Here is a 44,050-nt window from a genome sequence, read left to right as displayed (position 1 = left end):
AAAAATCATACCACTCGAACATGGTGCCCAGAGATGAGGCAAAGACCACCCTGCGTTCGTCTTTTGTCATCCCTGTTTTGGCTGCTGAATTTTTAGCCACGTCGTCCCCCGCCGTTTTTCTTCAGAAATATATATTTCACTGCAGGCGGATCATATCCGCGCAGTAGTCAGTGCCACCACCCGGGTAGCTGCATTACCTCTTTATAATCATGTGTAACTTTTACCTATGGCTGACGAACCGGAAACATATTGCCGTTCGCGCCATCCGGATTGCCGAAAGGAGCAAATACATCTTGTCCTTTAACGCCATTAAATTGCGTGAGCGCCCAGTGGACACTCGGAAAGGCAAGCTCCGTCCACGGGATTTCGTCCCAGCTGAAAAGAGCAACCTCAAGGCTTTCAGACCCCGCCGAAAATTCCGGAGTCAGCATTTCGGCGCAAAACATGATCTGGACTTGAGACAAACGCGGGATGGAATAGACCGCCAGCAAATTGCGTAGCGTGATTTCCACGTTGGCTTCCTCCCGCGCCTCGCGCTTGGCGCCTTCCTCAACGCTTTCGCCATGCTCCATAAATCCGGCGGGCAATGTCCAGAAACCTTTGCGCGGCTCGATCGCGCGGCGACAGAGCAAAAATTTCTCCGCATAGGTAACAACCGAGCCCACGACTATTTTCGGATTGTCATAGTTGATGAGGCCGCAATGATCGCAAATATCACGCTCAATATTGTCACCCGTCGGCTTGCGGCGCGAGAAAGACAAATCTTGCGCCGCCTCCGGGTCGCGATGTTTCATCGGTCCGGGCTCTATCGTCGCCACATCGGTTACCTTTCCGGTTTGCAATCGCTTGCTTTGCGATTTATTCAATTCGAATGAATTTATCATTTTACCATTGTGTTAGTCAGTCCACGGAACGCAAATACTTGTAAATACAGATCAGAATGGGCGGATACATTATGTGCAGTGTTGGCGTCCCGCGATATGATCCGCAACCGGAATGCCGACTGCGACATTTTCCACAACGATGCGCACTTGCGTCCCCCCGATCAAGGGTGCATATGAAAGAAGAATGACGTCGACATCTTATTGTGATCGCATTTTGGATCCAGAATGGAAGACGCAAAGAATTCGGTGGAACACGGTCTAGCGAGTCACAACTTCGAGAATGTCGACCTAGACAACATCAGATTAGAAAACGTCAAACCTGCAATTTCATCACCCCCTGAGTTGACCGTCTTTTAGAAGTCAGGTCACCCAATTCATCAGCCGGAGGAATTCAACATGGCAAGCAAGAAGTCGGCGGGAAGTTACGATCTCGAAACATCCCTGAGCCACTTGCTGCGACGCGCCCAGCAATTTGCGTACGATCAATTTGTGCAGCAGATGGGCGACAGCTCGATCACACCGCGTCAGTTCATTGTTCTATTCGCCGTGAACGAAGAAGAAGGTCTGAGCCAGACGGATCTTGTCAACCGCACAGGCATCGACCGTTCGACGCTGGCCGACATGATCAGCCGCATGATCAAAAACGGTCTGCTCGCCCGCAAGCGCACCGCCGAAGACGCGCGCGCCAACGCCGTGCGCCTCACAGCCGCCGGTCGCCGTGCCCTCAACAGCAGCCTGCCGCGCGCCATCGTAGCGGAAAAAGCTTTGCTTGATCTGCTGCCGAAATCCGTTCAGGCCGATCTGATCAAAGGCCTGACGCAGCTGGCATCTGCAATCGGCGATGCCAAAGTCGAAGAAAAATCCGAACCGGCCCGCAAGGCTGTCACGCGCAAGCGTCCGGCCGCCAAGCGCGCACCTGCCAAACGCAAGTAAACCTAAGCTAGAGGTTTATTCCGCCTTTCCGCTGCGGCATCTGTGATCTGAATTTTCAGCGAGCGGATGCCGCACGAAGGGCCGGCAGAATTTCATCATCCACAATCTGCGCGGTCAACGGGCCTACATGCTTATAAGCAATGTGGCCTTTGCCATCGATTATATAGGTTTCAGGAACGCCGTAGACGCCCCAGTCCAGAGCGACACGACCTTTCACATCGGCACCGATGCGCGCAAACGGGTTGCCGAGTTCTGTGAGAAACCGTTTCGCGCTCTCCGCACTGTCTTTGTAGTTGAGCCCGTAAATCGGCGCATCAGTGAGTTTTTTGAGTTCGCTCAAAACCGCATGCTCATCACGACACGGCACGCACCAGGACGCCCAGACATTGACGATCACCGGCGTGCCATGCGCGAAGTCAGCAGTCTCAAAGCCCAGCCGGTCTATTCCCTCAATCGCAGGGAGTGAAAACACCGGCACCGCCCTGCCGATAAGCGGCGAAGGCACGCGCGAGGGATCACCGCGAAATATCGCAATCAGAAAGAATCCGGCGACCACCAGAAATAGTGCAGCGGGAATGAGCGCACCCCATCTGAAACGACCAGTGTTCATTTCGCAGCACCAGAAGCGCGCGCCGGCGCGCGCTTGCGGGCACCGGATGTCTCCGCACCTTCCAGCGCCGCCAGCAAAGCCCGTTGCCGTCTGATGTCCCGCCATGTCGCGCCGATGAGCGCTGCCACGGCAACAACAACAATGGCGTAAGCCGACCAGACAAATCCTGCGTAACCGCCCATAGCGAAATAATCGCTCATCGCCTCACACCTCCGCTGCTGCAAGCAGCAAAGCACGCACGCGCCGCTTGAGGATTTCGCCGCGCATCCGCACCATCAGCAGGGTGACAAAAAGAAACGTAAAACCAACTGCCATCAGCATGAGCGGCGTCAGCATCGCGCTCGCGATCTGCGGCCCGTCCACGCGGAAAACGCTCGCCGGTTGATGCAACGTGTTCCACCAGACAACCGAATAATGAATGATCGGCACATTGATCGAGCCGATGAGCGCCAGCACGGCCGCGGCCCGTCCCGCCCGCACAGGCTCCTCGATGGTCGCCCAGAGCGCGATATAGCCCAGATAAAGAAACAGCAGGATCAACATTGACGTCAGGCGCGCATCCCACACCCACCATGTGCCCCACATGGGCTTGCCCCAAATGGCACCCGTGACGAGCGCCAAAAAACAAAAGACAGCACCGATGGGGGCCGCAGATTTTGCGGCGACATCAGCAAGCGGATGACGGAAGACAAGCGCCACAAGCGACGCCCCGGCCATGACCATGTAGCCAAACATGCCGAGCCAGGCCATAGGCACATGCACATACATGATGCGCACGCTTTCGCCCTGCTGATAGTCAGCAGGTGAGGCAATGAGTGCAAACCAGAGCCCCGCAGCGATCAACACAAAGCTCGCGACGCCGAAAGGCCATAACACCTGTCCGCTGAACGCCATGAAGCGTGCAGGATTAGCGAAAGCATGGAACCGCTGGGTGAAAGTGAGGTCTGACATGGGCATCATTTAGGGGCGTTGAGGGGCCAAGAGCAAGGTTAAGGACAAAACAGAACGGCGGGCAATTTGCCGCGTCATGGCGTAATCAGCCCCGCATATTGGCGCGCAAGGCCGCCGCTGCCGCCCAGGGCCCGACGACAAGACTTGCGAGCGTCACCGCACCCAACAGCAACAGCGCCTGATGCGCCGCACCTGATAAGACCTCTCCGTCGCCCGCCGCCGCCACGCCAAAAATCAGCACCGGAATATAAAAGGGTATTACGAGAAGTGAAGCGAGCAGCCCGCCGCGCCGCAAACTCACCGTAAGCGCTGCACCAATCGAGCCCATCAAGCTCAGCGCCGGCGTACCGATCGCCATAGCGAGGATCAACGGCTCGAACTGCTCGGCCCCAAGATTAAGCAACAAGCCGAGCAATGGCGTCGCGACAACCAGCGGCAGACCTGTGGTGAGCCAATGAGCCATAATTTTGGCAACGACTGTCAGTTCAAGCGGCAGATGCCCCAAAGTCAGCACCTCAAGCGTCCCATCCTCGAAATCGGCCTGAAACAACCGGTCGAGCGTCAGCAGCGACGAGAGCAGCAGCGCCACCCACAAGAGGCCGGGCGCAATCTGACCGAGCAAATTGAGATTGGGACCGATCCCCATTGGCAGAAGCGTGATGACGACCAAAAAGAAAAAGACCGCCATGCCACCGCCACCTCCGACTTGTGTCGCCAGCCGGACATCGCGCCGCAAGAGTGCCCAAAACGCCCGCCTCATGCGCCAAACCTCGCATTGGCAAGAATTCCCGTATGACCGAGATCAAGCGTCACTGACGATGCAATGCCCAGCGGCTGATGGGTCGCCGCCACCACAAGGCCACCGGCGCTCAAATGTGCGTCGATGGCAGAAGCGAGCCGCGCGAGGCTCGCAGCATCAAGCGCCACACCGGGCTCATCAAGAAGCCACAAGGGCCGCGGCGCAATCAGCAGCCGCGCAAGGCTCAGCCGCCGCTTCTGACCTGCCGACAGATAAGCGACCGGCAGATCAACAAGCTTTGTGAGGTCGTAAACGGCGCAGGCATTGGCCACATCCGCACCCGTTCCACCCAGAAAATCCGCCCAGAAAGAGAGCGTCTCACGCACACTCATCGCAGCCTTCAGCGCATCAAGGTGGCCGATGTAATGGGTCTGCTCGGCAAGGCTCGCGTCCGCCGCACCACCTTCAAAGCTCAAACCGCCTTCCGTCACGTCGAGCAGTCCCGCAATGAGCCGCAACAGGCTCGACTTGCCCGCCCCGTTCGGCCCCGTCACGATGAGCGCCACACCGGCTTCAGCGACAAAAGACAGATGACTGAAGACGGTGCGTCCGCCGCGATGGCAGGCGAGGTCATGCGCCGCAAGGCGATAGGGTGTACTCACCTCAGACATAGCCGCCGCCCTGATGCGAAAATTCAAATCTCGTCAAAACGTCCGCCGCGCCCCTTTCCCGAGGCAAAGCGTTGTGCCCCGCGCACTGTCTCGCCGGTGGAGAGCACAGCGCGGCCATGCTCGAATTCATTGGCGATAGCGCGATCATAAGGCAAATCCCATTGCTCATAAGCCGACATCCGGTCGCCCTTGAGGCAATTTTGCGGAAAGCGTGAAATATCAGCAGCGAGCTTTTCAGCTTCCACCCGCGCCTGTCCCTTGAGCACCACCCGATTGGCAAGGCCCATAGCGAGTGCCTCGACGGCCCCGACGGCGCGACCGGTGAGAATAAGGTCCATCGCGCGCGAATGGCCGATGAGGCGCGGCAAACGAACGGTGCCCCCGTCGATCAGCGGCACGCCCCAGCGCCTGCAAAAGACGCCCATCACAGCATCTTCCTCAACCACACGCATATCGCACCAAAGCGCGAGTTCGAGTCCGCCTGCAACCGCAAATCCTGAAATCGCACCAATCACCGGCTTCGACAGCACCATGCGCGACGGCCCCATCGGCCCGTCAAGCGCCAGCCTGTCAAATTCGAGACCCGTTCCGGGGTTCACAATCCGGTTACCACGCTGTGCATCCGCACTGTCACTGCCACCGGCTGCTGCCGCCTTTAGATCCGCGCCAGCACAAAAAGTTCCGTGATCGCCTACAAAGACCGCGACCGTCGATGTCTCGTCTTTTTCAAACGCGTAGAAGGCATCGGCAAGCGCTGTCGCCGTCGGACGATCAACCGCATTGCGCACATCGGCGCGCGCAAGGATCACTGTCGTGACTGATCCGTTTTTCTCAACGCGTACCGCACTCATGGGCACACTCCCTTGTTCCCTGTTGTCACGCTTCTTGTGAGCGATTATCACCCGATCTGAACGGGTGTAACCATAGCCTTCGCATGGGAAAGACCTTATAGTCTCGCCCGTCAAGCATATAGGCCCAAAGGCACGGAAAACGGCGGCGATTTGCGACAACCGGCCTCGCGCATTCTGAGCGCAGGGATGCGGAGTCGATCCGGTCCCACCCGCTTCCATCACCCCCCGCCACGGGCAAGCATCATCGAGGAATATTTCATGGCGAAGAAGGCCCCGGCTAAGGCCAAATCCAAAGCGAAAAAGGCGAGCGCGAAAATTGCCGCAAAGCCTGTCGCGAAAAAAGTAAAGGCAGCGGCAAAGTCCGCCGTCAAAAAGGCAAAACCTGCGGCGAAGAAAGCTAAGCCCGCCACCAAAAAGGCAAAGCCTGTTGCCAAGAAGGCAAAGCCGGTCGCTAAGAAGGCAAAGCCTGCCGCCAAGAAGGTCAAACCGGTCGCTAAGAAGGCCAAACCGGTCGCTAAGAAATCGCCCGTGAAAAAGGCCGCCGCCAAGAAGGCCACCAAAAAGACAGCGCCGAAGAAATCAGTCGCCAAAAAGACAGCGCCAAAAAAAGCTGCACCGAAAAAAACTGTAGCCAAAAAAGCAGCACCAAAGAAAGCGGCACCAAAAAAATCAGCCGTGAAAAAATCTGCGGCGAAAAAATCCGTCGCAAAGCCCGTCGCAAAGAAAGTGACGAAGAAAGCTGTCGCCAAACCGGTAGCCAAAACGCCTGCAAGAAAAACACCGGCGAAAAAAGCAGCGACCAAAATCGCCCCCGCAAAGAAAGCATCTGCTTCTGGCAGCAGCTTCAATGCCAAGCAGACGCTGAAAGTCGGCAAGCGCAGCTACACTTATTACAGCCTCAAAGCTGCCGAAAAGAACGGCCTGTCAGGCATTGCGCGCCTGCCCTTCTCGCTCAAAGTGCTGCTTGAAAATCTGCTGCGCTTTGAAGACAACCGCACCGTGACCGCCGACGACATCAAGGCTGTGAAGTCTTGGTTGAAGTCGCGCACCTCGGCCCGCGAAATCGCCTATCGTCCGGCCCGCGTGCTGATGCAAGATTTCACCGGGGTTCCCGCTGTCGTCGATCTTGCTGCCATGCGCGACGCTGTGAAGACGCTGGGTGGTGATCCGACCCGCATCAACCCGCTCGTGCCTGTCGATCTCGTCATTGACCATTCCGTCATGGTCGACAAATTCGGCACGCAAGCTGCCTTCCACGAAAACACCGAAATCGAATATGGTCGCAACCGTGAACGCTATGAATTCCTGCGCTGGGGTTCCAAGGCCTTCGATAATTTCCGCGTTGTGCCGCCAGGAACCGGCATCTGCCATCAGGTGAACCTCGAATATCTGGCCCAGACCGTCTGGACCAACGATGTGGACGGCGCGATGCTGGCCTATCCCGACACCGTCGTCGGCACCGACTCCCACACCACCATGATCAACGGCCTGTCGGTTCTCGGCTGGGGCGTCGGCGGCATCGAGGCGGAAGCCGCCATGCTCGGCCAGCCGATCCCGATGCTGATCCCCGAGGTCATCGGCTTCAAGCTGACCGGCGCCATGCCGGAGGGCGCGACCGCCACCGACCTGGTGCTGACCGTCACCCAGATGCTCCGCAAGAAGGGCGTCGTCGGCAAGTTCGTCGAATTCTTCGGCCCCGGCCTGGCCAAGATGACCCTGGAAGACCAGGCCACCATCGCCAACATGGCTCCGGAATACGGCGCCACCTGCGGCTTCTTCCCGATCACCCGGGCGACCATCGACTATCTGGCCGCCACCGGCCGCGACGCCGACCGCGTCGCCCTGGTGGAAGCCTACGCCAAGGTGCAAGGCATGTGGCGCGAGGGCGACGAGCCCGATCCGGTCTTCACCGACACCCTCGAGCTCGACCTCTCCAGCGTCGTGCCGTCGCTCGCCGGCCCCAAGCGGCCCCAGGACCGGGTGCTGCTGACCAGCGCGGCCTCGGACTTCAAGGAAGCCCTGGCCAAGGACTTCGGCAAGGCCGACTCCATCGATTCCCGCGTGCCGGTGGCCGGCGAGAAGTATGATGTGGGCCATGGGGACGTGGTCATCGCCGCCATCACCTCCTGCACCAACACCTCCAATCCCAGCGTGCTGATCGCCGCCGGCCTGGTGGCCAAGAAGGCCATCGAGAAGGGCCTGAAGGTCAAGCCGTGGGTGAAGACCTCGCTGGCGCCGGGCTCGCAGGTGGTCACCGACTATCTGAAGAGCGCGGGCCTGACCAAGTCGCTGGACGCGCTCGGCTTCAACCTGGTCGGCTATGGCTGCACCACCTGCATCGGCAATTCCGGCCCGCTGCCGGAGGCCATTTCCGAGGCCGTCCAGCAGGGCGACCTGGTGGCCTGCTCGGTGCTGTCGGGCAACCGCAATTTCGAGGGCCGGGTGAACCCCGACGTTAGGGCCAACTATCTCGCCAGCCCCCCGCTGGTCGTCGCCTATGCGCTGGCCGGCTCGATGCAGATCGACCTGACCACCGAGCCGCTGGGCGAAGGCAAGGACGGCCAGCCGGTCTATCTGAAGGACATCTGGCCGACCAACGAAGAGATCGCCACGCTGCAGCGCAAGCACGTGACGGACAAGATGTTCGCCACCCGCTACGCCGACGTCTTCAAGGGCGACAAGGCCTGGCAGGGCATCAAGGTGGCCGGCGGCCAGACCTACGCCTGGGACGTCAGCTCCACCTATGTTCAGAACCCGCCCTATTTCGAGGGCATGAGCATGGAGCCTGAGGCGATCACCGACATCATCGAGGCCCGTGTCCTCGGCGTGTTCGGCGACTCGATCACCACCGACCACATCAGCCCGGCCGGCTCTATCAAGCTGACCTCGCCGGCCGGCGACTACCTGCGCGAACGCCAGGTGCCGCAGACCGACTTCAACTCCTACGGCGCCCGCCGCGGGAACCATGAGGTCATGATGCGCGGCACCTTCGCCAACATCCGGATCCGCAACAAGCTGACCCCGGAGATCGAAGGCGGCGTGACCAAGCACTTCCCCACCGGCGAAGTGATGTCGATCTATGACGCGGCCATGCGCTACCAGGCCGAGGGCCGCCCGCTGGTGGTCTTCGCCGGCAAGGACTACGGCACCGGCTCGTCCCGCGACTGGGCGGCCAAGGGCACCAAGCTCCTGGGCGTGCGCGCGGTGATCGCCGAAAGCTTCGAGCGGATTCACCGGTCCAACCTGGTGGGCATGGGCGTCCTGCCCCTGCAGTTCACCCAGGAAGGCTGGCAGAAGCTCGGCCTGACCGGCGAGGAGATTGTCTCGATCCGCGGCCTGCAGGACCTGTCGCCCCGCAAGCAGCTGACCGTCGAGCTCTACCGCGCCGGCGACGGCCGTGTGGCCCGCTTCCCGGTCCGCTGCCGGATCGATACGCCCACCGAGCTTGAGTACTTCAAGAACGGCGGCGTGCTGAACTACGTGCTGCGCAACCTGGCCTCGCAAGACGCCTGACCGTCGCGACACGGGTGATAAGAGGAGGGGTCGCGGTCGCCGCGGCCCCTCTTCCGTTTATGAGGGACTGCTTTTTTGAGACGTCGAACCCTATGTCGGCTTCTGCTCACACCTTGTTGAAACGCGCCGAGGCGACAAGTCGGCTTAATTGCCGGACCATGATCAGAGCCCTGCTCGCGACCCTGTGTCTCCTGGCGGCCCCGGCCGCCGCCGCTGCGGCCAAGCCGCCGGTGGTGGTGGAGTTCTATACCGCCCAGGGGTGCGCGGCCTGCGCCGGGGCCAACAGCTTCGTCAACGGCCTGGCCGATCGCCCCGGTGTCGTGACCCTGACCTTCGCGGTGGACTACTGGGACTATCTGGGCTGGGAGGACACCTTCGCCCTCCCCGAGTTCGCCGAGCGCCAGCGCTCCTATCTGACGCCGCTCTCCCTGCGGGAGCCCTATACGCCGCAGCTGGTGATCAACGGGGCCCTGGAGGCCTCGGCCGTCGAGGCCGACAAGGTCGAGGCGTTGCTGGAGCAGGCGGCCGTGGCGCGCCTGCCGGCCCCGGACATCCAGTTCATCGGCCCACGCCGGGTCGATGTGGGCTCAGGCCCTGCGCCCCGGGGGGGCGCCGAGGTGTGGCTGGTGCGCTATGATCCCAGGCCCCGCGAGGTGGTCGTGCGCCGCGGCGAAAACCGCGGCCAGACCCTGACCCAGCGCAATGTGGTCCGCGAGATCGCCCGGCTGGGCCAATGGCGCGGCCGGCCGACGGCCTATGCGGTGCCGGAGGCCAAGGAGGACGGCCTGGAGACCCTGCTGATCGTCCAGGCGCCCAAGGGCGGCAAGATCCTCGCCGCCATGCCCCGCCAGACCCTGCTCGCCCGCCCCTGAGCCCCAGGTCCTGCGGCCCGCAGCCGCAAACGAAAAAGACCCGCGCAGAGGAGTGGGGCTTACTCCGCGCGGGTCTTCTCAGGGGAAGAGGATATGACGCCGGCTGACCGAGGCCCGAGATCCCAGGGGGGCTGGGGGGGCTGTTCAGGATCCGGAACCGCGAAGTCCCGATCAACCGACGCTCTCCTTATCGAGGCCCAAACAGGCGGGCGCAGGACCGAAATAAGGTCTTTTCACGGCGTGGGCGGTTTGGCGCTAGGGCCACGAGACCCCTCGATTTCGGCGGCGGTTTGCGTCAGGCTGGCCGCCGATGGCCATCGATCCGTCCGCCAACGACCCCACACAGACCGCCCGCAAGGGCGCGCCGATCTTTTTCCAGCGCCAGGAGTTCCAGCGCCTGCTCGGCCTCTATGGGCGGATGGTCGCGGCGGGCGAGTGGCGGGACTATTCCATCGAGCCGGGGACCGAGGCCTGCGCCTTCTCGGTGTTTCGCCGGGCGTCGGAGGCGCCGCTCTATCGCATCGAAAAGCGCCCGGCCCTGGCCAGGCGACAGGGGGCCTGGGCGGTGATCGGCCAGGGCGGCATGATCCTGCGCCGGGGCCATGAACTCGATCAGGTCCTGCGGTTTTTCGACAAGGGGCGGTTCAAGGTCATCGACTGAAGCCTGTTGGGCGCCTCAGGCGATGATGTCGGGGGTCAGCTGGTCTTCCAGGGCGGCGATCTCGTCCTTCAGGGCGAGCTTGCGTCGTTTGAAGCGGCCCAGAACCCCCAGGCTCGGCGTCGGCATGGCGCTGATCGCCTGGACGGCGATGTCCAGGTCGGCGTGTTCCTGCCGGGCCGCGGCCAATCGGTCACGCAGCTGAGTCTCGGGATCGGGTCCCAGATCGTTCATGCGCTCCCGCTCCCCTTGCGCCCACGTCGCCTTCGCCAGCCTCGCGGCATCATCAGATTTTGCGCCCTGCGGGTAAAGGCGGCCTTAGCCCCGTCGCCTCTTCCAGGGTCTAGGCCAGGGCCCGAGCCAGGGTCGCCAGCTGGTTCGGGTCGAGGCCGGGGTCCCAGGCGTGGCCGGCCGCCGCCAGGGCCTCATCCAGGGGGACCAGGGGCGCCAGGCCAGGATCGATGGTCCCCAGGGCCTCCAGCAGGCAGCGCTCGGCCGCCAGTTCGGCCGCCTTCACCTGCGCCCGCAGGGCCTCCCGGGTCGCATCCCGTGTCGGGGGCCGCGGCGCCTTCAGGGTGCGGCGAACCCTGCGCAGGGGGAGGATGGCGGTCGTCTCCCAGGTCCGCGCCAGGGCCGCGGCGGTCTCCAGGGCCTGTGGGTCGGCGGTGCGGGCAAACGCCGCCCAAAGCAGCAGGGGCACGTTCTGGCCGTGCTCGTCCTGCAGCGCCAAGGCCGCCTGGGCCACACCGGCGCGCCCATAGGTGTCCACCGCCCAGTTCCAGAGGACCATGCCCCTCAGTCCTGGACCGGCGGCATGGCCATGTCCTGGCCCCAACGCTTCACCCTGGCCCAGGACAGGCCAAACAGGTCCAGCGCCCGGCCCACCGACTGGTCGACCATTTCGTCCAGGCTTATGGGCTTGGCATAGAAGGCCGGCAGGGGCGGGGCGATCACCGCCCCCATCTCGGCCAGCTTCACCATGGTGCGCAGATGGCCCAGGTGCAGGGGCGTCTCGCGGACCATCAGCACCAGGGGACGGCGCTCCTTCAGGGTCACGTCGGCCGCCCGGGTCATCAGGGACGAGGTCACGCCGGTGGCGATCTCGCTCATGGTGCGCACCGAGCAGGGGGCGATCAGCATGCCCAGCGTCGGGAAGGAGCCCGAGGCGAGGGCTGCGCCCACATCACCGTGGCGGTAGGCCACATCGGCCATGGCCTGGACCTCGGCCACCGAAAGCTCGGTCTCCTGGGCGAGCGTCAGGGCGGCGGCCCGGCTCATCACCAGATGGCTCTCCACATTGAGGTCGCGGCAGGCGGCGAGCGCCCGCAGGCCATAGGCGACGCCGCTGGCGCCAGCCACGCCGATCACCAGCCGGGGACGCCGATCGGCGCGCTCAGGGCCAGAAGGCTCGATTTGCGACATACCGTCTCACCCACACGCCGAAAAAACCGGCCCTAATCCGAACTAAACCCTGCGCAATCATATTTGATCTGACACCCCCGCGAAGGGGTGTTCAGGTGTCGTGTCGAAAAACCCTTGAAGGAGGCGTAACCTATGGCCGTTGAAGCCCGCATCCGTGAACTTGGATCTCGCCATCAGAATCTGGACAAGGCGATCCAGGACGAAGTGCGAAGCCCCGCGGGAGACGACCTCCGCCTACAGGAACTCAAGCGACGAAAGCTTAAGCTTAAAGAAGAGATGGAAACCTTGCAGCGCAAGGCTCACTGATCTTCCGGAACGAAAAGAGGCCCGCGCATCGCGCGGGCCTCTCGCGTTTCGACAGCCTTAGCCAGCTCGAAATCAGTCCTGCTCGGCCGGGGCGTCGGCCTCATCGGCGACCGCGCCGGTTTCCGAGGCCGGGCGCAGGGACGGGCCGTCAGGGTCGGTGATCCCGGCCTTGGCGTCGTCCTTGGCCTTCTTGTCGGCCGCCTTCCGCACCACGCCGTCCAGCTCCATCTGGGTGGAGAGGCCCAGCGTCACCGGGTCCACAGGCTTGATATTGGCCGAGTTCCAGTGGGTGCGGTTGCGGATCTGGTCGATGGTCGCCTTGGTGGTGCCCAGCAGGCGGGAGATTTGCGCGTCGGGCACTTCGGGATGGTTGCGCAGGAACCAGGCGATGGCGTCGGGCCGGTCCTGGCGGCGGGAGACCGGCGTATAGCGCGGGGCCTTCTTGGTGGGCTTGAGCAGTTCGGCATGGCGGCTCTTCTGAGCCTTCATGCGATAGGCGGCGCTCTTCTGGGCGGCGTCCAGCTCTTCGCGGGACAGCTGGCCATTGGCGATCGGGTCGGCGCCGCGGATGTCGCGCGCCACTTCGCCGTCGGCGATGCCGCGCACCTCAAGGGGGTGCAGGCCGCAGAAGTCGGCGATCTGGTCGAAGGTCAGCGAGGTGTTGTCGACCAGCCAGACGGCGGTCGCCTTGGGCATCAAGATGTCGGTCATGGCCGTACTCCAGAAACGACGGCGCCCGGCCTTTCGGCCGGGCGGTTGTCAATATTCCGTATAGGCCCGTTCCACGGGAAAGGAAATGCCGGCTGGCGCCTTTCCCGAGAGCGTGAACGCCGCGAGGCCTGGGAGACGCCGCCTCAGGCGCTGGCGGCCGAGGCCAGAGCGCGTTCCGATAAGTGGGAACCGGTTATCGGAACGCGCTCAAGACTTAGAGTTTAGAGCCTGATTGCATCAGGCTCTAGCGGGGCGGGCGCCGGCGCGCCGGCCGGCCGGCCGATCCAGATCTGGCCGCTCCTGGCCACCACTTCGCCGGCGGCGTCATAGAGGGCGACGCCGGCGAAGAACTTGCGGCCTTCCGATTCCCGCGCCCAGGCGACGACCACATAGGTCTCGCCGGCCTTGGGCGCCTTGAGCACCTCGCCGGCCATGGTGCCCAGCAGGCCCACGGGCGAGCCGGTCTTGATCCACCAGGCCATGGAGCCTGAGCAGTCCAGGGCGCCCCAGGTGATCTCGTCGGGCATGGTCCCGTCAGGGCCGGCGAAGTTGGCGTGGGGGACCCACAGGCCAGCGCAGACCCCGGGCTCGGCGTCCGGCAACTGGCCCACATGGACCCCCAGGCCCTCGCCCTGCTCGCGCTCGATGCAGCAGGAGAAGCAGCCGCGGTGCAGGGACCGGGTGGCGAAGGGCGAGGCGGCCGCCGCCCGGCGGGCGGCCTCGATCCCGGGTGAAGGCGGCGGCGGCGGGATCTGGTCGTCGGTGGCGACCTTGGCCAGCCCCAGCACCTGACCCTCGGCGTTCAGGGCCGAGACCGATCCGTCGTCTCCGGCCACCAGCTGAACCGGCGTGTCCAGCGGCACGCCGGCCCGCAGCATGGCGCTGCCCTTGCCGCCTACGGCCTTGGCCAGGACGCCGCAGATATAGCCGCCATTGGCGGTGACGGGGGGACCGCGGAACTGCCGCGGGACAAGGATCTCGGTCATGGGATGGGGTCTCGAAAATCGGTCGGTCTGAAATGGGCGGCCGGCAGGTCCGGCGATGAGAAGCAGGCGTCTTCGCCGGCGTGAAATCCCGCGCCGGCGCAATGTCCCCTCAGCTTGGCGGAAAAGGGGGGCGCTTGGCAATTCTGGAGCTTGGGTCGGCTTTCCGACGGAGCATCCTATCCCACCGCTCGGCGTTAGGCCTGCAAGCGCCAGACAGCGGGAGAGACCCATGGCCACCACTGAAAAGATCGATGCGATCAAGCTTCTGAAACAGGACCACCGCGAGGTGGAGGACCTGTTCGAGCAGTTCGAAAAAGCCACCTCGAAGGACCGCAAGGCCAAGCTGGTGGAGAAGATCTGCACCGAGCTGACCATCCATACCCTGATCGAGGAAGAGATCTTCTATCCGACCTTCCGCGGCAAGATCGAGGGCGACATGCTCGACGAGGGCTATGTGGAGCACGACGGCGCCAAGGTGCTCATCGCCGAGCTGATGGCCGGTTCGCCGGATGACGCCTTCTATGACGCCAAGGTCTCGGTGCTCTCCGAAGAGATCGAGCACCACGTGAAGGAGGAGGAGCGGCCCTCGGAGGGCATGTTCGCGCAATGCCGCCGCACCGATGTGGACCTCGACGCCCTGGGCGCGAAGATGGCCGCCCGTAAGGAAGAGCTGCAGGCCCAGATCAAGGCCAGCGGCCTGCCTACCCCCGAGACCCGCTCCATGAAGGGCGCCGAACTGGTCTACGGCAAACCCGTGGACGCGCCGGCGAGCTGAGCCCGCCTGGCGCGGCCGCCGCTAAGGCGGCCGGCCTCCGGCGCCGCCCCGGTGTGAGAAGGGTGGGCGACTAGAACTCTTCCCAGCCCTCGGCCTCGGGCTCGGCCTCGGGGCGCCGTAGCGCGCCGCCTCCGCCCTGGCGGGCGACGGTCTTCAGCGCGGGTTGTGACCGGGGCGCCGGGCGCGGGCCTGCTGACGGGGCCTTGGCGGAAGACCCGGTCTCAAATCTGGCCATCAGACCCTGAAGTTCCTGGGCCTCGCGGGCCAGGCTGTGGCTGGCGGCGGTGGATTGCTCCACCATGGCGGCGTTCTGCTGGGTGACCTGGTCCATCTGGTTCACCGCGGCGTTCACCTGGTGAAGGCCTGTGGCCTGCTCCTGGGCCGACGCAGCAATCTCCGCCACCACACCATTGATCTCCGACACCTGGGTGACGATGCGGCTCAGCGCTTCGCCCGTCTGGCCCACAAGGGTCACCCCCTGCGCCACCTGGGCGCCGGAGGTCGAGATCAAGGTCTTGATCTGCTTGGCGGCCTCAGCCGAGCGCTGGGCCAGGGCCCTGACTTCCGAGGCGACCACCGCAAAGCCGCGCCCCGCATCGCCCGCACGGGCGGCCTCGACCCCGGCGTTGAGCGCCAGCAGGTTGGTCTGGAAGGCGATCTCATCGATGACGCCGATGATGTTGCCGATCTCCGAGGAAGATTTCTCGATCTCGGCCATGGCGGCGATGGCGTTGCGCACCACCCCGCCGGAATGCTCAGCGTCCTGCTTGGCTGTGGCGACCACGTGGCGGGCGGTCTCGGCCCCTTCCGCGGTGCGCCGCACGGTGGCGGTGATTTCGTCCAGAGCCGCAGCGGTTTCTTCCAGGCTCGCGGCCTGCTGTTCGGTTCGGCCAGATAGGTCGTCGGAGGCCTGGGTGATTTCATTGGCGCCGGAGCGGATGCCCAGGGTCGCGCCGCCGATGACGGTCATGGTCTGCTGCAGGGTCTCCATGGCTGCGTTGAAGTCCAACCGCAGCTTTTCGTATTCGGCGGCGAAGTTCTGCTCCAGGCGGAAGGTGAGCTGGCCCTTGGACAGCTTCTCCAGGCCGTCGGCCAGGGATTCGACCACCAGAGCCTGCTCCCTGGCCAGTTCGGCCTTGGCGACCTCGGCCCGGCGGCGCTCTTCCTCCGCGGCCCTGGACTGCTCGGCGCTCATGCCCTCCAGGCGCAACTTCTCAATGGCCGCCTCCTTGAAGATCTGGACGGCGCCGGCCATGCGCCCGATCTCGTCAGTCCGGTCGGTGGCGGGGACATCGACAGTGTTGTCTCCGTCCGCCAACCGCCTCATGACCAGGGTCAGGCTCGACACCGGGGCGCCGATGGTGCGCGACAGCAGCAGCAGCATGCCCACCGAGGCGAGGGCCGCCAGCAGGCCGCCGACGATCAAGGCGAGCCGAGCATTGGCCGATTCGCGATCGCGCCGGACTGAGCGCTCGGCCAACAGGGCCGCTTCAGCCCCATCGATCTCTGCGATCAGGGCGCGCACGCCGTCCATGGCCTCCTTGCCCGCAGCGGAGGCCTCCAGGAAGCGGGCCGCCTCAATAGTGGCCGGATCCTTCATCATGCCGATCTCAACCTCGGCGACGTCCGTGCGCCAACGGTCGGCCAGCTCTTTCAGAGCCGCGATTCTCGCCTGTTGCTCAGCATTGTCGGCGGTAAGCGTCTGTAGCTCCCCCACCGCGAGGTCGTAGCGTTTTAGGCCCTGGTGATAGGGATCAAGGAAGTCTGGATTGGCCGAGAGCAGATAGCCGCGCACCCCTGTCTCTTGGTCCACCATCGCGGCGCTGACATCTTCCGCGGCGGACAACACCTTATAGGTGTGGGTGTTCCAGCCCGTCGCCTTCTCTACAGCCTGGGAGCTCAAATAGGAGACCACCGACGCCCCCAAGGAGATGGCGAGCACAACACTGAACGCAACTAGAAGTTTCTTTGAGACCGGCAGTTGATTGAAGAGGCGCAACGCAGTTGTCCTTGGGAGCTAAGATTTTCCCCTTGTAGCGCTTCGATTATTAAGAATTCCGCACCCATTTTGGGACAGTTATTGCAGCGCGGCAGACCAGCGCGGCGAGCCCAGCCCTAAGGCCGCTCAGGCGCCGGCCTCGACGCCAAAGGCGGACTTCAGCTCCGCCTTCAGGATCTTGCCATTGGCGTTGCGGGGCAGGGTTTCGGGCCAGAAGGTCACCTTCACCGGGACCTTGAAGCTCGCCAGCCGTTCGCGGACGAAGGCGCGGAGTTCATCCTCGGTCGCCGTCCCGCCGGGCCTCAGGTGGACGACGGCGGCCGGCTCCTCCCCCAGGGTGCGGTGGGGCAGGCCGATCAGGGCGGCGTCCATCACGTCGGGATGGTCGTAGAGGATGTTCTCGACCTCCACGCAGTAGATGTTCTCGCCGCCGCGGATCAGCATGTCCTTGGCCCGGTCGACGATGAAGCAGAAGCCTTCCTCGTCCAGGCGGGCAAGGTCGCCGGTGCGCACCCAGCCGTCCACGAAGGTCTCGGCCGTGGCCTCGGGCCGGTTCCAGTAGCCTTTGACGATGTTGGGCCCCTTGGCCCACAGCTCACCCACCCGGCCGACGGGCAGTTCGGTGAGCCCGTCGGCGGGATCGACGATCTTCAGCTCGCACGGCGGCGGGGCGACGCCACAGGAGTCGGGGCGGTGCTCGTAGTCGCGGCCGATATTGGTGGTGCAGGTGGCCGAGGTCTCGGTCATGCCCCAGCCATTGGATGGCGCCGAGCCCGGGAAGGTCTCGACGATCTTGCGCACCAGGTCGGGCGCAGACGGCGCGCCGCCATAGGCCACGGTGGTCAGGGACGACAGATCGAAATCCTGGCGGGCGGGATGCTCGATCAGCTGCCAGGCGATGGTGGGCACGCCGCCGGTATTGGTGACCCGCTCCCGCTCGATCAGGCCCATGGCCTCCACCGGCTCCCACTTGCGCATCAGGACCAGCTTGGACCCCGAATTGATGGCCGGCGACAGGGTGGCGTTGCAGCCGGTGACGTGGAACAGGGGCACCACCAGCAGATAGACCCGTTGCGGCAGCTTGTGCGGGTCCTGTTCAGGGATGGCCTCGCCCCGGCGCAGAACGCCGCGGGCGCCGGCGCAGGCGCTGGCCAGGATATTGGCGGTCAGGTTGCGGTGGGTGCCCATGGCCCCCTTGGGCTTCCCCGTGGTGCCGGAGGTGTAGAAGATTGTCGCCACATCGTCGGGCGCCAGGGCCACATCCGGCAGGGGCTGGTCGGGCAGGTCCTTCCAGCCGTTCACCGGCCCGATCACACCCTCCAGCCGGGCCAGGCGGGGATCGGCCGGCAGGACTTCGGCCCGGGTCACATAGATGCGGGCGAGTTCCGGGCAGGCGTCCAGATGCTCCAGGATGCGGTCCAGCCGCTCATCGTCCACCATCGCGACCCTGGCTCCGGAATCGGCCAGGCCGAACTCCAGCTCAGCCCCCGTCCACCAGGCGTTCAGCGGGGTCACGATCGCGCCGATGATGGCGCCGGCGAAGAAGGCCACCGGCCATTCGGGCAGGTTTCGCATGACCAGCGCCACCCGGTCGCCGGGCTTGACGCCGTCGGCCTGCAGCCTGTGGGCCAGGGTGACGACGGCGCGGGTGAAGGCCTCGAAGCTGGCCCGGTCGTCCTCATAAACCAGGAATTCCCGGTCGCCGAAGGCCCGACCGTTGAGCAGCACGTCGCGCAGGGTGGGCGGGGCGTTCTTCCAGACCTTGGTGGGGACCCCGTCGATCAAAGCCTGATCGAGCTCGAAGCGCTGACCCGGCGCGGTGAGCTGCGCATGGGCCTCTTCGATGGTCATGACGGGCCAGGGCTTGGCGGCGGTGTCGGTCATGGGGGTCCTGGTGTCCTGGGAGGTGTTGGCCGTCTTGTCGCGACGTGTGCGCTCAGAAAGCCGAGCCTTAAGGCCTGAGGCAAGCGGGCGCCGGCGCGCAGCGCCAAAAAGGCTTAACCACCAAGGACACAAGGAGCACGAAGGGGCCGCAGCCTCTTTGTGGTCTTCGTGCCCTTTGTGGTTTTCTTTCCTATCGCCTGCGGCGCACAGACTTTTCCGCCCCCTCAACCGTCATCCTGGGCCTTGTGCCCAGGATCCCTCTCGACGCTTGCGCGGCCCTGAGAGGGATGCGCGGCACAAGGCCGAACATGACGAAGATGGAGTGAGCGAGCTCCTCAGGCCGGGGCGTTTTCCCGTTCGGCCTTCAGCTTGGCGTAGCCTTCCTTCAGCTCGCCCAGCTCCTTGGCGTACTTCTCCTTGGCCTCCTCCTGCAGGCGCGGGATGTGGTAGCTGGGGAAGAGGTCGTTCTCGGGCCGGTAGTCCTTCAGGATCTGCTTGGCGAGCGTCACCTTGTGGACCTCGGTGGGGCCATCAGCGATGCCCATGACCAGCGAGCTGGTCACCATCCGCATGAAGGGCATTTCGTTGGAGACGCCCAGCGCTCCATGCAGGTGGGCGGCCTTGGTGGCCACGTCGTTATAGACCTTTGGCATTGCCACCTTGATGGCGGCGATGTCCTTGCGGACCTTGTTGTAGTCCTTGTGCTTGTCGATCAGCCAGGCGGTGCGCAGGACCAGCAGGCGGAACTGCTCGACGGCGATCCAGGAGTCGGCGATCTGCTCCTGCACCATCTGCAGGTCCGACAGGCGCCCGTCGCGGGTGGTGCGCGACACGGCCCGCTGGCACATCAGGTCCAGCGCATGGCGGCAGGCGCCGACGGTGCGCATGGCGTGGTGCACCCGGCCGCCGCCAAGGCGAACCTGGGCGATGACGAAGGCCGCGCCGCGGTCGCCCAGCAGGGCCTCAGGCCCGACCCGGACGTCGTTGTAGCGGACATAGCCCTCGGTCCCGCCGCCGATCTCGCCGCCGCCGCCGACCGCCACATTGCGGATGATCTCCACGCCAGGGGTGTCGGTGGGCACCAGGAAGATGGAGGTGCGCCGATAGGGGTCCTTGGCGTCCGGATCGGTGATCGCATAGACCACCAGCAGCTTCGAATAGCGCGCGTTGGTGGAGAACCACTTCTCGCCGTTGATCACCCACTCATTGCCGTCCAGGACCGCGCGGGTCTTGAAGGTCAGGGGGTCGGAACCGCCCGTGGGCTCGGACATGGAGAAGGCCGAGCGGATCTCGCCGTTGAGCAGCGGCCAGAGCCAGCTCTCCTTCTGGGCCTCGGTGCCGTAGTGGGCGATGATCTCGGCGTTGCCGGTGTCGGGCGCCTGACAGCCGAAGACGGTGGGGGCGATGGAGTTGCGCCCCAGCTTCTCGTTCATCAGGCCGAGCTTGAGCTGGCCATAGCCCTGGCCGCCCAGCTCGGGGCCGAGGTGACAGGCCCACAGGCCCTGGTCCTTCACCTTCTGCTGCAGGGGCTTGATGAATTTCTCGCGGCCCAGCGGGCCATGGGCGGCCATGCCCAGATGGCTGAGGGGTTCGACCTCCTCGCGCATGAAGTCTTCGATCCAGTCGAGCTTCTTCTGGAATTCGGGGTCGGTTTCAAAGTCCCAGGCCATGTCATCCTCCTTGGAGCCCCGCCGCACCGAGGCGCGAGGTGTTTCGTAAATACGGTATGTTTCGGGTCGTCGAACATACCGAAAATTCAAAATGGGGCGGCCGGCCTTGGCCGCCTCCCGTCATTATCAGGCGCACGGGCTTCGGACGCAACCGGGGGCGGAGAAAACGGTTAAGTTACTGATAAAACAAATTTAATTACCCGATATCAGTAGCAACGCCTCACCAGCCAAGTCCTTAGTCGTCACCCTCGGGCTTGACCGAGGGTCCCTCGTCGGGGCGGGCGCAAGCGGCGCGAGGGACCCTGGGCGCAGGGCCCAGGGTGACAGGCGTAAGGGGGGCTGCGGCCGAAGGTCTCGTATGCCGCGGGCGCTTTCAAAGGGCGAACCACAAAGCACACGAAGAACACAAAGGGCTGCGACGCCTTCGTGCCCTTTGTGTCCTTCGTGGTTGATCATCCCCCGCGCTGCGCGCCGCGGCCTCGGCTCGTCAGTCGGCGCGCGCCACCGGGGCCATGGCCGGTGTGGCCTGGCCGGTGTCGGCGGCGGCGCCGCGGGGCGGGGCGGGCATCAGCTTGGCGGTCCGCCAATTCCCCCAGAGGTAGTAGCCCCCGGCCAGGATCATGGTCATCACGCTGCCCAGCGGGAAGCTCCACCAGATGGCGTCGGCCCCAAGAACCGGCGTCATGAAATGGACGAACGGAATGCGCACCACCCAGAGGGAGACGACCATGGCCAGCAGGGGGGCGATCACCGCGCCGGTGGCCCGCACCACGCCGGCGAAGATGAAGGCCACGCCGAACGGGATGAAGCCCCACATGGCCAGGGAATTGATGTGTCGGGCGATGGGGGTCGAGGCGCTGTCTGCCGGCAGGAAGAGCTGCAGCACGATGGGCTCCACCAGATAGATCAGGACCACCGGCGCGGCGGTCATGCCAACCGCGAACAGGGCGCCCATCTGGGCGACCCGGTCGACCCGGTCCATGCGCCCGGCCCCGACATTCTGCGCGGCCATGGAGGAGACCGCCGCCCCAAGCGCCATGGCCGGCATCTGGATATAGGTCCAGAGCTGCAGGGAGGCGGCATAGGCGGCCGCCGTCTGCGAGCCATAGGTGTTGACGAAGGTGAGCATGACCAGGGCGGCGCCCGACACCACCAGCATGTGCATGGCCATGGGCAGGCCCTTGACCACCAGGGTGCGCAGGATGGCCGGATCGGGGCGCAGCATCCCCCATTCGCCCCGCCGCAGGACCAGCACGCTGCCGCTGCGATAGAGATAGGTGATCATGCCGGCCAGGGTGAGGGTCTGGCTGATCAGGGTGGCCGCCGCCGAGCCGGCGATCCCCAGCTGCGGGGCGGGGCCCAGCCCCATGATCAGGATCGGGTTGAGGATGATGTCGAGGCCGACGGCGCAGAGGGAGAAGTAGAAGGGCGTCCGGGAATCCCCGGCCCCGCGCATGGCCATCATCACGAAGGAGAAGAAGTACATGAACGGCATGGCCGCGAAGATCACCCGCAGATAGGTGATGGCGTCGGCCCGGGCGTCCCCCGGCGTCCCCATGGCGTCCAGAATGGCCGGGGTGGCGAAGATGCCGGTGATCCCGACGCCCATGGACATGAGCGCGAAGAACAGGGTGCTGGAGCCGGCGACCCGCTTGACCTGGTCGGTGGCGCCCGCCCCCACCGCCTGGGCGATCAGCAGGTTGGCGGCCATGGCCAGGCCGAACACCGCGCCCAGCAGCAGGAACAGGATGTTGTTGGCGTTGGCCGTGGCGGTCAGGGCGGCCGGACCCAGGATGTGGCTGACCCAGGCGGCGTTGGCCGTGCCGTTCAGCGACTGCAGCAGGTTGGCGCCCAACACCGGCAGGGTGAAGGCGATCAGGCTCTTGCCGATCGGCCCCTGGACCAGGTCGATCTGGCCGCCGGATCGGCCCTTGGCCGGCCCCGGACCCGTGGGCTCTTCGGTCGAGACTTCCAACTGAGCATCCCCATGCGCGCAAGGCGCGCGGCCTCAACTCTAGGCAGGCGAGCGGCGCGCCACAACCCAGGCGAAGGGCCGCCCGTCTTGAGCCTGCCGCATTTCACTGTATGAGCAGGGCCTTGGAACGGGCGCGGACGAACGCCCGCAGACGAAGGTCGGCATGAAAATTCTGATCACCGGCGGCGCCGGATTCATCGGGTCGGCCGTGGTGCGCCAGGCCGTCGCCCAGGGGCACGAGGTGGTGAACCTCGACGTCCTGACCTATTCGGCCAATCTGGACAATGTCGCCCAGGTGGCGGGCTCCCCTCGCTACGCCTTCGAGGAAGCCGACATCTGCGACGCGGCTAAGATGGCGGAGATCTTCGCCCGCCATCGGCCCGATGCGGTGATGCACCTGGCCGCCGAGAGCCACAACGACCGGGCCATCGACGGGCCGCTGGACTTCGTGCGCACCAATGTCACGGGCACGGCCGTGCTGCTGGAGGCCGCCCGGGCCTATTGGAACGGGCTTGAGCCCGAGCCCAAGGCCGCCTTCCGCTTCCACCATGTCTCCACCGACGAGGTGTTCGGCGCCCTGGGCGAGGACGGCGCCTTCACCGAACAGACGCCCTACGATCCCAATTCCCCCTATTCGGCCAGCAAGGCCGGCGCCGACCATCTGGTGCGGGCCTGGGGACGGACCTATGGCTTGCCGGTGGTGATCACCAACTGCGCCAACAATTATGGCCCCTTCCAGTTTCCCGAGAAGCTGATCCCCACGGTGGTGGTCCGGGCCATGGAGGGCAAGACCATCCCTGTCTATGGAGACGGCCGGCAGGTGCGCGACTGGCTGCATGTGGACGACCACGCCCAGGCCCTGCTGCTGGTGTTGCAGAAGGGCCGCCTGGGCGAGACCTATTGCATCGGCGGCGACTCCACCCACCGCAATCTGGAGGTGATCCAGATCCTCTGCGCCGAGCTGGACAAGCTCGCGCCGGCCAATACGCCGCACGCCGAAAAGATCACCTTCGTCGCCGACCGGCCGGGTCACGACTTCCGCTATTCCATCGACGCCGCCAAGCTGAAGGCCGAGCTGGGCTGGGAGCCGGCCACGCCCCTGGATCAGGGCCTGGCCCAGACTGTCGCCTGGTATGTGGAGAACCGCGACTGGTGGCAGGCGATCCGCGACAAGGGCTTCCATTCCGAGCGCCTGGGCCTGGCCAAGGCATGAGTCTGCGCATCCTGCAGTTCGGCGCCACCGGGCAGCTCGCCCGGGAGATGCTCGACCGCGCTGGCCCAGGCGTGACGATCACCGCCCTGTCCCGCGCCGAGGTCGACCTGACCGACGCGGGCGCCGTCGCCCGGGCCGTGGCCGAGGCCGGCGATATCGACCTGGTGCTGAACGCGGCGGCCTATACCGCCGTCGACAAGGCCGAAAGCGAACCGGATCTGGCCTATGCGGTGAACGCCTGGGCGCCGGCCGCCATGGCCCGGGCCTGCCAGGCGCGGGGCCTGCCCCTGCTGCACGTCTCCACCGACATGGTGTTTTCCGGCGACAAGGCGGCGCCCTATGTGGAGACCGATGCGCCCGCCCCGCTGCACGTCTATGGCGCCTCCAAGCTGGCCGGCGAGCAGGCGGTGCTGGGCGCCTGCGACCGCGCCCTGGTGATGCGGGTCTCCTGGCTGTTCTCGGCCTATGGGCAGAACTTCCTGCAGATGATGCTCCGTCTGGGCGAAACCCAGCCGGTGCTCAAGGTGGTGGCCGACCAGCGCGCCCGCCCCACCGCCAGCGGCGACCTGGCGGCCTTCATCCTCAGCCAGGGGGAGCGGCTGGCCAAGGCGCCGGCCGGGGCGCCGGAATGGGGCCTGCTGCATGTGGTGAATGAGGGCGCCGCCTCCCGCTACGACATGGCGCAGGCGATCTTCGCCCTGACCCGGCCGGGCGATCCGCCGGCCATGGAGCCCGTGCCCACCACCGCCTTTCCGACCCCGGCCCGGCGGGCGCTGAACGGAGAGCTGGACTCCGGCCGCATGCAGGCGGTCTTCTCCCTGCAGCTTCGCCCCTGGCAGGAGGCGCTGGAGGACGTGGTCGCCCAGCTTTCGGCGCAGAAGGAGACGGCGTGAGACGTGGCATCATCCTGGCGGGGGGCTCCGGCACCCGGCTGCATCCCCTGACCCTGGCGGTCTCCAAGCAGCTGCTGCCCATCTACGACAAGCCGATGATCTATTATCCGCTGTCGGTCCTGCTGTTGGCGGGCGTGCGCGAGATCCTGATCATCACCACGCCTGAGGACCAGGCGGCCTTCAAGCGCCTGCTGGGCGACGGCTCGCAGCTGGGGGTGAGGTTCGAGTTCCTGGTGCAGCCCAAGCCCGAGGGCCTCGCCCAGGCCTATCTGCTGGGGGAAGCGTTCGTCGGCGGCGAGCCCAGCATCATGGTGCTCGGCGACAACATCTTCTTCGGCCAGAACTTCAGCCAGATGCTCCGCTCGGCCGATGCGCGGACCGCCGGCGCCACGGTGTTCGGCTATCCGGTCAACGATCCCGAACGCTATGGGGTGGTCGAGCTGGGCGAGGGCGGCAAGGTCCTCGGCATCGAGGAAAAGCCCGCCCTGCCGAAGTCCAACTATGCGGTCACCGGCCTCTATTTCTATGACGGCAAGGCCAGCGAATACGCCAAGAGCCTCAAGCCCTCCCACCGGGGCGAGCTGGAGATCACCGCGCTCAACCAGGTCTATCTGGACGCCGGCGAACTGAACGTCGAGCTGCTGGGCCGAGGCTTCGCCTGGCTGGACACCGGCACCCATGACAGCCTGATCCAGGCCGGCGAGCTGATCCGCACCCTGGAGCTGCGCCAGGGCCTGCGCATCGGCTGCATCGAGGAGGTGGCCTATTCCAAGGGCTTCATCGACCGCGAGCAGCTGGCCGATCTCGGCCGCTCCCAGGCCAAGGGCGAATATGGCCAGTATCTGATCCGCCTGGCCGAGCGCCTGGCGCCCGGCGCCGAGCCTGCGGAATAAGGGCTCTTAGAGTAAGAGCATTTCTCGACCCGATAACCGCGTCACACTTATCGGGAAATGCTCAGTCGACCCAGAGGTCCTGGGCCTCGCCCTTGCGGTTGAGGGCGCGGACGGCGCGCTTGACCACCGCCAGCAGGCGCTCGCGTCTGGCGATCTCGTCATAGGTGAGCGAGCCCCGCGCCAGGCCTTCCAGCAGGAAACGGCCCAGGTCGCGGCTGGTCTGGAAGCGCGGGTCGCTGCCGGCCTGGGTGAGCGCCAGGAAGCGCTCCCCCACCTGGTTGCGGTCAAAGGCGCTCTGGGCGTTGGCCAGGCGCGTGCGCAGCATGGGATCGGTGCGGGCGGCGGCCTCAAGCTCGGCGAAGGCTACGAACGGGGTCTCGTGCAGCAGGGCCCAATAGGCGTCGATGGCGTGCTCGGCCGCATCCACGCCGGGACCGGCAGGCGCCGAGGCGGCCTGTTCGAACAGGCGGGCGCGCTCGACCTCGATATGGGCCACGGCGGCCTCCACCAGCTCTTCGCGGCTGGAGAAATGATAGAGCATCGCCCCCCGGGTCAGGTTGGCCGCTTCGGCGATCAGGGCGTTGGTGGCCGCGTGATAGCCGACCTCGGCGAACAGGCGCATGGCCGCGTCCAGGATACGGGCGCGGGTCCGGCGAGACTTCGGGGTCTCTTTGGCGGGATAGGTTCGAGCGTCCATCTGCACGGGCAAGGGTTCAATCAAAGTGCGGCTGACATATGGCGGCCCATGCTGCAGCGCCAGTGTTGCAGTGCGGTTTCATCAAAGCGACACGCAATCAGCCTACCCGACAGTCAAATGGGGTCGTTCCGGAGGCGTTCGTGGGCGATATCGGAATCCAGCGTTATCGAACAGTGTTTGTTTCGGACGTCCACCTGGGCACCCGCGGCTGTCAGGCCGAGATGCTATTGGACTTCATCCGGCACATGGAGTGCGACACATTGTATCTGGTCGGCGATATCGTCGACGGCTGGAAGATGAAGAGCGGCTGGTACTGGCCACAGGCCCATAACGACGTGGTCCAGAAAATTCTCCGCCTGGCGCGCAAGGGCGTGAACGTCGTCTATATTCCCGGTAACCATGACGACCGCATCCGCGACTTCTGCGGCATTCACTTCGGCGGCGTGGTGGTGGCCCGCGACGCCATCCATGAAGGCGCCGACGGACGGCGTTTCCTGGTCACCCATGGCGATGAATTCGACGGCGTGGTGCAGCACGCCAAGTGGCTGGCCTTCCTCGGCGACTATTCCTACCGCGGGCTTCTGGCCGCCAACACCCTGTTCAACCGTGTGCGGCGCCGCATGGGCTTTGGCTATTGGAGCCTCTCGGCCTATCTGAAGACCAAGGTGAAGAACGCCCTGCACTTCATCGAGAACTTCGAGGGCGCGGTGGCCGAGGAGGCGAGGCGCCGCGGCGTCGACGGGGTGATCTGCGGCCATATCCACAAGGCCGAGATGCGCCAGATCGAGGACATCCTCTATATCAACGACGGCGACTGGGTGGAGAGCTGCACCGCCCTGGTGGAGCATATGGACGGCCGCATGGAGATCCTGGAGTGGGCCAAGCTCCGCTCCTGGACTGCGGTGCGCCAGGCCCGCGCCACGCCCGAGCCGGTCTTCGGTCTTCCGGGCGAAGGCGTCCGCGAGCCGGATCTGGCGCGGCCGGAACCGATCCTCGTCTGAAGCGTACAGCCTTCGGTTGACGCCCCGCCGAACTCATGACAGTTGGACTGTCATGAGTGAAGATGACAGCGCCACAGGCGACGCCCGCGACCGCCAGAAGGCCGCCACCCGCGACCAGATCCTCCGCGCCGTCGGGGCGCGGCTCGAGGCCGGCCCCCTGGACGAGCTGTCCTTCGCCGAGATCGCCAAGGACGCCGGCGTCGGCGAACGCACAGTTTATCGCCACTTCCCCACCCGCGAGGCCCTGCTGGGCGCCTTCTTCGCCTGGGCCCAGGCCCAGGCCACCCTGCCCCTGGCCGATCGGGTCCAGCCGACCTCGCCTGCGCCGGCGCCCCGGCCGGCGCCGATCGCGCCGCCGACCCCGGTGCGCTCGCCGGCCCAGCGGATGTGGGAGCCGGCCGCCCCGGTGGACGAGGTCCAGCGCCCCATGCGCATCCTGCTGGCCACCGACGCCTGGGAGCCGCAGGTGAACGGGGTGGTCCGCACCCTGACCCGGGTGGTGCGCGAACTGCGCGAGCTGGGCCACGAGGTGGAGGTGATCCGCCCCGACCAGTTCAAGACCCTGCCCCTGCCTACCTATCCGGAGATCAAGGTGGCCATCGGCGCCTATGAGCCGGTGCAGGAGCGGTTCAAGGCCTTCGAGCCCGAGGCCATCCACATCGCCACCGAAGGGCCCATCGGCCTGGCCGCCCGGCGAATCTGCGTGGAATGGAAGCTGCCCTTCACCACCAGCTATCACACCCGATTCCCGGAATATGTCTCGGCCCGGCTGCCCGTGCCCCTGTCGGTGGGCTACACCTATATGCGCTGGTTCCACCGCCCCTCGGGGCGGCTGATGGTGGCCACGCCGACCATGCGCGACGAGCTGACCCGCCACGGCTTCCGCAACATCTCCTCCTGGTCCCGCGGGGTGGACACCGAGATGTTCCGCCCCCGCGCCGAGGGCGAGCCCGACATCTTCGCCCACCTGCCCAAGCCGATCTTCCTCTATGTGGGCCGGGTGGCGGTGGAGAAGAACATCGAGGCCTTCCTGGGTCTCGACCTGCCCGGCACCAAGGTGGTGGTGGGCGACGGCCCGCAGAAGGACGAGCTGGCCGAGCGCTATCGCAGCGCGGTGTTCACCGGCTCGAAGTTCGGCGAGGAGCTGTCGGCCCATTTCGCCTGCGCCGACGTCTTCGTCTTCCCCTCGCTCACCGACACCTTCGGCCTGGTGATCCTGGAGGCCATGGCCTCGGGCACCCCCGTGGCGGCCTATCCGGCGCCCGGCCCCATCGACATCATCCCCGGTTCGGGCGCCGGCGCGCTGGCGACCACGGCCACCGAGGGGCTGAAGGAGGCCTGCATGGAGGCCCTGGCGCTGGATCGAAGGGCGGTGCGGGCCTTTGCCGAGACCTTCTCCTGGAAGGCCTGCGCCGAGGATTTCGTGCGCAACCTGCAGCCCTATCCCGAGCCGGAAAAGACCCGCTTCTGGCGCAGACTTCGCCGCCTGGCGAGGGTGAGACGCCGCCCGAAGACGGCCTGAGGTCGCAAAGCCTGAGGTCCTGGGAAAAACAGGGGCACGAAGAACACAAAGATAGCCAAGGACACGAAGGTGTCGGCGGCTATCTTTGTGTTCTTCGTGCCCCTTTGTGTCCTTCGTGTCCCCTCTTGAAGGCGCCTGCGGCGCGTGGAACGCGAGCTTGCCCGTGGTGCGGCCCTGTCCGAAAGTGCCGCCTGCGCCGGAGGGTTGCGGTGCGCCTTGGGATCACCAACATGCCTCTTCTGCTCGACCGCCGCATGCTGATGGCCTTTGGGGCCGCTGCGGCCCTGCCGCTGTCCGCCGCCCGCGCCCAGACGCCGGCGTCGAGCCCCGCCGATCAGGCCTTCGACGCCCTGGCGGCGGCCTGGCTGGAGGCGAACCTGCGGCTCAGCCCGATCACTGCGACGCTGTGGGGGGATCATCGCTACGATGATCGCCTGGATGATCTGAGCCTGGCGGGCTGGGCCGCCCGGCGCGACAGCGCCGCAGGCTTTCTCGCCCAGCTTGACGCCTTCACCCTGGCCGATCTGTCCCGCGAGCGGCAGGTGGACGCCGCCATCCTGCGCAACAGCCTGGCCGGCGAGGTCTGGACCCACGACACCCTGCAGGCCCAGCTCTGGGACCCGCTGATCTATCAGTCCCTGGTGGGCTCGGCCCTCTATGGGCTCATCGCCCGGGACTTCGCCCCCCTGCCGCAGCGACTGGCCTCTGCGACCTCACGAATGAGCGGCTTTCCGGCCCTGCTGTCCCAGGTGCGCGCCAGCCTTGATCCAGGCCGCACCCCAAAGATCCACGCCGAGACGGTGTCGGGCCAGAACGCCGGTCTGGTCAGCCTGGTGGACCTGCTGCTCGCCGAGGCCGGCGCCCTGGAGCCCCAGGGCCAGGCCGACCTGCGCGCCGCAGCCGGCGTCGCCAAGGCCGCCATCGCCGAGCACCAGGCCTGGATCGACCAGGCCCTGGTTCCGCAGGCTAAGGGCGAGTGGCGCCTGGGCGCCGAGCTCTATGACGCCAAGCTGGCCTTCGCCCTCGACAGCCCCCTGAGCCGGGCCGAGATCAAGGCCGCCGCCGAAGAGGCGCTCGCCCAAGTGCGGGCCGAAATGTACGACATCGCCCGGCAGGTGCTGGTGAGCGACGCCGCCCCGCCGACGCCGCCCAGGCCGACGGCCGATCAGGAGCAGGCGGCCATCGCCGCGGCCCTGGAGCTGGTCTATGCCGACCGCGCGACGCCCGAGACCCTCATCGAGACCGCCCGGGCCAAGCTCGACGCCGCCATCGCCTTCGTGGCGGCCAACCCCATCGTCACCCCGCCCCCTGAGCCGGTGGAGCTGGTGCTGACGCCGGAGTTCCAGCGGGGCGTGGCCGTGGCCTATTGCGATCCGCCGGGACCGCTGGACCGGGAGCTGCCCACCTTCTACAAGCTCTCGCCCATCCCCGAGGACTGGACGCCCGAACAGGCGGAGTCCTTCCTGCGGGAATACAACAATTGGACGCTGGAAGGCCTGACCGTCCATGAGGGCACGCCCGGCCACTACCTGCAGCTCGCCATCTCCAACCGCCACCCCTCGACCCTGCGCGCGGTCCTCTGGTCAGGGACCTTCGTCGAGGGCTGGGCCTGCTACGCCCAGGATGTGATGGTGGAGGCCGGCCACCGGGACGGCCATCCGCTCTATCGCCTGGCCAATCTGAAGTTCCTGCTGCGGGTGATCACCAACGCCATCCTCGACATCGGCGTCCATGTGGAGGGCTGGGACGAGGCCCGGGCCATGCATCTGATGACCCACGACGCCTTCCAGCAGGAGCGCGAGGCGGCCGGCAAGTGGACGCGGGCCCGGGTCTCCTCGGCCCAGCTGCCCACCTATTTCGTCGGTTGGCGGGAGCACTGGTCCCTGCGCCGGGAAGCGCAAGCCCGCGCCGGCGCCGCCTTCGACATGAAGGCCTATCACGATGAGCTGCTGAGCCACGGCTCCCCGCCGGTGCGGGTCTCGCGCCAGCTGATGTTCGACCTGCCGGTGGGGTGAGGCGGCGGCCACCGCCTCACCCGCTCAGCTCAGAGACCTGCCAGGGCCTGCTCCAGGTCGGCGATGATATCGTCCACATGCTCGAGCCCCACCGAGAGCCGCACCACGTCGGGGCCGGCGCCGGCGGCCATCTGGTCGGCTTTCTCCAGCTGGCGGTGGGTGGTGGAGGCCGGATGGATGATCAGGCTGCGGGTGTCGCCGATATTGGCCAGGTGGGAGAACAGCTTCACCGCTCCCATCAGCTTCACGCCCGCGGCGTAGCCGTCCTTCAGCCCGAAGGTGAAGACCGCGCCCGCGCCCTTGGGGGCGTAGCGTTTGGCCCGCTCATGGCTGGGATCGCCGGGAAGGCCCGCATAGGAGACCCAGGCGACCTTGGGATGATCCTGCAGCCACTCGGCGACTCTCTGGGCGTTGGCGCAGTGCCGCTCCATCCGCAGGGCCAGGGTCTCGATGCCGGTCAGGATCATGAAGGCGTTGAACGGCGAGATGGCGGGTCCTAAGTCCCGCAGGCCGAGCGCCCGGCAGGCGACCACGAAGGCGGCCGGTCCGAAGGCCTCGGTGAAGACCTTGCCGTGGTAGCTGGGATTGGGGGCGCTGAGGTTCGGCCAGCGGCCGCCGGTCCAGTCGAACCGGCCGCCGTCGACAATCGCGCCGCCGATGGAATTGCCGTGGCCGCCCAGGAACTTGGTCAGGGAATGGACGACGATGTCGGCGCCGTGGTCCAGGGGCCGGCAGAGATAGGGGGTGGCCAGGGTGTTATCGACCACCAGGGGCACGCCCCTGGCGTGAGCGGCCTGCGCGATGCCGGCGATGTCCATCACCACACCGCCGGGATTGGCGATCGACTCGATGAACACCGCCCGGGTCTTGTCGTCGATGGCGCGGGCGAAGGCCTCGGGCTCCAGCTCCTCGACGAAGGTGACCCCCCAGCCCATGCGCTTGAAGCTCTGGCTGAGCTGGGTGATCGAGCCGCCATAGAGCTTGCGCGAGGCCACGATGTTGCAGCCGGGCTCCATCAGGGTGTGGAAGACCAGGAGCTGGGCGGCGTGGCCGCTGGCCACGGCCAGGGCGGCGACCCCGCCCTCCAGGGTCGCCAGCCGCGCCTCCAGCACGCCGGCGGTGGGATTGCCCAGGCGCGAATAGATATTGCCGGCCGCTTCCAGGTTGAACAGGGCCGCGGCGTGATCGGCGTCGTCGAAGACGTAGGAGGTGGTCTGATAGATCGGGGTGACCCGGGCCTTGGTCACCGGATCGGGGGTGGCCCCGGCGTGGATGACCAGGGTTTCGGGGCGCAGAGCCGCATTGTCCGACATTGGCGTGGTTCCCTAACTGACGCGTTCTTGTTGGCCTTGCGCCTAGCATGACGGCGCGCCGGCGCCCAAGCCAGGACGCTTGGCCGCAGCTCTTCTTCAGGCGGTTAACCAATCGGTGGGGGATGGCGGCCTAGCCTCTCCAGCAAGAAGCAGGCCAGGAGGGCTGAAACTTGGCGCTCAGCGCGCGACTCGAAGTCCGTCAGGGGCAGGGGCTGGTCATCACCCCTCAGCTGCAGCAGGCCATCAAGCTGCTGCAGTTGTCGAACCTTGAGCTGGAGGCCTATGTCGAGGGCGAGCTCGAGCGCAATCCCTTGCTGGCGAGGGACGAGGGCGAGCCTGAACCTGCCCCAGAGGTCCCCGACAGCGCCGGCGAGGCCCGCGCCGAGGCGGCCCTGGACGAGGTCGCCTCAGGCGCCGCCCAGAGCGACCTGGATTGCGCCCATGACGAGGTCTCCCCTGGCGAGCGCGCCACCGGCGACGGGGCCGAGGCCGCAGACGCCGGCGGAGCCATCGACTGGTCCAAGGCCGGCAAGGGCGGCAGCTTCGAAGGGGATGGGGACGGCCTCGATGGTTTGGCCGCCCATGAAAAGACCCTGGCCGAACATCTGCAGGACCAGGCCGCCCTGCTGGGGTTCACCGCCGCCCAGGCCGCTGTCGCCGCCGTCCTGATCGATGGGGTGGATGAAGGCGGCTATCTGCGTCTGGACCTTGCCGAGACCGCCGAGCGCCTGGGCTGCGCCTTAGGCCTGGTGGAGAGCGTGCTCGACCAGCTCCAGGGCCTGGAGCCCACCGGCGTGTTCGCCCGCGACGTGGCCGAATGCCTGAGGCTGCAGCTGATCGAGCGCGATCGCTGCGACCCGGCCATGTCGGCCCTGCTGGATAATCTCGACCTTCTGGCCCGCCGGGACATGGCGGGACTGAAGCGCGCCTGCGCGGTGGACGACGAGGACCTGCGCGACATGCTGGCCGAGCTGCGGGCGCTGACGCCCCGGCCCGGCGCGGCCTTTGGGGGGGAGCCCAGCCAGCCGGTGGCGCCCGACGTCTTCGTCCGCGAAGGCCCGGGTGGGCTCTGGTTGGTGGAGCTCAACAGCGAGACCCTGCCGCGCCTGCTGGTGGATCAGCGCTACCATGCCCGGGTGTCCGGCGGCGCGCGCTCCGACCAGGACAAGACCTTCGTCGCCGACTGCCTGGCCAACGCCAACTGGCTGGTCCGCAGCCTGGACCAGCGGGCCAAGACCATCCTCAAGGTCTCCAGCGAGATCGTCCGCCAGCAGGACGGCTTCCTGGCCTATGGGGTGGAGCACCTGCGGCCCCTGAACCTGAAGACCGTGGCCGAGGCCATCGGCATGCACGAATCGACCGTCAGCCGGGTGACCTCCAACAAGTACATCGCCACGCCCCGGGGCCTGTTCGAGCTGAAGTTCTTCTTCACCTCCTCGATCGCCTCGTCGTCCGGCGGCGAGGCCCATTCGGCCGAGGCGGTCCGCCACCGCATCCGCCAGCTGATCGACGCCGAGGCCCAGGGCGCCGGCGTCCATTCCGACGACCAGATCGTCGACATCCTGAAGACCGGCGGCGTCGACATCGCCCGCCGCACCGTGGCCAAGTACCGGGAAGCCATGCGGATCCCCTCCTCGGTGGAGCGCCGGCGGGCGATGAGGGAAGCCGTCTAGGCCACCCTAGAACTCGCCCGCCCGCACCAGGGTCTCGGCGATCTGCACGGCGTTCAGCGCCGCCCCCTTCAGCAGCTGGTCGCCGGCGATGAACAGCGACAGGCTGCGGCCCGAGGGGTCCGACAGGTCGGTGCGGATGCGACCCACCAGGACGTCATCAGCGCCGGAGGCCTCGCCGGGCATGGGGAAGTGGTTGGCCTCGCGATCATCCACCACGCGGACGCCGGGCGCCTCGGACAGCCAGGCGCGGGCCTCCTCGACGCTCACCGGCTCGGCGAACCGCACGGTCAGGGCCATGGCGTGGGCGCGGAGCACCGGCACCCGGATGCAGGTGAAGCTGGCCGGCAGGTCCGGGGCGGCCAGCAGCTTGCGCAGCTCGGCCATCACCTTGAGCTCCTCGCCATTATAGCCCGTCTCAGGGTCGATCTCGGCGTCATGGCTGAACAGGTTGAAGGCGTAGGGATGGGCCAGGACCTGGGGGGGATAGGCCTCGCCGGCCAGGGCCGCTGCGGTGGAGTCCCGCAGCTCGGCCATGGCGGCGGCCCCGGCGCCCGAGGCGGCCTGATAGGTGGAGCCCACCAGCCGCACGATCAGCCGCCGGGCGTGCAGGGGCGCCAGGACCACCGCGGCGATGGCCGCCACGCAGTTGGGATTGGCCACCAGCCGACCCGGCGCCTCCCCCAGGCGCCAGGCGTTGACCTCGGGCACCACCAGGGGGGTGGCGGCGTCCATGCGGAAGGCCGAGGAATTGTCCACCACCCAGGCCCCGGCGGCGACGGCGATCGGGCCATAGCGCCGCGACAGGCTGGCCCCGGCCGAGAAGAAGGCCACGTCGACGCCCGCGAAGCTCGCCTCATCCAGGGCCTGAACCGTGACCGGCGCGCCCTGGAACATCAGGGTGCGGCCGGCCGAGCGCGTCGAGGCCAGCAGGCGAAGCTCGCCCACCGGAAAATCCCGCCGCTCCAGGCAGGCGATCAGCTCGGCGCCCACGGCCCCGGTGGCGCCGACAATGGCCACCGTCAGGGGACGGGGCGCGCGGGCCTTGGCGACCGCTGGGCGTTCGAGGATCGGGGACAGGGAATGCGGCATGGGAGCCTCCGGAGTCTGGCCGGAGGGGGGTGGCGTTCCGTGTCGCGACCCCATCCTTCCGGCGGGGTCAAGCAGGGATCGTCAGTCGGCTGCGTCCAGCCACGACCAGACCCCTGCGCCCGCAAGCGCAGTGGTTTTAATAATCATGGTCATGGTGGCGCGATGCCGCATAACCGCCCGATAAGCCCTGGCGCCGGCCTTGTAAAGCGGGAGCTGTGCTTTGGGCGCATTGCCGGCTGGCGTCCCAGCCACCATAGGAGCGCCATGAGCCTGGCCAAACCCACCCCCGAACGCCGGATGAGCCTGTCGGAGATCCTCACCGATCTCTTCGACGAAACCCATGCGGCCGAGACCCTGGGCCAGACCCTGCAGCGCTTTGGCCGTCGTTCCTTTGGGGTGCTGCTGTTCCTCTTCGCCGCGCCCAACATGCTGCCCCTGCCGCCGGGATCATCGACCTTTCTCGGCGCGCCCCTGGTGCTGTTCACCCCGCAACTGGCGGCCGGCATTGCGACGCCTTGGCTGCCGGCCCGGTTGAAGCGTCAGGTGCTCGACATGGGCCAGCTGCGGGCGGTCTTCGCGCGGCTGATCCCCGGGGTGGCGCAGGTGGAGCGGGTGTCCACGGCGCGGCTGACCTTTCTGTTTGGCCCGGTGGGGGACCGCCTGATCGGCGCGGTCTGCACCCTGCTGGCCCTGGTGCTGATGCTGCCCCTGCCGCTCGGCAACCTGCTGCCGGCTACGGCGATCAGTCTGTTCGGCCTGGCCCTGGTGCAGCGGGACGGGATTCTGGCCCTGGCCGGCTACGCCATGGCGGTGGTGAGCCTGGCCGTTCTCGCCCTGGCTGCGGGGGTTATCCACAGGCTTCTGGCGGCGGCGCTCTCCGCCTTCTGATGGACTTGACACCATCGGGCGGCAGGCGCGTTGATACGGGTATGCAAGTCCAAGTCACCGGCAAACACGTCGATGTCGGAGAGGCCCTGCGGTTGCGGGTCACCGACGAACTCACCAGCAGCATTGGCAAATATATCGACCGCACGGGCGGCGGCGCCGATGTTGTCGTCAGTCGCGAGGGCTACACCTTCAAGGTGGATTGCGCCCTGACCCTGGCCACGGGGCAACAGCTCCAGAGCCATGGCACCGGAACCGACGCGCACACCGCGTTCGACTCCGCCCTGCAGAAGATCGAGACCCGGGTCCGGCGCTACAAGCGCCGGCTGAAGGACCATCACCAGCAGGCCCTGGCCAAGCAGGCCGAGACCGCCTCCTATTTCGTGCTCCGCACCCCTGAGGGCGAGGACGAGTCGGACTGGGAAGACGGCCAGGACGGCGGCGCCTCGGATTCAGCGCCGGCCAGCATGGTCATCGCCGAGACCGAGAAGCCCATCCGCACCATGACCGTTTCCATGGCGGTCATGGACCTGGACTTGACGGGAACTCAAACAATCGTGTTTAGGAACGCCGCCCACGGCGGATTGTCCGTGGTATATCGCCGGCCCGACGGGAATATCGGCTGGATTGACCCCGAACGCACGAAGTCCGCGAACGGGAACGGAGCGAACGGCGCAGCCTGAGCGGCGCCGCAATCTCCAGTTCTCTGAAATAGCGGCTTCAGGTTCGGATCCGTAAGAACAGGCCCTCCGAACCAAGCATGCAGATCGGCGACATCCTTGACCGCAGCGCCATGGCGCTGCGGGTCGGCGCGACCGACAAGCGGCAGATTCTGGCTCACCTGGCCGAACTGGCCGGACGCAATTTCGGCCTCGACTCCGGCCTGGTGCTGGACGCCCTGGCCGAGCGGGAACAGGCCGGCTCTACAGGTATCGGCTATGGCGTGGCCGTGCCGCATGCCCGGATCGAGGGGCTGGACCGGATTCGCGGGGTCTTCCTCCGCCTGGACCATCCCGTCCCGTTCGATTCGGTGGATGACCAGCCGGCGGACCTGATCTTCGCCCTGCTCGCCCCGCCGGACGCCGGCACCGAGCATCTGCGGGCGTTGGCCCGCGTGTCGCGGATGATGCGGAACCCTGACTTGCGCGAGCACCTGCGACAGGCCCGTACGCCGGACGCCCTCTACGCCCTGTTGGTGCAGGAGGCCGCGCCCTCGGCGGCGTGAGGCCCGGCCTTTCAGCCGGGGCTAGCGCATCTTAGTGCACGGAGACCGGCGCAAGCTCGTGAGCCAGGGCCGCGGCCATGGCGGCGTTGCGGTCGGTCAGGACAGCCAGACGTTCGCCGTCGGCCCGGTGGACCGCATAGAAGGTGCGCTCGGGATCGAGCTTCAGGGGCATGGCGTTGTCACCGTCGGTCGTTGTGGCGAGAATTTCAGCCGCCTTGACGGGCCGGACATAGACCAGGTCCGGGGCGCCCAGGGCGGCGAAGTCTTCAGTCGTTAAAATCGGCGTCATGATGACCACCTCCAGATAGATGCAACGCGCCGGGGTCCCCGCTGGTTCAGCCGGGGATCGGACGCAGGGCTTCGTCGCCCTTCTGGGCCGACGAAAGGATGGGGACGGGGGCTTAAGCCGTTCAGCCCGTCGTCCGGATGGGGATTCGCTTGACCGCGGTCTCGGGCTCGGGCCTGGCCAGGTCGATGTGCAGCAGGCCATGCTCCAGGCTCGCCCCATCGACCACCACCCGGTCGGCCAGGACGAAGCTGCGCAGAAAGCCCCGGCCGGCGATGCCCCGGTGCAGATAGGCGTCGTCGTCCTTGTGCGCCTCGTCCCGGCGGCCGGCGACCACCAGCTGGCGGTCCTCGACGCTGACGTGAAGCTGGTCGGGGCCGAAGCCGGCCACAGCCAGGGTGATGCGCAGCCGCCCCTCGCCGCGATCTTCGACATTATAGGGCGGATAGGCTTCGGCGGCCGCCTTGGCGGCGCGCTCAATCAGGGCCCGGGTGTGCTCGAAGCCGAGCAGGTAGGGGCTGTCGAAAAGGATCGTCCGGCTCATCTCTGTCTTCGAGTCCTCAAGCAGCAAGCGACTCCCGAAAAGCCTCGCCCAGATTTGGCGCGAGTTTCCCGGTTGATGATTATCTGGCGATCCTATGGCTCCGTTTCAATATCTGGGCGGGCCTGGCGGCGCAGGATCTAGCGGAACAGCAGCACCGGGACCTTGCCGGTGCGGATCATGGCGGTGGTGGTGCTGCCGACGATCAGCTCGCGAATCCGCGAATGGCCATAGGCGCCCATCACCAGCAGGTCCCCCTGGCCCTGGCGAAGCTCGGCCTTCAGCGCGACTTCCACATCGCCCTCCAGGGCCTTGACCGAAGCCGCCGGGCGTCCGGCCAGCAGGCCTTGCGCGGCCTGGACGCGGGCGTCCCGCGGGGCGCCGGGCTCGCCGACGATGGCGACCACCACCTCGATCCCGGCGAACACCGGGCTCTGCAGCACATGGTCCAGGGCCTGGGTGGCGCTGGCGGCGCCGTCATAGGCCGCCACCACCCGGGTGATCGGCATGAAGACGCGCGGCGCCACCAGGACCGGCCGAATGCTGGCGCGCACCACCCGCTCGACCTTGGCGCCCAGATGACCCTCGGCGAAGTTCTGGCTCTCGCCACGCTTGCCCATGATCACCAGGTCGGCGTCTTTTTCGAGTTCGATCAGGGTTTCGGCCACTTCGCCGTGCCGGTGAACGAGGTTCACCTCGGTCACGCCGGCGGCCTTCAGGCGGGCGCGGGCGCCCTCCAGCATGGCGCGGCCATGGGCCTGGGCGGCCTGGGCGCGGGCTTCGTCGGCCCTGGTCAACTGCTCCAGCAGGGCCTCGCTGGCCCCAAGACCCACGCTGCCCGACAGGTCGAGGCGGGGCCCTGACCCGGTCTCGGCCCGGTCGAGCACATGCAGGACGTCCACGGCGGCGCCGGCGCGCAGGGCGAACCAGGCGGCGTGGTCACAGAGGCTGGGGCCATAGGTCGAGGCGTCGATGGCGCAGAGAATCGTCTTCACGGTCGTTCCCTCCTCAAGCGCGTTCCGTAAAAGTGGGCTCCGGTTTTACGGTGGAAACGCGCGCAAACCTCAGAATCTAGTGCGCGCCGAGCTGGGCCTCGGCGCCGTCCTTGTCGTGGACGCCAAAGCGATCGACCATGGTCGCGCTGGCGGCGTTGAGGCCGACGATATCGACGCGCGTACCCTCGCGGCGGAATTTCAGCACCGCCCGGTCCAGGGCGCCGACGGCGGAAATGTCCCAGAAGTGAGCCTGGGAAACGTCGATGATCACGTGCTCGATCACCTCCTTGAAGTCGAAGGCGGCCGAAAAGGTCTCGGACGAGGCGAAGAAGACCTGGCCCTCGATATTGTAGCGCCGGGTGCGGCCGTCCTCAGACAACAGGCTTTCCACCGACAGGATGCGCGCCACCTTGCGGGCGAAGAAGATGCCGCTCAGCAGCACGCCCACCAGCACGCCGCGGGCCAGGTCGTGGGTGGCGACCACCACGACCACCGTGGCCACCATGACCACTGACGAGGACCAGGGGTGGCTGCGGAGATTGCGGATCGAGCCCCAGTTGAAGGTGCCGATGGAGACCATGATCATCACCGCCACCAGGGCGGCCATGGGAATCTGAGCCACCCAGGGGCCCAGGATGACGATCAGGAACAGCAGGAACGACCCCGCCACCAGGGCCGACAGTCGTCCCCGGCCGCCGGATTTCACATTGATCACCGACTGGCCGATCATGGCGCAGCCGCCCATGCCGCCCAGGAAGCCGGTGGCGAAGTTGGCGATGCCCTGGCCGCGGCACTCGCGGTTCTTGTCCGAGCCGGTGTCGGTCAGGTCGTCGATGATGGTGGCGGTCAGCAGGCTTTCCAGCAGGCCGACCACAGCCATGGTGGCGGCATAGGGGAAGATGATCTGCAGGGTCTCCAGGGTCAGCGGGACCTGGGGCAGATGCAGGAAGGGAATACTGGTGGGCAGTTCGCCGAGGTCGCCGACCCGGCGGACGTCGAGGCCCATATAGATGGCCAGGCCTGACAGCAGCACGATGGCCACCAGCGGCGAGGGGACGGCCCGGGTCAGGCGGGGGAAGAGGTAGATGATCCCAAGCCCCGCCGCGACCATGGCGTAGGTCTGCCACCCCATGCCGATCAGCTCGGGCAGCTGGGCCATGAAGATCAGGATGGCCAGGGCGTTGACGAAGCCGGTGATCACCGAGCGCGACACATAGCGCATCAGGCCGCCCAGACGGGCAAGGCCGGCGCCGATCTGGAAAACCCCCATCAGCACCGTGGCGGCCAGCAGATACTCCACCCCATGGTCGCGGACCAGATCGCCCACCAGCAGGGCGATGGCCGCGGTGGCCGCCGAGATCATGCCGGGGCGGCCGCCGGTAAAGGCGATGATCACTGCGATGGAGAAGGAGGCGTAGAGGCCGACCCGGGGGTCGACGCCGGCGATCACCGAAAAGCCGATGGCCTCGGGGATCAGCGCCAGGGCCACCACGATTCCGGCCAGGACGTCGCCGCGCACATTGGACAGCCAATCGCGCCGCAGATGAGCGAGCAGGTTCATTGATCGGGATCAGTCGTTCTACGGGCCCGGGCGGACATGCGCCTCAGACGAGCCGTCAGTTGTCCGGGGGATAGGCGCCCGGCCGAGCCACCCGGTCAAGGCCAGGTCCGTCGATGGGGCCGGCTATGCCCGGCCTGAATGACAATTGCAACCGCAGCGCCGCTGCATCGCAGCATCGGGGCTTGAGCGCCGCCCCAAAAGGCGAAGGCCCGCAGCGTTAACTGCGGGCCTCCATGGTGGAGCTAAGCGGAGTCGAACCGCTGACCTCTTGAATGCCATTCAAGCGCTCTACCAGCTGAGCTATAGCCCCAGGTCCTGGGCTCTTCGGGCCGGCTGGCCGTCCGAAGAGGCGCGGAACCTAGTCAAAGGTCTGACTGCGATCAAGCACCATTTTCAGGGCTTTTCGTCGCGACCTTAATCTTCGTCCGGTTCGGGGATTCCATCGATGTCAGCGTCGTCGAAATCTTCTTCCTCTTCCTCGAGGAAGGGCACGGCTTCGTCCTCGTCGTCGTCGAGGTCGTCATCGAGATCGGCCAGATCGGGATCGGGCGTCTTCTTCTTGGCGACCCGCTCGACCGGCTCGGCGTCCTCGTCCTCGTCGTCCTCGACGACGGCGTCGTCGAGATCCTCGTCGATCTCCGGGGCGTCGACCTCTTCGTCCTCGTCCTCGTCGTCCTCGGCGCTGCGGGCCTTGACCTTGTCTTCGACCTCGGCTTCCGGTTCAGGCGCCGGGGCGCGGCCACGAACCCGGCGGCTCTTGACCGCCTCGTCCGGGTCGAATTCAGTCTGACACTTCGGGCACACGGCCGGGCGCTTGGTCAGATCGTAAAACTTGGCCTGGCAGTTTGGGCAAACCTGCTTGGCGCCCAACTCTGGATTTGCCACGTGGGCGATCCCCTAAAGTGCGGTTCGTCGGAAGCCGGCTCCCTTGCCACGCGCCAGAGCGGCTGTCAAAAGCAAAGCCCCACGGAACACCTGAAGGCCCTGAGGAGGCGTCTTATTTCATGACGGCGGCAGGACTGACCGCGACGCGCGGCGGCCCGCTGCGGGGCCGTGTGCGCGCTCCGGGCGACAAGTCGATTTCCCATCGCTCCCTGATCCTCGGTGCCATGGCCCGCGGGACCACCGAGATCTCCGGCCTGCTGGAGGGCGAGGACGTCAAACGCACCGCCCAGGCGATGATCGCCTTCGGGGCCGAGGTCACCCGCCTGGGGGGCGGCGCCTGGCGGGTGGTCGGCCAGGGGGGCTTCGCCGAGCCCGCCGATGTGATCGATTGCGGCAACGCCGGCACCGGGGTTCGGCTGATCATGGGGGCGGCGGCGGGCTTCGACCTCAGCGCCACCTTCACCGGCGACGCCTCCCTGCGGGGCCGGCCGATGAACCGGGTGCTCAGGCCCCTGGGCGAGATGGGGGCCACCTGGATCGCCCGGTCCGGCGGCCGGCTGCCCCTCACCCTGCGGGGCGGAAACCTGAAGACCATCGCCTACCGGCTGCCCGAGCCCTCGGCCCAGGTGAAGTCGGCGGTGCTGCTGGCGGGCCTGCATGCGGCCGGCGGCGCCCGGGTGATCGAGCCGGAGGCGACCCGGGACCATACCGAGCGGATGCTGCGGGCCTTTGGCGCCCAGGTGGAGGTCGAGCTGATGGCCGACGGGGCCCGGAGGATCACCGTGCCCGGCGGTCAGGCCCTGAGCGCGGCCCCGGTCAAGGTGCCGGGGGATCCGTCCTCGGCCGCCTTCCCCCTGGTGGCGGCCCTGATCACCCCGGGTTCGGAGGTGACCGTCGAGGGCGTGCTGCTCAACCCCCTGCGCGCGGCCCTGTTCCTTACGCTGCAGGAGATGGGCGCCGACCTGGTGATCGAGAATGTGCGCGAAGAGGGCGGCGACCAGGTGGGCGACGTCACCGCCCGCCACTCGGCCCTGCGCGGGGTGGTCGTGCCGCCGGAGCGGGCGCCGGCCATGATCGACGAATATCCCATCCTGGCCATCGCCGCGGCCTGCGCCGAGGGCCAGACGGTGATGCGCGGCATCGGCGAGATGCGGGTCAAGGAGAGCGACCGCATCGCCCTGACCGCCGCGGGCCTCGCCGCCTGTGGCGTGGGCGTGGAAGAAGAGGCCGAGGGGCTGATCGTCAATGGGACGGTGCGGGGCAATCACCCGGTGGCCGGCGGGGCGCGGGTGACCACCCATGGGGACCACCGCATCGCCATGGCCCATCTGATCCTGGGGCTGGCGGCCGATCGCCCGGTCAGCGTCGATGAGCCGGGCATGATCGCCACCAGCTTCCCGGGCTTCGTCGAGATGATGCGCGGCCTGGGCGGTCAGATCGAGACCGCCGAGCTCAGCCCTGCATGAGCGGCGCCCAGGTCATCACCGTTGATGGACCGGCCGCCTCGGGCAAGGGGACCATCGCCGCGGGCCTGGGCCGCCAGTTCGGCCTGCCGGTTCTGGACTCAGGCCTGCTCTATCGCGCCGTGGGCGTGCTGCTCGAGCGGGACGGCGGCGATCTGGATGACGCCGCCGCCGCCGCCGCCGTGGCCGGGCGTCTGACCGCAGAAACCCTGGCCGACCCGGCCTTCCGCACCCGCGGCGCCGGGGAAGCCGCCAGTCGGGTAGCCGTCCATCCGCAGGTGCGCGACGTGCTCTTGAAGTTGCAGCGGGCCTTCGCCGCCCAGGAAGGCGGGGCGGTGCTGGACGGACGCGACATGGGCACGGTCATCTGCCCGGACGCCGGGGCCAAGCTCTATGTCACCGCGGCCCCGGAGGTCCGCGCCGAACGCCGCTGGCGCCAGCTCACCGGGCAGGGGGAGCAGGTCAGCCTGGACGAGGTGCTGGCCGATATCCATCGCCGGGACGCCCGCGATTCCGGTCGGGAAGCCGCGCCCATGCGGCCGGCGGCCGACGCGGCCTTGCTGGATACCTCCGAAATGACTATAGAGCAGGCCGCCGATGCGGCCCGCCGCATCGTCGAGGCGGCGCGCGCCCGCCAGGCTCCCTGAACCGGAAGACTGGCCGAGCAAATCCAACCGCGCCTTTTCCTCGTACGGCTGCGGGCAAATTCATCTCGTGGGGCTTAGCCTCACGTTTTCGGTTGCAACCCCTAACCTGACGTCAGGACTCCGTCCCTGAGACCGCGCGCGGCCAGGGCGCCTACGTCAATTCGAACGAAAGAACACTATGGCTGACGATATGAGCCTCTCCCCCTCCCGCGACGACTTCGCCGCCCTCCTCGATGAGTCGCTTGGCGGCCGTGACTTCATGGAAGGCACCGTGGTCAAGGGCCAGGTGGTGGGCGTCGAGAAGGACTTCGCCATCATCGATGTGGGCCTCAAGACCGAGGGCCGGGTCCTGATGAAGGAGTTCACCCAGGATGACGGCACGCTCACCCTGAAGGTCGGCGACACCGTCGAGGTCTTCCTTGAGCGCGTCGAAAACGCCATGGGCGAGGCGGTCATCAGCCGCGACAAGGCCCGTCGCGAAGAGGCCTGGACCCGTCTGGAAGGCGTCTATGCGCTGAACGAGCCGGTGATGGGCTCCATCGTCGGCCGCGTGAAGGGCGGCTTCACCGTCGATCTCGGCGGCGCCTCGGCCTTCCTGCCCGGCAGCCAGGTCGATATCCGCCCCGTGCGCGATGTCGGTCCGCTGATGGGCAAGGAACAGCCCTTCGCCATCCTCAAGATGGACCGTCCCCGCGGCAACATCGTCGTGTCGCGTCGCGCCATCCTGGAAGAAGCCCGCGCCGAACAGCGCACCGAGCTGGTGGCCCAGCTGCAGGAAGGCGAAGTCCGCGAAGGCGTGGTCAAGAACATCACCGACTACGGCGCGTTCGTGGACCTGGGCGG

The 44,050-nt window shown here is 66.6% G+C and carries 44 protein-coding genes, 1 tRNA gene, 1 pseudogene and 1 other annotated feature; of the genes and pseudogenes, 20 read left to right on the top strand and 26 right to left on the bottom strand.

Annotated features, from left to right (window positions below; translation table 11 throughout):
* Positions 1–224: 224 nt before the first annotated feature.
* Complete coding sequence (locus Q7S93_RS18040) at positions 225–794, bottom strand: NUDIX hydrolase (protein WP_304716034.1); 570 nt, start codon at positions 792–794, stop codon at positions 225–227.
* A gap of 486 nt (positions 795–1,280) precedes the next feature.
* Here Q7S93_RS18040 and Q7S93_RS18035 point away from each other — a divergent pair, with 486 nt between their 5' ends.
* A complete protein-coding gene (locus Q7S93_RS18035; RefSeq protein ID WP_304716032.1) occupies positions 1,281–1,817 on the top strand; it encodes a MarR family winged helix-turn-helix transcriptional regulator in 537 nt (178 codons plus the stop codon).
* A gap of 55 nt (positions 1,818–1,872) precedes the next feature.
* Here the strand turns inward: Q7S93_RS18035 and Q7S93_RS18030 are convergent, their stop codons facing one another.
* The 7 genes from Q7S93_RS18030 to Q7S93_RS18000 all read right to left on the bottom strand — a co-directional run bounded on the left by Q7S93_RS18030 (position 1,873) and on the right by Q7S93_RS18000 (position 6,514).
* Positions 1,873–2,427, bottom strand: a complete 555-nt coding sequence (locus tag Q7S93_RS18030; RefSeq protein ID WP_304716031.1) for a DsbE family thiol:disulfide interchange protein — start codon at positions 2,425–2,427, stop codon at positions 1,873–1,875.
* Positions 2,424–2,627 carry a heme exporter protein CcmD gene (gene ccmD, locus Q7S93_RS18025; protein WP_304716029.1) on the bottom strand — a complete coding sequence of 68 codons (204 nt, stop codon included), beginning with the start codon at positions 2,625–2,627 and terminating at the stop codon, positions 2,424–2,426. The genes Q7S93_RS18030 and ccmD overlap by 4 nt, the downstream gene beginning before the upstream one ends.
* A 4-nt stretch (positions 2,628–2,631) precedes the next feature.
* A complete protein-coding gene (locus Q7S93_RS18020; protein WP_304716028.1) occupies positions 2,632–3,378 on the bottom strand; it encodes a heme ABC transporter permease in 747 nt (248 codons plus the stop codon).
* An 85-nt stretch (positions 3,379–3,463) separates the two neighbouring features.
* Positions 3,464–4,138 carry a heme exporter protein CcmB gene (gene ccmB / locus Q7S93_RS18015; protein WP_304716027.1) on the bottom strand — a complete coding sequence of 225 codons (675 nt, stop codon included), beginning with the start codon at positions 4,136–4,138 and terminating at the stop codon, positions 3,464–3,466.
* The gene (gene ccmA / locus Q7S93_RS18010) at positions 4,135–4,788 is read right to left on the bottom strand and encodes a heme ABC exporter ATP-binding protein CcmA (RefSeq protein ID WP_304716026.1); all 654 of its coding nucleotides are present in this window, start codon (positions 4,786–4,788) and stop codon (positions 4,135–4,137) included. The genes ccmB and ccmA overlap by 4 nt, the downstream gene beginning before the upstream one ends.
* A 23-nt stretch (positions 4,789–4,811) precedes the next feature.
* Entirely contained in the window at positions 4,812–5,639 is an 828-nt protein-coding gene (locus Q7S93_RS18005) for a crotonase/enoyl-CoA hydratase family protein (protein ID WP_304716023.1), read from the bottom strand.
* Positions 5,640–5,857: 218 nt separating this feature from the next.
* Complete coding sequence (locus Q7S93_RS18000) at positions 5,858–6,514, bottom strand: hypothetical protein (protein ID WP_304716041.1); 657 nt, start codon at positions 6,512–6,514, stop codon at positions 5,858–5,860.
* On the opposite strand from Q7S93_RS18000, the gene acnA reads away from it, so the two are divergent.
* The 3 genes from acnA (at position 6,444) to Q7S93_RS17985 (ending at position 10,685) form a co-directional block, all read left to right on the top strand.
* Positions 6,444–9,152 (top strand): aconitate hydratase AcnA, encoded by a 2,709-nt coding sequence (gene acnA, locus Q7S93_RS17995; protein ID WP_304716039.1) that lies wholly within the window; start codon positions 6,444–6,446, stop codon positions 9,150–9,152. The genes Q7S93_RS18000 and acnA overlap by 71 nt on opposite strands.
* Before the next feature lie 158 nt (positions 9,153–9,310).
* Positions 9,311–10,024: a DUF1223 domain-containing protein gene (locus Q7S93_RS17990; RefSeq protein WP_304716019.1), complete on the top strand. Its 714-nt coding sequence runs from the start codon at positions 9,311–9,313 to the stop codon at positions 10,022–10,024.
* 310 nt (positions 10,025–10,334) lie between these two features.
* A complete protein-coding gene (locus tag Q7S93_RS17985; protein WP_304716018.1) occupies positions 10,335–10,685 on the top strand; it encodes a DUF2794 domain-containing protein in 351 nt (116 codons plus the stop codon).
* Positions 10,686–10,700: 15 nt separating this feature from the next.
* On the opposite strand, the gene Q7S93_RS17980 is transcribed toward Q7S93_RS17985, so the two are convergent.
* From Q7S93_RS17980 to Q7S93_RS17970, 3 genes are all read right to left on the bottom strand, one after another.
* A complete protein-coding gene (locus Q7S93_RS17980) occupies positions 10,701–10,916 on the bottom strand; it encodes a YdcH family protein (RefSeq protein ID WP_304716015.1) in 216 nt (71 codons plus the stop codon).
* A 109-nt stretch (positions 10,917–11,025) separates the two neighbouring features.
* Positions 11,026–11,472, bottom strand: a complete 447-nt coding sequence (locus tag Q7S93_RS17975) for a TIGR02444 family protein (RefSeq protein WP_304716014.1) — start codon at positions 11,470–11,472, stop codon at positions 11,026–11,028.
* A 5-nt stretch (positions 11,473–11,477) separates the two neighbouring features.
* The gene (locus Q7S93_RS17970; RefSeq protein ID WP_304716012.1) at positions 11,478–12,104 is read right to left on the bottom strand and encodes a UbiX family flavin prenyltransferase; all 627 of its coding nucleotides are present in this window, start codon (positions 12,102–12,104) and stop codon (positions 11,478–11,480) included.
* A 132-nt stretch (positions 12,105–12,236) separates the two neighbouring features.
* On the opposite strand from Q7S93_RS17970, the gene Q7S93_RS17965 reads away from it, so the two are divergent.
* The gene (locus Q7S93_RS17965) at positions 12,237–12,410 is read left to right on the top strand and encodes a YdcH family protein (RefSeq protein WP_300574469.1); all 174 of its coding nucleotides are present in this window, start codon (positions 12,237–12,239) and stop codon (positions 12,408–12,410) included.
* Between the two features lie 72 nt (positions 12,411–12,482).
* Here Q7S93_RS17965 and Q7S93_RS17960 read toward each other — a convergent pair whose 3' ends face one another.
* Together Q7S93_RS17960 and Q7S93_RS17955 are read right to left on the bottom strand one after the other, a co-directional pair.
* Positions 12,483–13,121 (bottom strand): DUF1013 domain-containing protein, encoded by a 639-nt coding sequence (locus Q7S93_RS17960; RefSeq protein ID WP_304716010.1) that lies wholly within the window; start codon positions 13,119–13,121, stop codon positions 12,483–12,485.
* Between the two features lie 221 nt (positions 13,122–13,342).
* The gene (locus tag Q7S93_RS17955; RefSeq protein ID WP_304716006.1) at positions 13,343–14,107 is read right to left on the bottom strand and encodes a hypothetical protein; all 765 of its coding nucleotides are present in this window, start codon (positions 14,105–14,107) and stop codon (positions 13,343–13,345) included.
* A 229-nt stretch (positions 14,108–14,336) separates the two neighbouring features.
* Between Q7S93_RS17955 and Q7S93_RS17950 the strand changes: the two genes are divergently transcribed.
* The gene (locus Q7S93_RS17950; RefSeq protein WP_304716005.1) at positions 14,337–14,882 is read left to right on the top strand and encodes a hemerythrin domain-containing protein; all 546 of its coding nucleotides are present in this window, start codon (positions 14,337–14,339) and stop codon (positions 14,880–14,882) included.
* A gap of 70 nt (positions 14,883–14,952) precedes the next feature.
* Here Q7S93_RS17950 and Q7S93_RS17945 read toward each other — a convergent pair whose 3' ends face one another.
* The 4 genes from Q7S93_RS17945 to Q7S93_RS17930 form a co-directional block, all read right to left on the bottom strand.
* Positions 14,953–16,824, bottom strand: a complete 1,872-nt coding sequence (locus Q7S93_RS17945) for a methyl-accepting chemotaxis protein (RefSeq protein WP_304716004.1) — start codon at positions 16,822–16,824, stop codon at positions 14,953–14,955.
* 183 nt (positions 16,825–17,007) lie between these two features.
* On the bottom strand, positions 17,008–18,765 hold the full coding sequence (locus tag Q7S93_RS17940) for a class I adenylate-forming enzyme family protein (RefSeq protein ID WP_304716003.1): 1,758 nt from the start codon (positions 18,763–18,765) through the stop codon (positions 17,008–17,010).
* Positions 18,766–19,100: 335 nt separating this feature from the next.
* The gene (locus tag Q7S93_RS17935) at positions 19,101–20,435 is read right to left on the bottom strand and encodes an acyl-CoA dehydrogenase family protein (protein WP_304716001.1); all 1,335 of its coding nucleotides are present in this window, start codon (positions 20,433–20,435) and stop codon (positions 19,101–19,103) included.
* 487 nt (positions 20,436–20,922) lie between these two features.
* Positions 20,923–22,410 (bottom strand): MATE family efflux transporter, encoded by a 1,488-nt coding sequence (locus Q7S93_RS17930; RefSeq protein WP_304715997.1) that lies wholly within the window; start codon positions 22,408–22,410, stop codon positions 20,923–20,925.
* A 163-nt stretch (positions 22,411–22,573) separates the two neighbouring features.
* On the opposite strand from Q7S93_RS17930, the gene rfbB reads away from it, so the two are divergent.
* Genes rfbB through rfbA form a run of 3 tightly spaced genes read left to right on the top strand, consistent with a single transcriptional unit; the run spans position 22,574 to position 25,409 of the window.
* Entirely contained in the window at positions 22,574–23,623 is a 1,050-nt protein-coding gene (gene rfbB, locus Q7S93_RS17925) for a dTDP-glucose 4,6-dehydratase (protein ID WP_304715995.1), read from the top strand.
* Positions 23,620–24,516: a dTDP-4-dehydrorhamnose reductase gene (rfbD, locus tag Q7S93_RS17920; protein WP_304715992.1), complete on the top strand. Its 897-nt coding sequence runs from the start codon at positions 23,620–23,622 to the stop codon at positions 24,514–24,516. Before rfbB ends, rfbD begins: the two co-directional genes overlap by 4 nt.
* A complete protein-coding gene (gene rfbA / locus Q7S93_RS17915) occupies positions 24,513–25,409 on the top strand; it encodes a glucose-1-phosphate thymidylyltransferase RfbA (RefSeq protein ID WP_304715991.1) in 897 nt (298 codons plus the stop codon). The genes rfbD and rfbA overlap by 4 nt, the downstream gene beginning before the upstream one ends.
* Before the next feature lie 61 nt (positions 25,410–25,470).
* On the opposite strand, the gene Q7S93_RS17910 is transcribed toward rfbA, so the two are convergent.
* On the bottom strand, positions 25,471–26,106 hold the full coding sequence (locus tag Q7S93_RS17910) for a TetR/AcrR family transcriptional regulator (protein ID WP_304716038.1): 636 nt from the start codon (positions 26,104–26,106) through the stop codon (positions 25,471–25,473).
* 140 nt (positions 26,107–26,246) lie between these two features.
* On the opposite strand from Q7S93_RS17910, the gene Q7S93_RS17905 reads away from it, so the two are divergent.
* The 4 genes and pseudogenes from Q7S93_RS17905 to Q7S93_RS17890 all read left to right on the top strand — a co-directional run bounded on the left by Q7S93_RS17905 (position 26,247) and on the right by Q7S93_RS17890 (position 30,644).
* The gene (locus Q7S93_RS17905) at positions 26,247–27,107 is read left to right on the top strand and encodes a UDP-2,3-diacylglucosamine diphosphatase (protein ID WP_304715988.1); all 861 of its coding nucleotides are present in this window, start codon (positions 26,247–26,249) and stop codon (positions 27,105–27,107) included.
* Positions 27,108–27,159: 52 nt separating this feature from the next.
* Positions 27,160–27,351, top strand: a pseudogene (locus tag Q7S93_RS17900) (TetR/AcrR family transcriptional regulator); the annotation flags it as partial.
* 183 nt (positions 27,352–27,534) lie between these two features.
* Positions 27,535–28,629 carry a glycosyltransferase family 4 protein gene (locus tag Q7S93_RS17895; RefSeq protein ID WP_304716036.1) on the top strand — a complete coding sequence of 365 codons (1,095 nt, stop codon included), beginning with the start codon at positions 27,535–27,537 and terminating at the stop codon, positions 28,627–28,629.
* 230 nt (positions 28,630–28,859) lie between these two features.
* Positions 28,860–30,644: a DUF885 domain-containing protein gene (locus Q7S93_RS17890; RefSeq protein ID WP_304715985.1), complete on the top strand. Its 1,785-nt coding sequence runs from the start codon at positions 28,860–28,862 to the stop codon at positions 30,642–30,644.
* A gap of 29 nt (positions 30,645–30,673) precedes the next feature.
* On the opposite strand, the gene Q7S93_RS17885 is transcribed toward Q7S93_RS17890, so the two are convergent.
* Complete coding sequence (locus tag Q7S93_RS17885) at positions 30,674–31,957, bottom strand: O-acetylhomoserine aminocarboxypropyltransferase (protein WP_304715983.1); 1,284 nt, start codon at positions 31,955–31,957, stop codon at positions 30,674–30,676.
* A 170-nt stretch (positions 31,958–32,127) separates the two neighbouring features.
* Between Q7S93_RS17885 and rpoN the strand changes: the two genes are divergently transcribed.
* A complete protein-coding gene (gene rpoN, locus Q7S93_RS17880; protein WP_304715981.1) occupies positions 32,128–33,630 on the top strand; it encodes an RNA polymerase factor sigma-54 in 1,503 nt (500 codons plus the stop codon).
* A gap of 6 nt (positions 33,631–33,636) precedes the next feature.
* Here the strand turns inward: rpoN and Q7S93_RS17875 are convergent, their stop codons facing one another.
* Positions 33,637–34,719: an aspartate-semialdehyde dehydrogenase gene (locus Q7S93_RS17875; protein ID WP_304715979.1), complete on the bottom strand. Its 1,083-nt coding sequence runs from the start codon at positions 34,717–34,719 to the stop codon at positions 33,637–33,639.
* Between the two features lie 264 nt (positions 34,720–34,983).
* Between Q7S93_RS17875 and Q7S93_RS17870 the strand changes: the two genes are divergently transcribed.
* From Q7S93_RS17870 to Q7S93_RS17860, 3 genes are all read left to right on the top strand, one after another.
* Complete coding sequence (locus Q7S93_RS17870; protein WP_304715977.1) at positions 34,984–35,607, top strand: exopolysaccharide biosynthesis protein; 624 nt, start codon at positions 34,984–34,986, stop codon at positions 35,605–35,607.
* Positions 35,608–35,648: 41 nt separating this feature from the next.
* On the top strand, positions 35,649–36,287 hold the full coding sequence (gene hpf, locus Q7S93_RS17865) for a ribosome hibernation-promoting factor, HPF/YfiA family (protein ID WP_304715975.1): 639 nt from the start codon (positions 35,649–35,651) through the stop codon (positions 36,285–36,287).
* A 77-nt stretch (positions 36,288–36,364) separates the two neighbouring features.
* Positions 36,365–36,829 (top strand): PTS sugar transporter subunit IIA, encoded by a 465-nt coding sequence (locus Q7S93_RS17860; protein WP_304715970.1) that lies wholly within the window; start codon positions 36,365–36,367, stop codon positions 36,827–36,829.
* 31 nt (positions 36,830–36,860) lie between these two features.
* Here the strand turns inward: Q7S93_RS17860 and Q7S93_RS17855 are convergent, their stop codons facing one another.
* From Q7S93_RS17855 to Q7S93_RS17830, 6 genes are all read right to left on the bottom strand, one after another.
* Entirely contained in the window at positions 36,861–37,118 is a 258-nt protein-coding gene (locus Q7S93_RS17855) for a DUF1150 family protein (protein WP_304715969.1), read from the bottom strand.
* A 121-nt stretch (positions 37,119–37,239) separates the two neighbouring features.
* Positions 37,240–37,659: an Hsp20 family protein gene (locus tag Q7S93_RS17850; RefSeq protein ID WP_304715965.1), complete on the bottom strand. Its 420-nt coding sequence runs from the start codon at positions 37,657–37,659 to the stop codon at positions 37,240–37,242.
* A gap of 137 nt (positions 37,660–37,796) precedes the next feature.
* Entirely contained in the window at positions 37,797–38,651 is an 855-nt protein-coding gene (locus Q7S93_RS17845; protein WP_304715961.1) for a universal stress protein, read from the bottom strand.
* A gap of 76 nt (positions 38,652–38,727) precedes the next feature.
* Entirely contained in the window at positions 38,728–40,212 is a 1,485-nt protein-coding gene (locus Q7S93_RS17840; protein WP_441339433.1) for a SulP family inorganic anion transporter, read from the bottom strand.
* A 57-nt stretch (positions 40,213–40,269) separates the two neighbouring features.
* Positions 40,270–40,324, bottom strand: a sequence feature (sul1 is cis-regulatory element that is thought to sense ions involved in sulfur or methionine metabolism; They are found in Alphaproteobacteria).
* A 122-nt stretch (positions 40,325–40,446) separates the two neighbouring features.
* Positions 40,447–40,522: transfer RNA gene (locus Q7S93_RS17835), tRNA-Ala, on the bottom strand.
* 104 nt (positions 40,523–40,626) lie between these two features.
* The gene (locus Q7S93_RS17830) at positions 40,627–41,097 is read right to left on the bottom strand and encodes a TIGR02300 family protein (RefSeq protein WP_304715959.1); all 471 of its coding nucleotides are present in this window, start codon (positions 41,095–41,097) and stop codon (positions 40,627–40,629) included.
* 119 nt (positions 41,098–41,216) lie between these two features.
* Here Q7S93_RS17830 and aroA point away from each other — a divergent pair, with 119 nt between their 5' ends.
* From aroA to Q7S93_RS17815, 3 genes are all read left to right on the top strand, one after another.
* A complete protein-coding gene (aroA, locus tag Q7S93_RS17825) occupies positions 41,217–42,563 on the top strand; it encodes a 3-phosphoshikimate 1-carboxyvinyltransferase (protein ID WP_304715958.1) in 1,347 nt (448 codons plus the stop codon).
* On the top strand, positions 42,560–43,207 hold the full coding sequence (gene cmk, locus Q7S93_RS17820) for a (d)CMP kinase (RefSeq protein ID WP_304715957.1): 648 nt from the start codon (positions 42,560–42,562) through the stop codon (positions 43,205–43,207). Before aroA ends, cmk begins: the two co-directional genes overlap by 4 nt.
* Before the next feature lie 178 nt (positions 43,208–43,385).
* Positions 43,386–44,050: S1 RNA-binding domain-containing protein (locus Q7S93_RS17815; RefSeq protein ID WP_304715954.1), on the top strand; the 665-nt coding region annotated here is incomplete at its 3' end.

Source organism: Phenylobacterium sp. (genome assembly GCF_030646615.1).
Classification (GTDB): Bacteria; Pseudomonadota; Alphaproteobacteria; order Caulobacterales; family Caulobacteraceae; genus Phenylobacterium.
The sequence above is the reverse complement of the archived record's forward strand: the minus strand, read 5'-3'. Positions and strand labels throughout refer to the sequence as shown.

What these genes read in the sequence shown, in the direction of transcription:
- Q7S93_RS17895 (WP_304716036.1), top strand. Translation starts at nt 27,535, where the DNA reads ATGCGCATCCTGCTGGCCACCGACGCCTGGGAGCCGCAGGTGAACGGG.
- ccmB (WP_304716027.1), bottom strand. Translation starts at nt 4,138, where the DNA reads ATGAGGCGGGCGTTTTGGGCACTCTTGCGGCGCGATGTCCGGCTGGCG.
- hpf (WP_304715975.1), top strand. Translation starts at nt 35,649, where the DNA reads ATGCAAGTCCAAGTCACCGGCAAACACGTCGATGTCGGAGAGGCCCTG.
- Q7S93_RS17885 (WP_304715983.1), bottom strand. Translation starts at nt 31,957, where the DNA reads ATGTCGGACAATGCGGCTCTGCGCCCCGAAACCCTGGTCATCCACGCC.
- Q7S93_RS17910 (WP_304716038.1), bottom strand. Translation starts at nt 26,106, where the DNA reads ATGGACGCTCGAACCTATCCCGCCAAAGAGACCCCGAAGTCTCGCCGG.
- Q7S93_RS17970 (WP_304716012.1), bottom strand. Translation starts at nt 12,104, where the DNA reads ATGTCGCAAATCGAGCCTTCTGGCCCTGAGCGCGCCGATCGGCGTCCC.
- Q7S93_RS17975 (WP_304716014.1), bottom strand. Translation starts at nt 11,472, where the DNA reads ATGGTCCTCTGGAACTGGGCGGTGGACACCTATGGGCGCGCCGGTGTG.
- Q7S93_RS18005 (WP_304716023.1), bottom strand. Translation starts at nt 5,639, where the DNA reads ATGAGTGCGGTACGCGTTGAGAAAAACGGATCAGTCACGACAGTGATC.
- Q7S93_RS17935 (WP_304716001.1), bottom strand. Translation starts at nt 20,435, where the DNA reads ATGGCCTGGGACTTTGAAACCGACCCCGAATTCCAGAAGAAGCTCGAC.
- Q7S93_RS17980 (WP_304716015.1), bottom strand. Translation starts at nt 10,916, where the DNA reads ATGAACGATCTGGGACCCGATCCCGAGACTCAGCTGCGTGACCGATTG.
- Q7S93_RS17960 (WP_304716010.1), bottom strand. Translation starts at nt 13,121, where the DNA reads ATGACCGACATCTTGATGCCCAAGGCGACCGCCGTCTGGCTGGTCGAC.
- Q7S93_RS17940 (WP_304716003.1), bottom strand. Translation starts at nt 18,765, where the DNA reads ATGACCGACACCGCCGCCAAGCCCTGGCCCGTCATGACCATCGAAGAG.
- Q7S93_RS17890 (WP_304715985.1), top strand. Translation starts at nt 28,860, where the DNA reads ATGCCTCTTCTGCTCGACCGCCGCATGCTGATGGCCTTTGGGGCCGCT.
- cmk (WP_304715957.1), top strand. Translation starts at nt 42,560, where the DNA reads ATGAGCGGCGCCCAGGTCATCACCGTTGATGGACCGGCCGCCTCGGGC.
- Q7S93_RS17855 (WP_304715969.1), bottom strand. Translation starts at nt 37,118, where the DNA reads ATGACGCCGATTTTAACGACTGAAGACTTCGCCGCCCTGGGCGCCCCG.
- Q7S93_RS17860 (WP_304715970.1), top strand. Translation starts at nt 36,365, where the DNA reads ATGCAGATCGGCGACATCCTTGACCGCAGCGCCATGGCGCTGCGGGTC.
- Q7S93_RS18040 (WP_304716034.1), bottom strand. Translation starts at nt 794, where the DNA reads ATGAAACATCGCGACCCGGAGGCGGCGCAAGATTTGTCTTTCTCGCGC.
- Q7S93_RS17985 (WP_304716018.1), top strand. Translation starts at nt 10,335, where the DNA reads ATGGCCATCGATCCGTCCGCCAACGACCCCACACAGACCGCCCGCAAG.
- ccmD (WP_304716029.1), bottom strand. Translation starts at nt 2,627, where the DNA reads ATGAGCGATTATTTCGCTATGGGCGGTTACGCAGGATTTGTCTGGTCG.
- Q7S93_RS17990 (WP_304716019.1), top strand. Translation starts at nt 9,311, where the DNA reads ATGATCAGAGCCCTGCTCGCGACCCTGTGTCTCCTGGCGGCCCCGGCC.
- aroA (WP_304715958.1), top strand. Translation starts at nt 41,217, where the DNA reads ATGACGGCGGCAGGACTGACCGCGACGCGCGGCGGCCCGCTGCGGGGC.
- Q7S93_RS18020 (WP_304716028.1), bottom strand. Translation starts at nt 3,378, where the DNA reads ATGTCAGACCTCACTTTCACCCAGCGGTTCCATGCTTTCGCTAATCCT.
- ccmA (WP_304716026.1), bottom strand. Translation starts at nt 4,788, where the DNA reads ATGTCTGAGGTGAGTACACCCTATCGCCTTGCGGCGCATGACCTCGCC.
- Q7S93_RS17950 (WP_304716005.1), top strand. Translation starts at nt 14,337, where the DNA reads ATGGCCACCACTGAAAAGATCGATGCGATCAAGCTTCTGAAACAGGAC.
- Q7S93_RS17875 (WP_304715979.1), bottom strand. Translation starts at nt 34,719, where the DNA reads ATGCCGCATTCCCTGTCCCCGATCCTCGAACGCCCAGCGGTCGCCAAG.
- Q7S93_RS17850 (WP_304715965.1), bottom strand. Translation starts at nt 37,659, where the DNA reads ATGAGCCGGACGATCCTTTTCGACAGCCCCTACCTGCTCGGCTTCGAG.
- Q7S93_RS17840 (WP_441339433.1), bottom strand. Translation starts at nt 40,212, where the DNA reads ATGAACCTGCTCGCTCATCTGCGGCGCGATTGGCTGTCCAATGTGCGC.
- Q7S93_RS17955 (WP_304716006.1), bottom strand. Translation starts at nt 14,107, where the DNA reads ATGACCGAGATCCTTGTCCCGCGGCAGTTCCGCGGTCCCCCCGTCACC.
- Q7S93_RS18035 (WP_304716032.1), top strand. Translation starts at nt 1,281, where the DNA reads ATGGCAAGCAAGAAGTCGGCGGGAAGTTACGATCTCGAAACATCCCTG.
- rfbD (WP_304715992.1), top strand. Translation starts at nt 23,620, where the DNA reads ATGAGTCTGCGCATCCTGCAGTTCGGCGCCACCGGGCAGCTCGCCCGG.
- rfbB (WP_304715995.1), top strand. Translation starts at nt 22,574, where the DNA reads ATGAAAATTCTGATCACCGGCGGCGCCGGATTCATCGGGTCGGCCGTG.
- Q7S93_RS17870 (WP_304715977.1), top strand. Translation starts at nt 34,984, where the DNA reads ATGAGCCTGGCCAAACCCACCCCCGAACGCCGGATGAGCCTGTCGGAG.
- Q7S93_RS18030 (WP_304716031.1), bottom strand. Translation starts at nt 2,427, where the DNA reads ATGAACACTGGTCGTTTCAGATGGGGTGCGCTCATTCCCGCTGCACTA.
- Q7S93_RS17965 (WP_300574469.1), top strand. Translation starts at nt 12,237, where the DNA reads ATGGCCGTTGAAGCCCGCATCCGTGAACTTGGATCTCGCCATCAGAAT.